This is a genomic window from Streptomyces sp. NPDC059009 (assembly GCF_042740175.1).
Taxonomy (GTDB): domain Bacteria; phylum Actinomycetota; class Actinomycetes; order Streptomycetales; family Streptomycetaceae; genus Streptomyces.
Genome location: NZ_JBHYJB010000059.1, coordinates 8,766 through 57,284 on the forward strand (window position 1 = coordinate 8,766; position 48,519 = coordinate 57,284).

General features: G+C 71.3%; 49 protein-coding genes and 1 pseudogene. 28 read left to right on the plus strand and 22 right to left on the minus strand.

The features are described 5' to 3' along the window. Positions 1-119: 119 nt before the first annotated feature. The 7 genes from pstS to ACFWYM_RS40375 form a co-directional block, all read right to left on the minus strand. Positions 120-1,253, minus strand: a complete 1,134-nt coding sequence (gene pstS, locus ACFWYM_RS40345) for a phosphate ABC transporter substrate-binding protein PstS (protein WP_384849140.1) — start codon at positions 1,251-1,253, stop codon at positions 120-122. A 271-nt stretch (positions 1,254-1,524) separates the two neighbouring features. Further along, on the minus strand, positions 1,525-1,947 hold the full coding sequence (locus ACFWYM_RS40350) for an NUDIX hydrolase (protein ID WP_384849143.1): 423 nt from the start codon (positions 1,945-1,947) through the stop codon (positions 1,525-1,527). Next, on the minus strand, positions 1,944-2,978 hold the full coding sequence (locus tag ACFWYM_RS40355; RefSeq protein ID WP_384849262.1) for a CHAD domain-containing protein: 1,035 nt from the start codon (positions 2,976-2,978) through the stop codon (positions 1,944-1,946). The genes ACFWYM_RS40350 and ACFWYM_RS40355 overlap by 4 nt, the downstream gene beginning before the upstream one ends. Before the next feature lie 286 nt (positions 2,979-3,264). Continuing rightward, positions 3,265-5,652, minus strand: coding sequence for an RNA degradosome polyphosphate kinase (locus ACFWYM_RS40360; RefSeq protein WP_384849146.1), 2,388 nt, complete (start codon positions 5,650-5,652; stop codon positions 3,265-3,267). Between the two features lie 108 nt (positions 5,653-5,760). After that, positions 5,761-6,723, minus strand: a complete 963-nt coding sequence (locus ACFWYM_RS40365) for an ABC transporter permease (RefSeq protein WP_384849148.1) — start codon at positions 6,721-6,723, stop codon at positions 5,761-5,763. Beyond that, complete coding sequence (locus ACFWYM_RS40370) at positions 6,720-7,652, minus strand: ABC transporter ATP-binding protein (protein WP_384849151.1); 933 nt, start codon at positions 7,650-7,652, stop codon at positions 6,720-6,722. Before ACFWYM_RS40370 ends, ACFWYM_RS40365 begins: the two co-directional genes overlap by 4 nt. 33 nt (positions 7,653-7,685) lie before the next feature. Continuing rightward, a complete protein-coding gene (locus ACFWYM_RS40375) occupies positions 7,686-8,081 on the minus strand; it encodes a GntR family transcriptional regulator (RefSeq protein WP_384849153.1) in 396 nt (131 codons plus the stop codon). A 196-nt stretch (positions 8,082-8,277) separates the two neighbouring features. On the opposite strand from ACFWYM_RS40375, the gene ACFWYM_RS40380 reads away from it, so the two are divergent. Continuing rightward, positions 8,278-8,637 carry a hypothetical protein gene (locus ACFWYM_RS40380; protein ID WP_384849156.1) on the plus strand — a complete coding sequence of 120 codons (360 nt, stop codon included), beginning with the start codon at positions 8,278-8,280 and terminating at the stop codon, positions 8,635-8,637. A gap of 79 nt (positions 8,638-8,716) precedes the next feature. Here the strand turns inward: ACFWYM_RS40380 and mshD are convergent, their stop codons facing one another. Beyond that, positions 8,717-9,670 (minus strand): mycothiol synthase, encoded by a 954-nt coding sequence (mshD, locus tag ACFWYM_RS40385; protein ID WP_384849160.1) that lies wholly within the window; start codon positions 9,668-9,670, stop codon positions 8,717-8,719. A 237-nt stretch (positions 9,671-9,907) separates the two neighbouring features. On the opposite strand from mshD, the gene ACFWYM_RS40390 reads away from it, so the two are divergent. Together ACFWYM_RS40390 and ACFWYM_RS40395 are read left to right on the plus strand one after the other, a co-directional pair. Then, positions 9,908-11,764: a bifunctional metallophosphatase/5'-nucleotidase gene (locus ACFWYM_RS40390; protein ID WP_384849161.1), complete on the plus strand. Its 1,857-nt coding sequence runs from the start codon at positions 9,908-9,910 to the stop codon at positions 11,762-11,764. A gap of 114 nt (positions 11,765-11,878) precedes the next feature. After that, a complete protein-coding gene (locus ACFWYM_RS40395) occupies positions 11,879-13,141 on the plus strand; it encodes a DUF2993 domain-containing protein (RefSeq protein ID WP_384849164.1) in 1,263 nt (420 codons plus the stop codon). 54 nt (positions 13,142-13,195) lie between these two features. Here ACFWYM_RS40395 and ACFWYM_RS40400 read toward each other — a convergent pair whose 3' ends face one another. The 6 genes from ACFWYM_RS40400 to ACFWYM_RS40425 form a co-directional block, all read right to left on the minus strand. Next, complete coding sequence (locus ACFWYM_RS40400; RefSeq protein WP_384849167.1) at positions 13,196-14,629, minus strand: sensor histidine kinase; 1,434 nt, start codon at positions 14,627-14,629, stop codon at positions 13,196-13,198. Next, complete coding sequence (locus ACFWYM_RS40405) at positions 14,626-15,354, minus strand: response regulator transcription factor (protein WP_384849170.1); 729 nt, start codon at positions 15,352-15,354, stop codon at positions 14,626-14,628. Before ACFWYM_RS40405 ends, ACFWYM_RS40400 begins: the two co-directional genes overlap by 4 nt. A 53-nt stretch (positions 15,355-15,407) precedes the next feature. Beyond that, positions 15,408-15,644, minus strand: a complete 237-nt coding sequence (locus ACFWYM_RS40410) for a hypothetical protein (RefSeq protein ID WP_384849173.1) — start codon at positions 15,642-15,644, stop codon at positions 15,408-15,410. 53 nt (positions 15,645-15,697) lie between these two features. Beyond that, entirely contained in the window at positions 15,698-16,720 is a 1,023-nt protein-coding gene (locus tag ACFWYM_RS40415) for a S1C family serine protease (protein WP_384849176.1), read from the minus strand. Between the two features lie 105 nt (positions 16,721-16,825). After that, complete coding sequence (locus ACFWYM_RS40420; RefSeq protein WP_384849178.1) at positions 16,826-17,848, minus strand: LacI family DNA-binding transcriptional regulator; 1,023 nt, start codon at positions 17,846-17,848, stop codon at positions 16,826-16,828. Between the two features lie 23 nt (positions 17,849-17,871). Next, a complete protein-coding gene (locus tag ACFWYM_RS40425; protein ID WP_384849181.1) occupies positions 17,872-18,705 on the minus strand; it encodes a response regulator transcription factor in 834 nt (277 codons plus the stop codon). Positions 18,706-18,938: 233 nt separating this feature from the next. Here ACFWYM_RS40425 and ACFWYM_RS40430 point away from each other — a divergent pair, with 233 nt between their 5' ends. The 7 genes from ACFWYM_RS40430 (at position 18,939) to ACFWYM_RS40460 (ending at position 24,057) form a co-directional block, all read left to right on the plus strand. Further along, entirely contained in the window at positions 18,939-19,778 is an 840-nt protein-coding gene (locus ACFWYM_RS40430) for an alpha/beta hydrolase (RefSeq protein ID WP_384849184.1), read from the plus strand. 127 nt (positions 19,779-19,905) lie between these two features. After that, positions 19,906-20,160 (plus strand): MoaD/ThiS family protein, encoded by a 255-nt coding sequence (locus ACFWYM_RS40435; RefSeq protein ID WP_384849187.1) that lies wholly within the window; start codon positions 19,906-19,908, stop codon positions 20,158-20,160. Positions 20,161-20,168: 8 nt separating this feature from the next. Beyond that, positions 20,169-21,470, plus strand: a complete 1,302-nt coding sequence (locus ACFWYM_RS40440) for a hypothetical protein (protein ID WP_384849190.1) — start codon at positions 20,169-20,171, stop codon at positions 21,468-21,470. Positions 21,471-21,592: 122 nt separating this feature from the next. Further along, positions 21,593-22,375 (plus strand): DUF2993 domain-containing protein, encoded by a 783-nt coding sequence (locus ACFWYM_RS40445; RefSeq protein ID WP_384849193.1) that lies wholly within the window; start codon positions 21,593-21,595, stop codon positions 22,373-22,375. A 241-nt stretch (positions 22,376-22,616) separates the two neighbouring features. Next, positions 22,617-22,697, plus strand: coding sequence for a putative leader peptide (locus tag ACFWYM_RS40450; RefSeq protein WP_351007875.1), 81 nt, complete (start codon positions 22,617-22,619; stop codon positions 22,695-22,697). Between the two features lie 181 nt (positions 22,698-22,878). Beyond that, positions 22,879-23,724, plus strand: coding sequence for a sulfurtransferase (locus ACFWYM_RS40455; protein WP_384849196.1), 846 nt, complete (start codon positions 22,879-22,881; stop codon positions 23,722-23,724). 45 nt (positions 23,725-23,769) lie between these two features. Next, a complete protein-coding gene (locus ACFWYM_RS40460) occupies positions 23,770-24,057 on the plus strand; it encodes a DUF1416 domain-containing protein (protein WP_018519671.1) in 288 nt (95 codons plus the stop codon). Positions 24,058-24,149: 92 nt separating this feature from the next. Here the strand turns inward: ACFWYM_RS40460 and ACFWYM_RS40465 are convergent, their stop codons facing one another. Further along, positions 24,150-24,407, minus strand: a complete 258-nt coding sequence (locus tag ACFWYM_RS40465) for a DUF3099 domain-containing protein (protein WP_384849199.1) — start codon at positions 24,405-24,407, stop codon at positions 24,150-24,152. 278 nt (positions 24,408-24,685) lie between these two features. Here ACFWYM_RS40465 and ACFWYM_RS40470 point away from each other — a divergent pair, with 278 nt between their 5' ends. From ACFWYM_RS40470 to ACFWYM_RS40500, 7 genes and pseudogenes are all read left to right on the plus strand, one after another. Then, on the plus strand, positions 24,686-25,258 hold the full coding sequence (locus ACFWYM_RS40470) for an FABP family protein (protein ID WP_384849202.1): 573 nt from the start codon (positions 24,686-24,688) through the stop codon (positions 25,256-25,258). Between the two features lie 16 nt (positions 25,259-25,274). Further along, complete coding sequence (locus ACFWYM_RS40475; protein ID WP_384849205.1) at positions 25,275-25,700, plus strand: Fur family transcriptional regulator; 426 nt, start codon at positions 25,275-25,277, stop codon at positions 25,698-25,700. A gap of 82 nt (positions 25,701-25,782) precedes the next feature. Then, positions 25,783-26,748: a YgfZ/GcvT domain-containing protein gene (locus ACFWYM_RS40480; protein ID WP_384849208.1), complete on the plus strand. Its 966-nt coding sequence runs from the start codon at positions 25,783-25,785 to the stop codon at positions 26,746-26,748. Continuing rightward, positions 26,745-27,170: a D-aminoacyl-tRNA deacylase gene (gene dtd / locus ACFWYM_RS40485; protein WP_384849211.1), complete on the plus strand. Its 426-nt coding sequence runs from the start codon at positions 26,745-26,747 to the stop codon at positions 27,168-27,170. Before ACFWYM_RS40480 ends, dtd begins: the two co-directional genes overlap by 4 nt. A gap of 217 nt (positions 27,171-27,387) precedes the next feature. Next, positions 27,388-28,086 carry an ABC transporter substrate-binding protein gene (locus ACFWYM_RS40490; protein ID WP_384849214.1) on the plus strand — a complete coding sequence of 233 codons (699 nt, stop codon included), beginning with the start codon at positions 27,388-27,390 and terminating at the stop codon, positions 28,084-28,086. 53 nt (positions 28,087-28,139) lie between these two features. Then, a complete protein-coding gene (locus ACFWYM_RS40495) occupies positions 28,140-29,126 on the plus strand; it encodes an asparaginase (protein WP_384849217.1) in 987 nt (328 codons plus the stop codon). 92 nt (positions 29,127-29,218) lie between these two features. Further along, positions 29,219-30,280, plus strand: a pseudogene (locus ACFWYM_RS40500) (GNAT family N-acetyltransferase). A gap of 100 nt (positions 30,281-30,380) precedes the next feature. Here the strand turns inward: ACFWYM_RS40500 and ACFWYM_RS40505 are convergent. Beyond that, entirely contained in the window at positions 30,381-30,566 is a 186-nt protein-coding gene (locus ACFWYM_RS40505; RefSeq protein ID WP_384849220.1) for a hypothetical protein, read from the minus strand. 156 nt (positions 30,567-30,722) lie between these two features. Here ACFWYM_RS40505 and ACFWYM_RS40510 point away from each other — a divergent pair, with 156 nt between their 5' ends. Beyond that, positions 30,723-31,604, plus strand: a complete 882-nt coding sequence (locus ACFWYM_RS40510; RefSeq protein WP_384849264.1) for a winged helix-turn-helix domain-containing protein — start codon at positions 30,723-30,725, stop codon at positions 31,602-31,604. Here ACFWYM_RS40510 and ACFWYM_RS40515 read toward each other — a convergent pair. Continuing rightward, positions 31,601-31,789 carry a hypothetical protein gene (locus ACFWYM_RS40515; RefSeq protein WP_384849222.1) on the minus strand — a complete coding sequence of 63 codons (189 nt, stop codon included), beginning with the start codon at positions 31,787-31,789 and terminating at the stop codon, positions 31,601-31,603. The genes ACFWYM_RS40510 and ACFWYM_RS40515 overlap by 4 nt on opposite strands. A gap of 144 nt (positions 31,790-31,933) precedes the next feature. On the opposite strand from ACFWYM_RS40515, the gene ACFWYM_RS40520 reads away from it, so the two are divergent. The 3 genes from ACFWYM_RS40520 (at position 31,934) to ACFWYM_RS40530 (ending at position 34,900) form a co-directional block, all read left to right on the plus strand. Continuing rightward, complete coding sequence (locus ACFWYM_RS40520) at positions 31,934-32,830, plus strand: GntR family transcriptional regulator (protein ID WP_384849267.1); 897 nt, start codon at positions 31,934-31,936, stop codon at positions 32,828-32,830. Next, complete coding sequence (locus ACFWYM_RS40525) at positions 32,830-33,564, plus strand: HAD family hydrolase (protein ID WP_384849225.1); 735 nt, start codon at positions 32,830-32,832, stop codon at positions 33,562-33,564. Before ACFWYM_RS40520 ends, ACFWYM_RS40525 begins: the two co-directional genes overlap by 1 nt. Positions 33,565-33,664: 100 nt before the next feature. Beyond that, complete coding sequence (locus ACFWYM_RS40530) at positions 33,665-34,900, plus strand: aminoglycoside phosphotransferase family protein (protein WP_384849228.1); 1,236 nt, start codon at positions 33,665-33,667, stop codon at positions 34,898-34,900. Between the two features lie 119 nt (positions 34,901-35,019). Here ACFWYM_RS40530 and ACFWYM_RS40535 read toward each other — a convergent pair whose 3' ends face one another. Continuing rightward, entirely contained in the window at positions 35,020-35,676 is a 657-nt protein-coding gene (locus ACFWYM_RS40535) for a TetR/AcrR family transcriptional regulator (RefSeq protein ID WP_384849230.1), read from the minus strand. 65 nt (positions 35,677-35,741) lie between these two features. Here ACFWYM_RS40535 and ACFWYM_RS40540 point away from each other — a divergent pair, with 65 nt between their 5' ends. Next, the gene (locus ACFWYM_RS40540; protein ID WP_384849233.1) at positions 35,742-37,820 is read left to right on the plus strand and encodes a HelD family protein; all 2,079 of its coding nucleotides are present in this window, start codon (positions 35,742-35,744) and stop codon (positions 37,818-37,820) included. A 71-nt stretch (positions 37,821-37,891) separates the two neighbouring features. Here ACFWYM_RS40540 and ACFWYM_RS40545 read toward each other — a convergent pair whose 3' ends face one another. Both ACFWYM_RS40545 and ACFWYM_RS40550 read right to left on the minus strand, forming a co-directional pair. After that, the gene (locus tag ACFWYM_RS40545; protein WP_384849236.1) at positions 37,892-39,388 is read right to left on the minus strand and encodes a penicillin-binding transpeptidase domain-containing protein; all 1,497 of its coding nucleotides are present in this window, start codon (positions 39,386-39,388) and stop codon (positions 37,892-37,894) included. Between the two features lie 107 nt (positions 39,389-39,495). Continuing rightward, complete coding sequence (locus ACFWYM_RS40550) at positions 39,496-40,932, minus strand: MFS transporter (RefSeq protein WP_384849270.1); 1,437 nt, start codon at positions 40,930-40,932, stop codon at positions 39,496-39,498. Positions 40,933-41,070: 138 nt separating this feature from the next. Between ACFWYM_RS40550 and ACFWYM_RS40555 the strand changes: the two genes are divergently transcribed. From ACFWYM_RS40555 to ACFWYM_RS40580, 6 genes are all read left to right on the plus strand, one after another. Further along, positions 41,071-41,559, plus strand: a complete 489-nt coding sequence (locus ACFWYM_RS40555; protein WP_384849239.1) for a MarR family winged helix-turn-helix transcriptional regulator — start codon at positions 41,071-41,073, stop codon at positions 41,557-41,559. Positions 41,560-41,685: 126 nt separating this feature from the next. Then, a complete protein-coding gene (locus ACFWYM_RS40560) occupies positions 41,686-42,690 on the plus strand; it encodes an ATP-binding cassette domain-containing protein (protein WP_384849242.1) in 1,005 nt (334 codons plus the stop codon). Next, positions 42,687-43,448, plus strand: a complete 762-nt coding sequence (locus tag ACFWYM_RS40565; RefSeq protein ID WP_384849245.1) for an ABC transporter permease — start codon at positions 42,687-42,689, stop codon at positions 43,446-43,448. Before ACFWYM_RS40560 ends, ACFWYM_RS40565 begins: the two co-directional genes overlap by 4 nt. A 145-nt stretch (positions 43,449-43,593) precedes the next feature. Further along, the gene (locus ACFWYM_RS40570; RefSeq protein WP_384849247.1) at positions 43,594-44,016 is read left to right on the plus strand and encodes a helix-turn-helix domain-containing protein; all 423 of its coding nucleotides are present in this window, start codon (positions 43,594-43,596) and stop codon (positions 44,014-44,016) included. Between the two features lie 24 nt (positions 44,017-44,040). After that, positions 44,041-44,655: a hypothetical protein gene (locus ACFWYM_RS40575; RefSeq protein WP_384849250.1), complete on the plus strand. Its 615-nt coding sequence runs from the start codon at positions 44,041-44,043 to the stop codon at positions 44,653-44,655. A gap of 157 nt (positions 44,656-44,812) precedes the next feature. Continuing rightward, a complete protein-coding gene (locus ACFWYM_RS40580; RefSeq protein WP_384849253.1) occupies positions 44,813-45,166 on the plus strand; it encodes a DUF2516 family protein in 354 nt (117 codons plus the stop codon). 12 nt (positions 45,167-45,178) lie between these two features. Here the strand turns inward: ACFWYM_RS40580 and ACFWYM_RS40585 are convergent, their stop codons facing one another. Together ACFWYM_RS40585 and ACFWYM_RS40590 are read right to left on the minus strand one after the other, a co-directional pair. Further along, positions 45,179-46,672 carry a PP2C family protein-serine/threonine phosphatase gene (locus tag ACFWYM_RS40585; RefSeq protein ID WP_384849256.1) on the minus strand — a complete coding sequence of 498 codons (1,494 nt, stop codon included), beginning with the start codon at positions 46,670-46,672 and terminating at the stop codon, positions 45,179-45,181. Between the two features lie 154 nt (positions 46,673-46,826). After that, complete coding sequence (locus ACFWYM_RS40590) at positions 46,827-47,852, minus strand: NlpC/P60 family protein (protein WP_384849273.1); 1,026 nt, start codon at positions 47,850-47,852, stop codon at positions 46,827-46,829. Positions 47,853-48,519 lie beyond the last annotated feature (667 nt).

Genomic DNA, 48,519 nt, shown 5'->3' on the forward strand with positions numbered 1-48,519 from the left:
ATTGTCCCCTGGGGTACGCGGGTCTGGGGGCCCGTGGTCCCGCGGCGGTGGGGGGTGATCGTGGGGGGGTGGCCCCGGAGGGCGCGGGCCACCCGGATCCGGGTGGCCCGCGCGCTGGGTCAGCTCAGGCTCGCGACGGTGTCGCGGACCTTGGCGTTGATCTCGGCCGGGATCGGGGCGTAGCCCAGGGCCGCGAGGGAGTCCTGGCCGTCCTGGCTGGCGATGTAGGTGAGGAAGGACTTGGTGGCCTTCAGGGTGTCGGCCTTGTTGCCCTTGTCACAGACGATCTCGTAGGTGACGAGGGTGATCGGGTAGGCGCCCTCGGCCTTGGTGCCGTAGTTCAGCTCCAGGGAGAGGTCCTTGCCCTTGCCGACGAGCTTGGCCTCGGAGATCGCCTTGGTGGCGTTCTCGGTGGTGGCCTTGACCGGCTGGGCGGCGCCCGTGTCCAGGTCGACGGTCTTGACGCCGTCCTTGGCGTAGGAGAGCTCCATGTAGGAGATGGCGCCCGCGGTCTGCTTCACGTTCTGCGCGAGGCCCGAGGAGCCCTGCGCGGACTGGCCGCCCTTGGCCTGCCACGCCTTGCCGCCGGAGTACTTCCAGTCGGCGGGGGCGGCGGCCTTCAGGTACTTGGTGAAGTTGTCCGTGGTGCCCGACTCGTCGGAGCGGTGGAACGCCTGGATCTTCGTCGAGGGCAGCTTCGCCTTCGGGTTCAGCTTCTTGACGGCCTCGTCGTCCCAGGTCTTGATCTTGCCGTCGAAGATCTTGGCGAGGGTCGAGGCGTCCAGGACGAGGTTGTCGACGCCCGGGACGTTGTACGCCACGGCGATCGGGCCGCCGACCATCGGCAGGTCGATGCCCTGGCCGGACTTGCAGACCTTCTTGGAGGCGGCGACCTCTTCGGGCTTCAGGGCGGAGTCGGAGCCCGCGAAGGCGACCTGGCCCTGGTTGAAGGCGGTGATGCCGGCGCCGGAGCCCTCCGGCTTGTAGTTGATCTGCACGCCCTTGCACTCGGCCGTGTACGCCTTGACCCACGCCTGGATGGCGTTGGCCTGGGCGGACGAGCCGTTGGCCAGGAGCTGGCCCTTGGCGTCGTCGCACTTGATGTTGCCGGCCTTGGCCGAGGCGCCGCCGCTGCCGCCGCTGGTGCCGCTGCTGGTGTCGTCGGAGCCGCACGCCGTGAGGGCCAGGGCGCCGGAGACGGCGATGGCGCCGAGGGAGAGGGCGCGGAGCCGGTTCTTGCGCTGAAGCTTCACTTCGGGAGTTCCTTCCGGGAGCCGCCGGCTTGGGGGTGCGGCGTGCAGGTTGATGCCTTGATGCCTTGCGTTAAGACCTCTTCGATGTCTTGTACGGCCGAAATTAGGAGCGCGAAATGAAGCAGCCGATGGGCATGAGTGAACGGAGGGTGAACCTACGCGGACGTCGTGGTGAGGTCACGGAACGCTTACGGCCGGGGCACGGAGGCATTGCGGGGGCACGGGGAAGGGTGTGCTGCGCGGGCCCGGCCGGGTCCGGTGGGCACGGGAGTCACGCCAGGTGCAGGGCGTCCAGGAGCGCGTCGACGAGCTGCTTGTCGCGGTCCTGGGTGAGGCGGTGGCGGGCCGCGGTGGGGGAGAGCCACAGGAGGCGGTCGACCTCGTCGTTCGCGGTGAAGCGGCCGCCGGTCGCCTCGGCCGCCCAGTAGTGGACCCGCTTGGGGCGGCCGCTCGCCACATAGCGGACCGTGGGCAGCGGGGCGCCGGGAGCACAGGTGTGCCCGGTCTCCTCCTCGACCTCGCGCAGCGCCCCGTGGAGCGGGGACTCGCCGCGCTTCAGCTTGCCCTTCGGGTGCGACCAGTCGTCGTACTTGGGCCGGTGCACCAGGCAGATCTCCAGTGCCTCGTCGACGGGCGAGCGGCGCCACAGGACACAGCCCGCCGCTTCGATCACTTCATCCGGGGCGCGCCTCATCGCGTGCTCACCGCCTCCCTCATCCAGGCCCGCTGGAACGCGTAGCGGGCCGCTTCCACCTCGTGCCGCTGATCGGCGTGCAGCACCCCCAGGGCGTACGCGGTCGCCGGGGCGATGCGCGGGGTGCGGGCGGCGGCGGCCGCGGCCGAAGCGGCGTCCGCGGCCTCGCGGTGGCGGTTCAGGGCGTGCCCCGCCTCCTCCAGGCGGAGGTCGCGGGCCGTGTCGCCGTACGGGCCGAGCAGCACCTCTTGGGCGTAGCGGTGCAGGCGCAGCAGTGAGCGGACCTTCAGCCAGGGGGCGTCCTGGGCCTCGGGCGCGGTGTGGGCGGCGAGGCCGTGGACCAGGGCCTCCGCGTTGTACGGGTGTCCTGCCTGGCCCAGCGGGAGGGCGGCGACGGCCTCGGTGAGCTGGGCCTCGGCCTTCCCGGCGAGGGGCTTCAGCTCGTCCTGCCCGTCGCTCAGCGGGACCTCGCTCGCGAGCACCGCGACGTTGTCCGCCACCGCGTGGAAGCGGGAGGAGCCGAAGGCCTGGAGGGCGGTGGAGTGGGCCCTGGTCCGGGCGAGGGTGAGCTGGCGTTCCAGGAGGGCTGCCGCTTTGGCTGCGCCGACCGTCAGGCCGGTCGCCGGGGTGTCGGCGGCCGCCTTCTTGGACAGCGGGGCCGTCCCGGGAGCGGGCACCCTCGACGCCCCCGACAAGCGGTGCAGCGCCTCCAGCAGGCGCGCGAGCCGCGTCCCGTACGCGTGTTCCTGCGCCAACGTCCCCGAAAGCCACGCCAGTTCGGGGCGGAGCGCCGCCGACCAGTCGGGGTCGAGCAGGGGGCGGAAGGTGTGCAGGGTGGCGCCGATGCGGCGGGCCGCGCGGCGCAGGGAGCGGGCGGCGGCGAGCGACTCCTCGACGCCCTGTGCGTCCGTCGTGGACTCGCGGTGCAGCCGCAGCGAGCGGAGGAACTCCGTGGCCTGCTCCTGGAGGTAGACCGACAGAGCCTCACCCGCCGTGAGGTCGGCCGGGCAGGCGGGGCTGGAGTTGCTCAGGGCGGGGTGGGGTGGGCTGGGGCTGCTTGGGCTGGGGCCGCCAGGGCCGGAGGTGCCAGGGCCGGAGCTGCTCGGGCTGGAGCTGCTCGGGCTGGGGTCGCCTGGGCCGGAGCTGCTCGGGCCGGGGCCGCTCGGACTGGAGCTGCCCGAGCCGGGGCCGCCAGGGCCGGAGCTGCCCAGGCCAGGGTGGGCCGGGCCGGGTCCGTCCGGGCCGATGGCCCCGTTCGCCCCCGTCGCCCCCGTCGTCCCGGCTGCCTCGGTCGTCCCAGCCGTCCCGGGAGTCTCGTCAAGGTGTTGCTGTGCCACGCCGGCGCCTCCGGGCGTCTATGAGCATCTCCTGTACGTTCCGCAGGGGCTGGCCTTCGGGGTCCGTGGAGTGCCGGGTCCAGTTGCCGTCGGCCCCCAGGTGCCAGGAGGCGGTGGTGTCCGACATGCCGGTCTCCAGGAGCCGGTTGAGGGCCGCCCGGTGGGCCGGGTCGGTGACCCGGACCAGTGCCTCGATCCTGCGGTCGAGGTTGCGGTGCATCATGTCGGCGCTGCCGATCCACACCTCCGGTTCGCCGCCGTTGCCGAAGGCGAAGACGCGCGAGTGCTCCAGGAACCGGCCGAGCACCGACCGCACCCGGATGTTCTCCGACAGCCCTTCGACCCCGGGCCGCACCGCGCAGATCCCGCGCACCCACACATCCACCTCGACCCCGGCCTGCGAGGCCCGGTACAGGGAGTCCACGACGGCCTCGTCCACCATCGAGTTGACCTTGATGCGGACGTAGGCGGGGCGGCCCGCGCGGTGGTGCTGTATCTCCTTCTGGATGCGCGAGACGAGGCCGTCGCGCAGGGACTTGGGGGCGACGAGCAGCCGCCGGTAGGTCTCCCGCCGTGAGTAGCCGGAGAGCCGGTTGAAGAGGTCGGAGAGGTCCGCGCCGACCTCGGCGTTGGCGGTGAGCAGGCCCAGGTCCTCGTACAGACGGGCCGTCTTGGGGTGGTAGTTGCCGGTGCCGACGTGCGAGTAGCGGACCAGCTTCTCGCCCTCCTGGCGGACCACGAGGGAGAGTTTGCAGTGGGTCTTGAGGCCGACGAGGCCGTACACGACGTGGCAGCCCGCCTCCTCCAGCTTCCGCGCCCACTTGATGTTGGCCTGCTCGTCGAAGCGGGCCTTGATCTCGACGAGGACGAGGACCTGCTTGCCCGACTCGGCGGCGTCGATCAGGGCGTCCACTATCGGGGAGTCGCCCGACGTCCGGTACAGGGTCTGCTTGATGGCGAGGACGTCCGGGTCGCCCGCCGCCTGCTCCAGGAACGCCTGTACGGAGGTGGAGAAGGAGTCGTACGGGTGGTGCAGGAGCACGTCCCGCTCCTTCAGCGCCGCGAAGATGTCGGGCGCCGACGCCGACTCCACCTCGGCCAGGTCGCGGTGGGTGCCCGCGATGAACTTGGGGTACTTCAGCTCGGGCCGGTCGAGGGAGGCGATGCTGAACAGGCCCGTGAGGTCGAGCGGGCCCGGCAGCGGATAGACCTCGGCCTCGCTGATCTTCAGCTCGCGGACGAGGAGTTCGAGGATGTTGGGGTCGATGGACTCCTCGACCTCCAGGCGCACCGGCGGCCCGAAGCGGCGCCGCATGAGCTCCTTCTCCAGGGCCTGGAGGAGGTTCTCGGCGTCGTCCTCCTCCACCTCCAGGTCCTCGTTCCGGGTGAGCCGGAACATGTGGTGCTCCTCGATCTCCATGCCGGGGAAGAGCTCGCCGAGGTGCGCGGGCGCGGCGATGACGTCCTCGATGGGCACGTACCGCTGCGGCGACGCCTCCAGGAAGCGGGAGAGCAGCGGCGGCACCTTCACACGGGCGAAGTGGCGGTGCCCGGAGACCGGGTTGCGCACGACGACCGCGAGATTGAGGGAGAGGCCCGAGATGTACGGGAAGGGGTGCGCCGGGTCGACGGCCAGCGGCGTGAGCACCGGGAAGATCTGCTGCCGGAAGAGGGTGAAGAGCCGGGACTGCTCCTTCTCGGTCAGCTCGTTCCAGCGGACCAGGTGGATGCCCTCGTCGGCGAGGCCGGGGGCGACGTCCTCCTGGTAGCAGGCGGCGTGCCGGGCCATGAGCTCGCGGGACCGGTTCCAGATGAGTTCGAGGACCTCGCGGGGCTGGAGGCCGGAGGCCGATCGGGTGGCGACCCCGGTCGCGATGCGCCGCTTCAGACCGGCCACCCGCACCATGAAGAACTCGTCCAGGTTCGACGCGAAGATCGCCAGGAAGTTCGCCCGCTCCAGGAGCGGCGTCGAGGGGTCCTCGGCGAGCTCCAGCACCCGCTCGTTGAAGGCGAGCCAGCTGCGCTCCCGGTCCAGGAACCGCCCCTGCGGCAGCTCCGCCCCGTCGTGCCCCAGCTGACCGTCCTCGTCATACGCGTCCAGGTCGCCGTCGAGCTCGGGATCCAGGTCCGAGACGGTGGCCGCCACCGTGTGCGGCCGGTGCGCCGCGATGGAACCCACCGAGGGCTGGACGTGCTGTACCTGGTTGCTCTGCGCGTTCGGCTGGCTCATGGCCCCATTCTTCCGCGCGGGCACGCCGGTGAGCGCGTCGGAGAGCGCGGGAGTGAGGACGAGCGGGAGGCGGAGCCTCCCGTTCTGAGGCGGTACCGGAGGAGGGCCCTCGGCGGGGTCGGGCGCTGCGGGCTGCATTGAGTGAGCGTCGCAAGCCTGTCTGAATCGTCGGTTACGGCGACATGACGTGCGGGACATCTGGGGGCGACTCCCGGACGTCTACACGCCCGGGAGCCGCCGTCCAGGTCAGGCCGTACGGCGCCGCAGCACCCGGAACGCGGCGTACACCGCGAGGGCGGCGAGGGCCAGGACGATGCCGGTCTCGATGAACTGGATGTACCAGAAGTGGGAGCGGGGATGGTAGTCGGAGTACCAGCCTGTGACCTTGTCGTCGGCGGGGCAGCGGTAGCCGCACTCGCCCGGGTGGAACCGCTGGCCGAGGGAGTTGAGTGCCCCGGAGTCGGTGACATAGACGTCCTGGGCGGGGCCCACGTTCACGAAGAGGTCGTCGAGGTCGTTGCCGTAGGTCTTCCCCGTCGTCGTCCGGGTCGGCAGCAGATCCCAGCGCACGCTGCCGAGAGCGAGCAGCACGGCGCCCGTGACCAGGCCCGACACGGCCATGGCGGCCACGGTGCGGCGCACCAGGAGCCCGGTGAGCGCCCCGACGGCCACGGCGAGCAGGCAGTACGCGACGAGGGCGGGCCCCGTCGCCTCGTACGCCCCGCGCTCCGACCAGTCGAGGCCCCAGGTGCTGAAGCCGTCGGCATCGGTCCTGCCGAGCTGGAGCGCCCCCATCAGGGCGAGCGAGAGGGCCGTCGCCGTCAGGGCCGCCAGGGCCAGCTTCGCGGCGAGCCAGCGCGCGGGCGGGACCGACTGGGACCAGGCGAGCAGGTGGGTGCGGGACTCCAGCTCGCGGGCGATCGCGGGGCCCGCCACGAAGGCGCCGACCAGGAAGGGCACGATGAGCAGGGCCTTGGAGTCGACGTAGGTGGTGCCGCTGAGCCAGTCGCCGGCCGACTGGTAGTCGTGGCAGCCCGAGGCGCCGATGTCGGTGTCGCAGTTGTTCCCGGCGTTGGCGGAGACCAGCCAGCCGCGCAGCACGCCCAGGAACCCGGCCGACACGACGACCAGGGCGAGGCCGGTCCACAGGGCGGCGCGGTGGATGCGTACGGCGGCCCAGGCCGGGCCGTGGAGCTTGGGCACGCTCATGCGGTCACCGCCCCGTTCTGGTGCGGGAGCGCCGCACTCGGGCTGATCAGCGACGGTGCGTCGGGGCACCGTAGATACGTGAGCACGAGCTCTTCCAGGGAGGGCTCCAGGACGTCCCAACGCCCCCTGCCGTCCCCGTCGTTGAGGGCGCTCGGTGGCCCCTCCGGGCGGATGAGGGCCCGCAGGCCGCGCCCCGTCGCCCGCGACTCCACGATGGTGTGCCGCGCCAGATCGGCCAGCGGCCCCGGCCCCGTGACCAGGGCGTGCGCGTTGACCAGGTCGTCGATGCCGCCGCCGAGCAGGATGCGGCCGCCGGAGACGAGGAGCAAGTAGTCGCAGGAGTCCGCGAGTTCGCCGAGGATGTGCGAGGACATCACGACGGTCGTGCCGTGCCGGGCGGCCTCCGCCAGCAGGGCGCCCATGAGCCGGCGCCGGGCGAGCGGGTCCAGGTCGGCCATCGGCTCGTCCAGGAGCAGGAGTTCGGCCTTCTTGCCGAGCGCGAGGGCGAGGGCCACGAGGGTTCGGTGGCCGCCGGAGAGGGCGCGGACCCGGGTGTCCGGGTCGAGGTCGCCGCTGTGGATCACGCCCTCGGCGACGCCCATGTCCCAGTTGTCCGGGTTGAGTTCGGCGCCGAGGCGGAGGGTCTCGGCGATGGTGAGCTGGGGGTAGAGCGGCTTGTCCTGGGCGACGTACGCGATGTGGCGGCGGGCGTGCTCCGGGGTGCAGCCGAGGGTGGTGACCGTCCCCCCGGTGGGGCGGAGCCGTCCGGACACGAGGCCCAACAGGGTGGACTTTCCGGACCCGTTGGGGCCGACGAGGGCGCAGATGCGGCCCAGCGGTAACCGGAAGGAACAGTCTTCCAGGGCAGTGGTGCCGCGGCGCCCGTACCTCTTGGTGAGGCCGGCCGCCTCGATGGCGGTGTGGCTCATGCGTGGTCCCCCTTTGGTTTCCCCCGATGTGAACTACGTGTCGTTCCCGTCGAACTGCTCGTCCAGGACCGCCGCGAACAGCGCGGCGACGTCGTCCTTCTCCAGCCCCGCCGCCCGCGCCCGCTGGGCCCAGGCGGCGAGCTCCCCCCGCAGCGGCGAGTCCGCCGGGGCGGCGCTGCCCAGCGTCCGGCGCACGAAGGTGCCGAGCCCCCGGCGGGCCTCGACCAGGCCGTCGCGCTCCAGCTCCCGGTACGCCTTCAGGACCGTGTTGGGGTTGATGGCCGTGGCCTCGACCACCTCGCGGGCCGTGGGCAGCCGGTCTCCTGGCGTCAACAGGCCCAGGCGCAGGGCCTGTTGGGTCTGCTGGACGATCTGGAGGTAGGTGGCGACGCCGCTGCGCCGGTCGATGCGGTACTCGATGTCGGGCACGGTCTTCCACCACCCTTTCACTAATTGAGTAGTGAAAGGGTGGTGGAGCGCGGTCGCCACTGTCAAGGGGGGTGGTCGAGAGCCGAGTTGAGGGTCTTGTAGCCTCGGCCGCTCAGCATTGACGTGAACACGCGTCAGACATGTGTCCCTGACAGGTGACATGTGCCGGAACGCGCGAGATATCGGGGGATTTACCTTGTCCAGTTCCTTCAGCCGCCAGTCGCCCCTCATGAAGGTGGTCGTCCTCGTCATCGCGGCGGCCGTCGCGGGCGTGTGGTGGTACAACAGCCGCGGCAACACCACCGACCCGTCGACCCCCACCGGGGCCAAGAAGGACGCGAGCAACGTCGCGACCGCCGAGATCGGTGACTGCATCCAGAACAAGGGGAGCGACGGCGACCCGGACATGCAGATCGTCGACTGCTCCGACAAGGCGGCGGAGTTCAAGGTGGCGAGCCAGCTCGAGCCGGAGTGCAAGGCGGGCCAGTCGCACTACGAGGTGACGCGGCGCGGGCGGACGACGTACGAGATGTGTCTGGCGCCGATCGAGAAGTAGGCGCGGCACGCAACGCCTGAGGGCGTGGTGTTCCCCCGGGGAACACCACGCCCTCACGTCACTTCAGGGCTTCGGAGCCTCAGGACTCCGTCCGGTACATCAGGTCCGTCTCGTGCGTGACGAAGCCGAGCCGCTCGTACACGCTCACCGCCGCCTTGTTGTCCGCGTCCACGTACAGCATCGCCGTCGGCAGCCCCGCCTCCGCCAGGTGCCGCAGGCCGATCGTGGTCAGCGCCTTGCCCAGGCCGCCGCCCTGCGCACCGGGCCTGACCCCGACCACGTACACCTCGCCGAGGCCCTCGTCGGCGTGCACCTTGGTCCAGTGGAAGCCCGCGATCTCGCCGCTGTCCTCCCGTACGGCGAGGAAGAACCCGGCCGGGTCGAACCAGCTCTCCGCCTTGCGGTCGTCGAGGTCGCGCTGGGTGAGGGAGCCCTGTTCGGGGTGGTGGGCGAAGGCTTCCGCGTTCACCGCGAGCCAGGCCGCGTCGTCCCCGCCGGGGACGAACGTACGGATCGTGACGCCCTCGGGCAGGACCGGGTCCGGCAGGTCGAGGCCGGTCAACGGGCGCCGCATCTGGCGCAGTTCACGGAACAGACTGAGGCCGAGGACCTGGGCCAGGTGCCGGGCCGCCGAGTGCCCGCCGTGCGCCCACACCCGCAGCCGCCGCCCGGACTCGGCGAGCAGCGCGGTGCCGAGGGCCCGCCCGTGCCCGTGCCCCCGGTGCCCGGGGTGCACCACGAGCTCGGCGGCGGGCGCCTCGATCGGGTCGGTGTCCTCCAGCTGCGCGTAGCCGAGCAGCTCGTCGCCGACGTGCAGCAGCAGATGACGCACTCCTTCCCTGGCGCCCCCGCGCAGCTGCAGCCGCCCCTGCTCGGAGACCGCCTGCTGGCCGTCGCTCCGGGCGGCGTCCGCGAGCAGCTTCAGGACGGCCTCGGACTGGTCCGGAGCGAGGGCGGCGAGGGTGTCGATGCGGCGCAGGACCGCGGGGGGTTTGTCCGGGGAGGCGGCGGCTGCCGTGGCGTCGTCAGTCATGGGATCGAGGGTACGGCGCGCTCCGGGGGGGAACCCCTGGGACAACCGGTCCGTGGTCCCTAATGGCAACCGGCCCGTAACCCCGAACCCCCTGTCGCGCTACGCGCGTTGAATCTAGGCTGCGCACGCGGTCCCGTATGCCAGTCCCGTATGCCCGTCCCGCATCCCGGTTCCGTATGCCGGTCCCGTACGCCAGCTCCTGTTCGTCCTGCCCGATCACTGACCCCAGGGGGACATGTGTCAGCCACACCACCGCCACACCGCCGCAGACTCCGCACCCGCACCTCGCGCGTGCTGGCCGCCGCGGCCGGGCTCGCCACGGTCGGGGCGCTGGCCGCGGCGCTGCCCGCGAACGCCGACGCCGACGCCGACGCTGCCCAGCGCCAGACCGCCGCCGCGGCGCAGAAGCCCAGCCGCACCGTCGACCTGCAGCTGCTCTCCTTCAACGACTTCCACGGCAACCTCCAGCCCCCGGCCGGCTCCTCGGGCCAGGTCACGGAGAAGCAGCCGGACGGGACCTCGAAGAAGATCGACGCGGGCGGCGTGGAGTACCTCGCGTCGTCCCTGCGCAAGGCCCGCGAGGGCAAGAAGTACAGCGTCACCGCCGCCGCGGGCGACCTCATCGGGGCCAGCCCGCTGCTCTCCGGGCTCTTCCACGACGAGCCCACCGTCGAGGCCATGAACAAGCTGGGCCTGGACGTCACGAGTGTCGGCAACCACGAGTTCGACGAGGGCGCCAAGGAGCTGGCCCGGATCCAGAACGGCGGCTGCCACCCCAAGGACGGCTGCTTCGAGAAGGACAAGAACGGCAAGCCCAAGAAGTTCAAGGGCGCCGACTACCCGTATCTCGCGGCCAACGTGACGAACGAGAAGACCGGCAAGCCCATCCTCAAGCCCTACACGGTGTGGAAGCACAAGGGCGTGAAGGTCGGCTTCATCGGCGTCACGCTGGAGGGCACGCCCGACATCGTCTCCGCCGACGGCATCAAGGGCCTGAAGTTCCACGACGAGATCGAGACGGTCAACAAGTACGCCAAGATCCTCGACAAGCAGGGCGTGAAGTCGATCGTCACGCTGATCCACGAGGGCGGCTCCCCGGCCTCGCAGGACTACAACTACGACTGTGATTCCCCGGGCAGCGGCGACGGCATCTCCGGCCCCATCACCGCCATCGCCAAGGGCATCTCGCCGAAGGTCGACGCCCTGGTCACGGGCCACACCCACCAGGCATACGTCTGCACCATCCCGGACCCCTCGGGCAAGCCCCGCATGGTGACCTCGGCCTCCTCCTACGGGAAGCTCTACACGGACACCACGCTCACGTACGACCGTAGGACCAAGGACATCGTGCGGACCAGCGTGAAGTCGGCGAACCACGTGGTCAGCCGCGAGCAGACCAAGGCGCCCGACATGTCCTCGCTCATCGCGCGCTGGGACAAGCTGGCCGCGCCGGTCGCCAACAAGCCGGTCGGCTACATCTCGGCGGACATCCCGGGGCGCGGCGCCGGTACGCCGGAGGAGCCGCTCGGCGACCTGATCGCGGACGCGCAGCTCGCCCACGCCAAGTCCCTCGACCCCGAGGCCGATCTGGCCCTGATGAACCCGGGCGGGATCCGCTCCGACCTGGTCCACAAGGCGAGCGGCAGCGAGGGCGACGGGGTGGTGACGTACGGGGAAGCCTTCACCGTGCAGCCGTTCAGCAACACCGTGAACCTCGTCGACCTCACCGGGGCCCAGCTCGTCACCGCGCTCAAGCAGCAGGTGAGCGGGGCGAACGAGGCATCCCCGAAGATTCTGCAGATCTCGGACGGGCTGACCTACACGCTCGACCTGACCAAGTCCGGCGCGGACCGCGTGGTCACCGACTCGATCAAGCTGGGCGGCAAGGCGATCGATCCGGGGGCCACGTACCGTGTGGCTCTGAACTCCTTCCTCGCGGGCGGCGGCGACGGCTTCGCGGAGCTCGGCAAGGGCACGAAGCCGCTGGTCGGCGCCGACGACCTGAAGGCGTTCGGCGACTACCTGACCGCCAACTCCTCGGCGGACAAGCCGATCGCGCCGCCGAAGGCGGACCGCATCAAGATCGTCAAGTAGTCGTCAAGCAGGGGTCGGGAGCTGTTAAGCGAGGGCCATGAAGTAATGGCTGAAACCGTCCCTTACTGGGAGTAAGGCTTGGGGTGGGGTGTGTACGTGTGGTGAGATCGGCCGATGCGTTCCCCCCACCGCATAACCACGAAACCGCTCCATGATGTTCACGACGGCAACCTGGAAGACACCTTCATAGCCGAGCGTCCCTTCAATCCGTACGACGAGCTGGCCGCGCTCGCCCCCAACCCGCTGGAGGAGTTCCTCCACGAGGACAAGGACGAGGACGGCGCGGACGGCAACGCCGAGGACGCTCCCTGGGAGCCCCCGAACCACCGCCGCGGCAGCCGCCGCCGCAACCGTTTCGCGGGGCTCCCGCTCGCCGCGAAGGCCCTCGTCGCGGTCCTCGTGACCGCCGCCTTCCTGGTCCTCGGCGACCGCTGGGCGCAGCTGTACGCCGAGCACAAGGCGGCCGAGAAGCTCAAGGACTCGCTGCATCTGAGCGCCGCGCCCGAGGTCGACATCGAGGGCTTCCCGTTCCTCACCCAGGTCTTCGACCAGCGCTTCGACAAGGTCTCGGTGACGGTCCCCGACGTCGCCGCCGACCGCGTCTCGCTCGCCAAGGTCTCCGCGACCGCCACCGACGTCCGCGTCAACGGCGACGGACCGACCTCCCTCAAGGGTGCCGTCATCGGCGCGATGCGCGGCGAGGTGCTGCTCTCCTTCGAGGACCTCAACCGCGAACTGGGCGCCTCCCAGGTCACGTTCACCGGCCACGGCCGCGACCAGGTCCTCGCCCGCGGCACCCTGCCCGTCGCCGGGCACGACCTGAAGGTGCGCGCCGACGCCCGCATCCAGCGCAACGGCGACCGCGGCATCTCCACCGACATCGGCCGCATGAGCCTCACCGTCGGCGACCTCGCCACCTACCGCCCCGGCACCCACGAGTCCGAGGGCCTGCACCTCAGCAAGGACTCGGCGAACAGCCTGCTCAAGGAGACGAACAAGGCGAAGAAGCTGCTGTCCGTGCCGGCCGTGGTCAAGCGGCTCGGCCTGTCGGACTCCGTCGTCGAGGGTGCCCTGCACAGCGACGACAAGCTCAACGACCTCGTCGGCTCACCGAAGTTCGTGCACGACGTGATGAGGCTCAACCTCATCGACGTCGCGATGGCCCACCCCTGGCTCCTGGAGAAGCTGGGCCTCGACCCGGCGCTGCTCAAGGGCCTCTCCCAGCTCACCCGCCCCGAACTCGCCGACCGCCTCACGCTCGCCTTCCAGCTCCCGAAGCTGCCCGGACCGGGCGACGTCGACCTGGAGGACGTGCGCGTGGAGAAGGACGGGATCCGGGTGAACCTGACGGGTTCGGGAATCGGGTTCGGCCGCTGAGTCACGGCCGCTGAGTTTTCGGCCACTGGGTGAGACGGTCTCACCTCTTCCGTCTTACGGGGCCGGGCTCGCCTCGGGGGGCGGGGTGGCCGCCCCCGGCAGCCGGACCGTCGCCACCGTCCCGCCGCCGTCCGCCGCGGCCAGCGTCACCTCGCCGCCCGCCTGCCGCACGGTGCGTGCCACGATCGACAGGCCGAGCCCCGAACCCGGCAGGCTGCGCGCGGACGGCGAGCGCCAGAACCGGTCGAAGACGTGCGGGAGTTCATCGGCGGGGATGCCAGGGCCGTGGTCGCGCACGGTCAGCGCCCCGCCCTTGAGGGCGACCTCGACGGCGGTGCCGGGCGGCCCGAACTTCACCGCGTTGTCCAGGATGTTGACGACGGCACGCTCCAGGGCGGCGGGCTCCGCGCGGACGTACCAGGGCGAGAGGTCCGCCTCGAAGGCCAGCTCGGGTCCGCGCAGCCGCGCCCGCTCCAGGGCCGCGTCCGCGATGTCGTGCAGCCCGATGACTTCGAGTGGCTTGCCGCCCGCGTGCCCGGCGTCCGAGCGGGACAGCTCCTGCAAGTCCCCGATCAGGGAGGCCAGTTCGGTCATCTGCGCCTTCACGGAGGCGAGCAGCGCCTTGCGGTCGTCGGGCGGAATGGCCCGGCCCGTCTCCTCGCTGCGGGCGAGCAGCTCGATGTTGGTGCGCAGGGAGGTGAGCGGCGTACGGAGCTCGTGGCCCGCGTCGGCGATGAGCTGCTGCTGGAGGTCGCGCGAGGAGGCCAGCGCGGAGGTCATCGCGTTGAAGGACCGCGAGAGCCGGGCGATCTCGTCGTCGCTGTCGTCGTCGGTGGGGATGCGCAGGCTCAAGTCCTCGGTGCGGGCGACGTGTTCGACGGCCTGGGTGAGCTGGTCCACGGGGCGGAGGCCGGTACGGGCGACCCAGAGCCCGGCGGCGCCGGCGCCGAGGACGCCGATGCCGGCTACGGCGGTGAGGAGCCAGGCGAGCTTGTTGAGGGGTTCGTCGATCTCGGAGAGGGGGCGGGCGATCGATACCGCGTAGTTGGAGTCGGGTTCGTACACCTTCGTCAGGACACGTACCGGCGTGCCGTCCGCAGTCTTGCCGTCGTGCAGGGACTGGAGCCGCAGATGCTGGGCCACGCGCACATCGGAGGACTGCACCGCGACAGGAGTGGAGCCGCGGCCCACGCACCGGGTGCCGTCCCTCCATACGAGTTGCACGTACACGGTGGTGGTGCCCGGAGTGCTGCGGGCGTTGGGCGCGGTGACACCGTTCCCACAGAGTTCGGAGGTCTCTTGGATGTAGGCGCGGTCCACATTCAGGCTCCGCAACGAGTCATCCATCTGATCCTGCAACTGCGCCCGCGTCAGCAACCAGCAAGCCACCGCACTCGCGGCCACAGCGACAGCGACCGCCGTGGCCACCAGCAACGCCAGCCGAGAGCGGATCGGCAGCCCACGGAACCGCCGTACGAGCCCGCTCACTCGCCGCCCCGCAGCACATACCCCACGCCCCGCACGGTGTGCACGAGCCGCGGTTCACCGCCCGCCTCCGTCTTCCTGCGCAGGTACATCACGTACACATCAAGGGAGTTGGAGGACGGCTCGAAGTCGAAGCCCCACACGGCCTTGAGGATCTGCTCGCGGGTCAGGACCTGGCGCGGGTGCGCGAGGAACATCTCCAGCAACGTGAACTCCGTGCGGGTCAGCTCGACCGTGCGCGGCCCGCGCGTGACCTCGCGGGTCGCCAGGTCCATGCGCAGGTCCGCGAAGGACAGCGTGTCGCCCTCCGCCGCCTGTCCGGCCCCGGCCGCGTACGAGCTGCGCCGCAGCAGCGCGCGGATCCGGGCGAACAGCTCGTCCAGCTCGAAGGGTTTGACCAGGTAGTCGTCGGCGCCCGCGTCGAGTCCCGTGACGCGGTCGCCGACGGTGTCCCGCGCGGTCAGCATCAGGATCGGCGTGGTCGACCCGGTGGCGCGCAGCCGCCGGGCCGCGGTGAGGCCGTCCATGCGGGGCATCTGGATGTCGAGCACGACCAGGTCGGGCTGGTAGTCGGCGGCCTTCTCCAGGGCGTCGGCGCCGTCCACGGCGACCTCCGTCCCGTATCCCTCGAAGGCGAGGCTGCGCTGGAGCGCCTCCCGCACCGCGGGTTCGTCGTCGACGATCAGGATGCGCTGCGGCTCGCGGTCGCGGTCGCCTTCGGGGCTCATGGTCTCTTCGCTCGGCTTTCTCGGATACGGGGGCGGGTCTTACGGGTCCGCCCTCAGCCTCGCACGCGCCCGCGTGGAGCGCGGCGCTTGGCGCCGGTGCGGGGGCGGCCGGTGCCCGGTGCGGCGGCCGCCACCTCGGGGGCCCTGGCGGCGGCCGCCGCACCGTGTAGCTCTTCGGCGACCGCGAGCGGGAGCCCGAGGCCCGCCGGGTCGGTGGCGGGGCGGCCGCCCCAGCCGACGGAGACGGCGAGGGCGTGCCGGACGCGGTTGATGGTGAGGGTGGCGGACATGGCGGCCTCCTGCGAGTCGTACGGGGGAGGGGAGCCCGGTGAGCTCCCGAAGGCTAGTTCTTGACGCCGTCCCGCAGGTCGGCGAGGTCGGCCTTGACGGTGTTGACCGGGATGGCGAAGCCGAGGCCGACGGAGCCGGAGCCGCCGCCGCTCTGCTGGGACGAACTGGGCGAGTACATCGCGGAGTTGATGCCGATGATGTTGCCGTTCATGTCGATGAGGGCGCCGCCGGAGTTGCCGGGGTTGAGCGAGGCGTCGGTCTGCAGCGCCTTGTACGTGGTCTTCGAGGAGCCGGTGTCGCCGTTGAACTGCTCCCCGCCGTACTCGAACGGCCAACCGCCCCCGCTGCCGCCCTGCTGTTGCTGCTGCTGGCCGCCGTCCGTGGAGACGGTGACGTCGCGGTCGAGCGCGGAGATGATGCCGCTGGTGACGGTGCCGGTCAGGCCCTCGGGCGAGCCGATCGCCACGACCTGGTCGCCGACCTTGACGTTGTCGGAGTCGCCGAGGCTCGCCGCCTTCAGGCCGGAGGCGCCCTCCAGCTTGATGAGGGCGAGGTCCTTCTTGCTGTCGGTGCCGACGACCTTCGCGTTGTAGGTCTTGCCGTCGTTCGTCCGCACCTTCACGTTCGAGGCGCCGGAGACGACGTGGTTGTTGGTGATGATCTCGCCGTCGCCCGTGATGATCACGCCGGAGCCGGTCGCCTTGCCCTGCGCGGAGCTCGCGCTGATCTCGACGATGCTCGGCGAGACGGCCTCGGCGACGCCGGAGACGGTGCCGCGCTGGCTGGTCGGCACGACGTTGGTGCCGGACCCGCTCGTGGAGCTGCTCTTGCCGGTCAGCTCCTGCACGGCGTACGCGGTGCCGCCGCCGACCGCGGCCGCGGCGAGCGCGACGGCGGTGAGGAGCGCGACCGGCCCCTTCGCGCGGCGCCGCGGGCGGTGGCCGCCGTCGGGCGCGGGGCCTTCCGGCGCGTACGACGGCGGGGGAGGGTACGCACCCTGCGTACCGCCGTGGTGCACAGTGCCGGGGAACTGCTGCGTGGGGTACTCGCCGTCGCGGCGGAAGCTCTCGGTCATGTCTCAGAGCGTGTCCGCCGTACATGAGAGCTGCCTGAGTACGTCCTGAGAAGCCCAGCAGAACCCCGTATGCCCGAAATAAGGGCACCGGCCGGACGGGGCCGACTACGCGCAGCCGCAGGACTGGCGCACCACGAGCCGCGAGGGGAACAGCTTGAGCCGCTCGCGCCGGGACCCGGCGACCCGGAGGCCGTCGTCGAGGACCAGGTCGACGGCGGCGCGCGCCATCGCGGGCCGGTCGGAGGCGACCGTGGTCAGCGGCGGATCGGTGAGACCCGCCTCCTTCACGTCGTCGAACCCGGCGACCGCCAGCTCGCCCGGCACGTCGATGCGCAGCTCGCGCGCGGCCCGCAGGACGCCGATCGCCTGGTCGTCGGTGGAGCAGAAGATCGCCGTGGGCCGGTCGGGGCCTTCGAGGATGCCGAGCGCCACGCGGTAGGCGTCGTAGCGGTTGTACGGGGCCTCGAAGAGCAGCCCTTCGGTGGACCGCCCGGCCTCCTCCATCGCGCGCCGCCAGCCCTCGACGTGGTCGGAGACCGGGTCGCCGACGGAGGGGGTGTCCGCGGTGCCGCCGAGGCAGGCCACGAACCGGTGGCCGTGTTCCAGGAGATGCCGGGTGGCGAGCTGGGCGCCGCCGAGGTCGTCGGTGACCACCGCGACGTCGTCGATGGCCTCGGGCCGCTCGTGCAGCAGGACCACGCGGGCGTCCCAGGCGTCGATCTCGGCGGCGGCCAGGTCGTTCAGGCCGTGGCTGACGAGGATGAGGCCGGAGACGCGCATGCCCAGGAAGGCGCGCAGGTAGTGGACCTCGCGCTCCTCCACATAGTCGGAGTTGCCGACGAGGACCATCTTTCCGCGCTCGGACGCGGCCTGTTCGACCGCGTGCGCCATCTCCGCGAAGAAGGGCTGGCGCGCGTCCGGCACGATCATGGCTATGAGGTCGGTCCGCCGCGAGGCCATGGCCTGGGCGACCCGGTCGGGCCGGTAGCCCAGCTCCTTGATGGCGGCGAGTACCCGCTCGCGCGTGGCCGGGGCGACCGGCCGAGGTCCGTTGTTGATGACATAACTGACGACTGCGGTCGAAGTCCCCGCCAGTCGCGCCACATCGTCCCGCGTCACCTTGGCCACGCGCGCAGTCTACGCGGGTCGAGCTACCTCTCAGCAGCCCTTACGGAGGCATCCTTGCGGGCCGGTACCGGCACCGAAGTGGTCTGTTTGGCCGCTTGCCTGACGGTTTCGGCCGCTTCATTCCGCTCGCCCTCGGCCCTCGGGGACGCCGCCTTCGCCGCCTTCTCGTCGGCCTCGCGGTCGACCTTCTCCGGGACGACGAAGCGGTAACCGACATTGCGGACGGTGCCGATGAGCGACTCGTGCTCGACGCCGAGCTTCGCGCGCAGCCGTCGCACGTGGACGTCGACCGTGCGCGTGCCGCCGAAGTAGTCGTAGCCCCAGACCTCCTGGAGCAGCTGGGCCCGCGTGAACACGCGTCCGGGGTGCTGCGCCAGGTACTTGATGAGCTCGAACTCCTTGAAGGTCAGGTCCAGGACCCGGCCCTTGAGCTTGGCGGAGTAGGTGGCCTCGTCGACCGAGAGGTCGCCGTTGCGGATCTCCATGGGGGAGTCGTCGGCGGTGCCCTGCTGGCGGCCCATGGCCAGGCGGAGGCGGGCCTCGACCTCGGCGGGGCCCGCGGTGTCGAGCAGCACGTCGTCCACGCCCCAGTCGGCGGTGACCGCCGCGAGGCCGCCCTCCGTCACGACGAGGAGCAGCGGACAGCCGGGCCCGGTGGAGCGCAGGAGCTGGCAGAGGCTGCGGACCTGGGGAAGGTCGCGCCGCCCGTCGATCAGGATGACGTCGGCACCCGGGGTGTCGACGAGAGCGGGGCCCTCGGCGGGGGCGACCCGCACGTTGTGCAGCAGCAGGCCGAGAGCGGGGAGCACCTCCGTCGACGGCTGAAGGGCGTTCGTGAGGAGCAGCAGAGAACTCATCACGCCCCACCTGCCTGGGTCGTCTTACGTGTGTGCACGGTTCGCTCGCCCATAACGTCTGGTTCCTCCTCGGTCCCTGCGAGGACGTTTGCGGCACTGCTTCGTACTTCTGGCACTTCTTTCCACTCTCGCGCCCGGAGAGTGTCGTGGCCTCAGAAGCGCAACGCTCCTGAAAGCACGAAAGGACCCGGGGGCTTCGCTGCCCGGATCCTCTGCCGAGCAGAATAGCCCACATGAGTTCCCGTCCGGCAGGCCAAAAAGGACCTTCCGCTGTGCAGCCGATCACGCCAGTTGAGCGGAGAGTCACCGTGCATTCAACTCTCCGTACGCAGGACGGGGTAGCGATCGACGCCGCGTACCACCCCGGAGCCGACCCCGGTGTGCCCGCGCCGGATGTTGCGATCGTGCTCGCGCACGGCTTCACCGGGGACCTGGACCGGCCCCACGTGCGCCGGGCGGCGCGTGTGTTCGCGCAGCACGCGGCCGTGATCACGTTCTCGTTCCGGGGGCACGGGGCGTCCGGCGGGCGGTCCACGGTCGGGGACCGGGAGGTGCTCGATCTGGCGGCCGCCGTGGAGTGGGCACGTTCGTTCGGGCATGCACACGTGGTGACGGTCGGCTTCTCGATGGGTGGCTCCGTGGTGCTGCGCCACGCGGCGTTGCACAGGGGGCGCACGGAAGCGCGGGCCGACGCGGTGGTCGCGGTCAGTGCCCCGGCCCGCTGGTACTACCGCGGGACCGCGCCGATGCGGCGCCTGCACTGGCTGGTGACGCGCCCCGCGGGCCGGGTCGTCGGCCGCCTCGGCCTGCGCACTCGCATCCATCCGCACGAGTGGGACCCGGTGCCGCTCTCGCCCGTCGAGTCGGTCCCGCTGATCGCGCCGACGCCGCTGCTGATCGTGCACGGCGACCGCGACCCGTACTTCCCGGTCGACCACCCGCGGATGCTCGCCGAGGCGGCGGCGGGCGGCGCCGAGTTGTGGCTGGAGAGCGGCATGGGGCACGCGGAGCATGCGGCGGATGACGCGCTGCTGGGTCGGATCGCGAATTGGGCCACTTCTTCCCCGAGCTAGCCTTGTCAACCGCAACCACTCATTGAGGAACCACAGCGGCGAAGTACCACGTGCGCGAGAGCGGCGGCGGTTTAGCCGCAAAAAGGGTCAACCGCCGAGAGAGCCGACTGAAGGGAGGCCGCCCGTCATGGTCAACGGCACGATTCGTTACTGGGCCGCGGCCAAGGCGGCCGCGGGGGTCGCCGAGGAGCCGTACGCCGCGGCCACGCTCGCGGAGGCGCTCGCCGCCGCGCGCGACGCCCACCCGGGGGAGCTGGTCCGCGTACTGCAGCGGTGCTCGTTCCTCGTCGACGGCGACCCCGTGGGTACCCGGGGACATGAGACGGTACGCCTGGCCGAGGGCGGCACGGTCGAGGTGCTCCCGCCGTTCGCAGGAGGGTGAGCGCGAGCATGAGCGATCAGCAGCGATACGAGGGGTACGACGGGTACGACCCGTACCCGCAGCAACAGCAACAGCAACAGCAGCAGTACCCGTATCCGGGCGAGGCCCAGCAGCAGCCCGTGTACCCGGACCCGCAGCAGTACCCACAGGCTCAACAGCCCTATCCGCAGCAGCAGTTCACGCAGCAGCAGTTCACGCAGCAGTGGGAGGGCCAGACCTGGGAGACCCAGGTGCAGCCGCCGCCCGCGCCCGCGGCGAACCTGACCGAGACGGCCTACCTCCCGCCCCAGTCCCCGGTCGACTACGGCGCGCAGCAGCAGCCCGACTACGGCGCCCAGCCGCTGCCGCCCGAGACCCCCGCGGCAGCCTCGTCGTCGTACGACAACGGATACGCGCACCAGCACCAGCACCAGGAGCCCCAGCACCAGTACCAGGCGCCGGTACCGGACCCCGTACCGGCACCGGCACCCGCGTCGACGCCCGCACCCATGCAGGAGCCCGCCCCCGACGACGGTCCCGGCTACGGCCCCGCCACCACCACCGGCAACCCCCGGGTCACCGACGCCCAGCGCGCCCGCGCCGAGGGCCGCTCGCCGATCATCGAGCCGGGCATCCAGCCCGCCGCGCTCACCGCGCTGCTCGGCCTGCTGCTCGCGGGCGGCGCCGCCGTCGGCTCGTACGCGCTGCTCGTCCCGCTGGTGATCCTCCAGGGCGTCACGGCCGCGGGCTGGTTCCGGCTCAACGGGATGTGGCCCGCCCGGCAGGGCATCGCGCTCGCCTTCCTCGGCGGCGTCGTCGCGGACGCCGCCCTGCTCGCGACCGGCAAGGAGCATGCGCCCGCCGCGATCCTCGGCACCCTCGGCGTCTGGGTCCCGCTCGTCGTCGTGCTCCAGCTGCGCAGCCGGGCCGGGGCCGACGAGCGGATGTACGGGCTCATGGCCACCGTCGCCTCGTCCGCCCTGGCGATCATCGCGGCCGGGCACCTCGCCGCCGCGGACGACGCCGTGACGGTCGGCGCGGTCGCCGTCGGCGTCGCCGTGCTCGCCCGGGCCCTGCCGCTGCCGACGCCCGCCTCCGTCGTGGTGGCGCTGCTCGCCGCCGCCGGGGCCGGGATCGCCGTCGGCGGGATGACCGGCCTCGGCAGCAAGGGCGCCCTGCTCGGGCTCGGCGCCGGGGTCTGTGCGCTGATCGGCCACCGCGTCGCCGGCTACGACTACCCGTCGCGCTTCGTCCACATGACCGCGGGCGTCGCCCTTCCGCTGGCCGCCGCCGCGCCCGTCGTCTACGTGCTGGGCCGGGCCATCGGCTGACCCGTGCCCCCGACGGTCGCTGACCGATCGTCACAGCTGATCGACGGATCCCCGGCCGGACGTCCCGGCCGGGGATCCGTCATTTAGGCTCACGGCAACGTCTGTTGAGGTGGGGGAACACCGTGAGCTCGCGCGCATTGCGAATACTTCTGATCGTCGTCGTGATCCTGGGGGGTCTGTTCGTGGCGGCCGACCGGATCGCCGTGTCCTTCGCCGAGGACGAGGCGGCGGACAAGCTGAAGTCCAGTGAGGGCCTCGCCGAGACGCCCGACGTCTCCATCAAGGGCTTCCCGTTCCTGACCCAGGCCGTCGGCGGGGAGCTCGACGACGTCGAGGTCGGCATCAAGAACTACGAGGCCAAGTCGGGCACGGGTGCTGGCGAAGCCATCCGTATCGACGACCTCCAGGCCCACATGAAGGGCGTGAAGTTCTCCGGCGACTACAGCTCCGCCACCGCCAAGTCGGCCGACGGCAGCGCCCTGGTCTCCTACGACGAGCTCCTGAAGGCGTCGAAGGACGAGCCGGTCCCGTTCCAGGTCGAGATCCTCGGCAGGCCGGTGTCGGCGACCGCCAAGGTGGTCTCCCTCGCCGACGGCGGCAACGGCAAGATCAAGGTGGGCGTGCAGGTCAGCAAGGGCGGCCAGACCCTGCCGAAGCCGCTGTACGTGGTGAGCTCGGTCCGCGTCGAGGGCGACACGATCAAGGCCCACGCCGACGACATCCCGAAGAGCTTCACGATCCTCGGCGCCGCGATCCCGCTGCCCGAGGGCACGATCCGCGGCGTCACCGACTTCGAGCAGAAGATCGACGACCTGCCGGCCGGGATCAAGCTGGAGAAGGTCGAGGGCGCCGAGAACGGCGTGAACATGTCCGTGACGGGCGAGAACGTGAGCCTCACGGGCTGAGCCGGCGGCCGGACCCGGCGGCCGGACCCGGCGGCGGGCGGCAGCAAGCGGCCGCAGGTGGGTGTGGGTCCGCAGTACGAGACGGGGGCGTCCGGCGAGCGGATGTGACGGGGACGACACCGGGTGCGAGGGGCGGCGGAAGCCGCCCCTTTCGCCATCACATCCCGAATAGTGGACGATCGCGTCTCAATATCCGGAGCCCCGGTGACATGTCGGCCTCGTCATCCCTACGATCGGTCGCATGCAACGACAGGCGGATCTCACGAAGCGGCGGGCAGTGGACCTGTGCCGCGTCGCCGCCATGCTCTGTCGCACGTTCTAGCGGGGCCCCAACCCCCGTATTCCGCAGGCCCGTCGGCCCGTCGGCCCGCATTCCGCAGCGCCACAGGGCTCCCGTGCCGTACGCCCGCGCCTCCCCGCGCGCACGCTCCCGCCGTATCCGCGTACGTCTCCCGCACGCATCCCGCACCGCCCCGCCGTAACTGCCCCGGAGGAGAAGAAGCATGAGCCGCAGCGACGTCCTGGTAGACGCCGACTGGGTCGAGGCCCACCTCGAGGACCCGAAGGTCGCCGTCGTCGAGGTCGACGAGGACACCTCGGCGTACGACAAGAACCACATCAAGAACGCGATCCGCATCGACTGGACCCAGGACCTCCAGGACCCGGTCCGCCGCGACTTCATCGACCAGGAGGGCTTCGAGAAGCTCCTGTCGGCGAAGGGCATCGCCAACGACACGACCGTCGTCCTCTACGGCGGCAACAACAACTGGTTCGCGTCCTACGCCTACTGGTACTTCAAGCTCTACGGCCACCAGGACGTGAAGCTGCTCGACGGCGGCCGCAAGAAGTGGGAGCTGGACTCCCGCGACCTCGTCGACGGCGCCCAGGTGCCCAACCGCCCGGCCACGCAGTACAAGGCCCAGCCCCAGGACACCTCGATCCGCGCCTTCCGCGACGACGTCGTGAACGCGATCGGCACCCAGAACCTGGTCGACGTGCGCTCGCCCGACGAGTTCTCCGGCAAGCTGCTCGCCCCGGCCCACCTGCCGCAGGAGCAGTCGCAGCGCCCGGGCCACGTCCCGTCCGCCCGCAACATCCCGTGGTCGAAGAACGCCAACGACGACGGCACGTTCAAGTCGGACGACGAGCTGAAGGCCCTCTACGCCGAGGAGCAGGTGGACCTCGCCAAGGACTCCATCGCGTACTGCCGCATCGGTGAGCGCTCGGCCCTGACCTGGTTCGTGCTGCACGAGCTGCTCGGCGTCGAGAACGTCAAGAACTACGACGGCTCCTGGACCGAATACGGCTCCCTCGTCGGCGTGCCGATCGAGCTCGGCGCCAACAAGTAAGCCCCACCGACCTTTCCCTACTTCCTACCGTCCTAGGAGTTCAGCATGTGTGGAGCAAAGGCCGGCGGCCCCGACGCTTCGACGATCAAGCCCGGTGAGACCACGATCCAGGGCAGCGTGACCCGCGACGGCGAGCCGGTGACGGGCTACGTCCGCCTCCTGGACTCGACCGGCGAGTTCACCGCCGAGGTCCCGACCTCGGCGACGGGCCAGTTCCGCTTCTACGCGGCCGAGGGCACGTGGACCGTCCGCGCGCTGGTGCCGGGCGGCTCCGCCGACCGCACCGTGGTCGCCCAGACGGGCGGCCTCGCGGAGGTCGCGATCGCCGTCTGACCGCCGTCTGACGGCGACAGCGCACAGATACCGGCCGAAGGGCCGCACCCCAGGGGGTTGGACGCCACTGGTACGGGGTGCGGCCCTTCGGCCTACTTGCGACGCTTCCCGTCCAGCTCGTCCCACCACTCGTCGGACTTCGGGTCCCCCGACGGGTCGTCCCACCAGCGGTCCTCCGGACCGCGCCGGTTGGCGACCATGGCCGCGAGCGGGGGGATCACCATCGCGACGACGCACATGCCCACGGCGACGGGGACGGACCAGAGGCGCACGACGCCCCACGCCAGGACGAACAGGGCGAGACAGGTGCCCATCATGGCGAAGTACACATGACGCCTGCGTGCGTACATACGTCCAGCTTACGGCGGTGGCAGCCCGCGGACGAGGGCTCGGCGGACCTCACAGAGAGAGCTCCCGGTATCCCTACTAAGCTGGGCCCCGGCCCCGTACCGCCCTAATACCGCTCACCGAGGAGCACCCCGTGCTTGAGGCATTCTTCTCCGCCCTCCTTGTTCTCGTCTGCGTCGGCGTCCTCGCCTTCGCCGGGCTGACCGTGAAGAAGCTGTACCAGGGCCAGCGCTGACCCCCGGGACCCCCGGACCCCCACCGAGAGACGCCTGAGCAACCCATGATCGAGATTCCGTCCGACCTGAACCCCGAGCTCGTCCCCCTCGCCTTCCTCCTGGGCAACTGGGCGGGCGCGGGCGTCACCGACTTCCCCGGCGCCGAGAAGGCCAACTTCGGCCAGGAGGTCTCCTTCACGCACGACGGGCGGGACTTCCTCGAGTACCACTCGCACACCTGGATCCTGGACCAGGACGGCAACAAGGTCAGGCCGCTGGAGTCCGAGTCCGGCTACTGGCGGGTGGGCAAGGACCGCAAGGTCGAGGTCGTCATGGTCCGCGACGACGGCGTCGTCGAGGTCTGGTACGGCGAGCTGGCCGACAAGAAGCCGCAGATCGACCTGGCGACGGACGCCGTGGCGCGGACGGCCGCCTCCGGTCCGTACAGCGGCGGCAAGCGGCTGTACGGGTACGTGAAGGGCGACCTCATGTGGGTCGGCGAGAAGCAGACCCCCGAGGTGCCGCTCCGCCCCTACATGTCGGCCCAGCTGAAGAAGGTCGTCTCGCCCGAGGACGTCGCCGAGATGGCACGGAACCTCGGCGATCTGCCCGACGACGGCATCGCCTTCTTCAAGTAGTCATACACTCGGCGGTGTGGTGAGCACCGACTGGAAGAGCGACCTGCGGCAGCGCGGCTACCGGCTGACCCCGCAGCGCCAGCTTGTCCTCGAAGCCGTCGACACCCTTGAGCACGCGACCCCCGACGACATTCTCTCCGAAGTGCGGAAGACGGCGTCGGGGGTCAACATTTCCACGGTGTACCGGACCCTGGAGCTCCTGGAGGAGCTCGGGCTCGTCAGCCACGCCCACCTCGGGCACGGCGCCCCCACGTACCACCTCGCGGACCGCCACCACCACATCCACCTGGTCTGCCGGGACTGCACGAACGTGATCGAGGCGGACGTCGGCATCGCCGCCGACTTCACCGCCAAGCTCCGCGAGACCTTCGGCTTCGACACCGACCTGAAGCACTTCGCGATCTTCGGGCAGTGCGCGGACTGCGCCCGCAAGAAGAAGTGACGCCTCCGACGGCTCCCCCGCAGGACGGCTCCCCGCAGGGAGAAATAAACGCGGGCTTCTTCGGGTCGTAGTCTTTGTGAACATGAAGAGCCCCCTCTTGTCCCTGCCCGGCGCCGTCCCCGCCGAGGGCGTGGACGAAGGCGTCGCCGCGCACTACGGCGACCTGTTCCGCGAGCAGCGCACCCTCGCCGACGGCGCGGGCCTCGTGGACCTCTCGCACCGCGGCGTCCTCACCGTCACCGGCTCCGACCGGCTGAGCTGGCTGCACCTGCTGCTCACCCAGCACGTGAGCGAGCTGCCCGCGGGCCAGGCCACCGAGGCGCTGATCCTCTCCGCCAACGGGCACATCGAGCACGCCCTCTATCTCGTCGACGACGGCGAGACGATGTGGGCGCACGTCGAGCCCGGCTCGCAGGAGGCGCTGATCGCGTACCTGGAGAGCATGAAGTTCTTCTACCGGGTCGAAGTCGCCGACCGGACGGAGGAGTTCGCCGTCGTGCACCTGCCGGCCGGGTCGATCGCCGAGGTCCCCGAGGGCGTCGCGGTGCGCGAGACGGCGTACGGGCGCGACCTCTTCCTGCCGCGCGCCGACCTCCCCTCGTACGCGGAGCAGCACGGGCCCGCCGTCGGCCTGCTCGCCCACGAGGCGCTGCGCGTCGAGGCGCACCGGCCCCGGCTCGGCTTCGAGACCGACCACCGGACCATCCCGCACGAGCTGGGCTGGATCGGCAGCGCCGTGCATCTGCAGAAGGGCTGCTACCGGGGGCAGGAGACCGTCGCCCGCGTGCAGAACCTGGGCAAGCCCCCGCGCCGCCTGGTCTTCCTGCACCTGGACGGCAGCGAGGTGCACCTGCCGCCGCCCGGCACGCCCCTGCACCTGGCGAGCGACGGCCCCGAGGGCCGCAAGCTGGGCTTCGTCACCACGTCCGTGCGCCACCACGAGCTGGGCCCCATCGCCCTCGCCCTGATCAAGCGCAACGTCCCGCTCGACGCGGAGCTCCTCGCGGGCACCACGGCCGCGGCGCAGGAGGTCGTGGTCGAGCCGTGAGGGCGGTCGTGCAGCGCGTCGACGGCGCGAGCGTGGTGGTCGACGGGGAGACCGTCGGGGAGATCAGCGGCGAGGGGCTGTGCGTCCTGGTGGGAGTGACCCACGAGGACACCAAGGAGAAGGCGGCCCAACTGGCCCGCAAGCTCTGGTCGGTGCGGATGCTGGCCGACGAGAAGTCGTGCAGCGACATCGACGCGCCTCTCCTCGTCATCAGCCAGTTCACGCTCTACGGGGACGCCCGCAAGGGCCGCCGCCCCACCTGGAACGCGGCGGCGCCCGGCGATGTCGCCGAGCCGCTCGTCGAGGAGGTCGTGGCCCGGCTCCGGTCGCTGGGCGCGACGGTGGCCACCGGACGCTTCGGCGCCCAGATGCGGGTCTCGCTCGCCAACGACGGTCCGTTCACGGTGCTGTTGGAGATGTGACCCGCCGGGCGCCACCGGCCCCGACTCCCCGTCACCGGGCCCGAGTTCCGGGCAACACCGCCCCCGACTTCCGGCCCGTCGACCTGCCGAAAACGCACTCCTGATCCCCCCATCTGGGGCCGATCGGGGGCACTCGGTCACATACCGGCCACGCGGGGTGGCACCATGCTCACACGCGGTGTACCGCGTCGGCCGGTCGAGGGGACGGTAGAGCCACATGAGCACACCAAGCACCGGGCAGCCGCCCGGACCCGTGTCGCTGGTCCGTACGGGCAGTGCGGGCAGCGCGGGTACCACGGGCAGCACGGGTCGTCGGGCGAGCACGAACGTGCCGCGGCCGCCCGCGCAGCGCACCGGCAGCGGTCCGGTCCTGCCCGAGCCGCCCGCGCACGACCTGGCGGCCCTGCGCCTGCCCGAGCTGCGCGCGCTGCGCCGCGAGGCCCAGCAGGACGAGGCGGACCTGAGCTATGTGCGGCGGCTGCTCCAGGGCCGCATCGACATCCTGCGGGCCGAGGCGGCCTCACGCAGGGACGCGGCGGCCGCGGGCAGCCGGAGCCCGGACGTCGGCGCGTACGCCCGCGAGGAGCCCCCGGGCGCCGTCGTCGACCGGCTCTCGGAGATCCTCGCGGACGCCCCGGCGCCCCGCCGCTCCTCCGCCCGCCACGTGACGCTCGGCACCCCGCACAGCGAGGAGTACCGGCTCCTCGCCACGGAGATGCTCGCCGAGGTCGAGCTCTCCGACCTGGCGGCCCGCACGGACGACGAGCTGCACGCCGCGATGGGCCGCCTGATCCGCTACGAGCAGCAGGTTTCCCGGCGCCGCGGACAGCTTCAGCACACTGCCGACGATTGCAGCGCGGAGATCGCCCGCAGGTACCGTGAAGGGGAAGCACAAGTCGACGACCTGCTCTCCTGACCCGGTGACCCCGGGGGTGACGGGCAGGTGTCCCTGCCCCCGGAAGGCCGAAGATGACCCCCGCCGCCTCCTTTGCCCCGCCCGCGGACGCCCCCGGCGCCATATCCCCGGTCCTCGCCGAGGTCGTGCGTTCCGGCTTCGTCGAGGGCCATCATCGGGGGAGCCTGGTGCTCCTCGCGGCGGACGGCAGCGTGGAGCTGGCGCTCGGCGATGTGACGGCGCCGGTCTTCCCGCGCTCGGCGAACAAGCCGATGCAGGCCGCCGCGGTGCTGCGGGCGGGGCTCCAGCTCAGCGGTGAGCGGCTCGCACTCGCCGCCGCGAGCCACTCCGGGGAGGTCTTCCACCGGGACCTCGTCCAGAAGATGCTGGCTGAGCACGGCCTGACCGCCGCCGCCCTGCAGTGCCCGAAGGACCTGCCGCTCGACCCGGTCGAGGCGGAGACGTACCTGGCCTCGGGCGCCGTCCGCGACCGCGTCACCATGAACTGCTCCGGCAAGCACACGGCGATGATCGCGGCCTGCGCCCTGAACGGCTGGGACACCGACTCCTACCTGGACCCCGAGCACCCCCTCCAGCAGCTGGTCCTCGACGTCGTCGAGGAGGCCGCCGGGGAGTCCGTGGCGGCGGTCGGCACCGACGGCTGCGGCGCCCCGCTGATGGCGCTCACGCTGCCCGGCCTGGCCCGCGCCTTCCGCCACTTCGTGCTCGCCCCCGAGGGCTCCGCCGAGCGCCGCGTCGCCGACGCCATGCGCGCCCACCCCGAGTACGTGGCGGGCACCCGGCGCCCCGACACCTGGCTGATGCGCGAGGTGCCGGGCACCCTGTCGAAGATGGGCGCCGAGGCGGTGCAGGCGGTGGCTCTCGCGGACGGCAGGGCGCTCGCGTTCAAGGTCGACGACGGTGCGGGCCGCGCCCTCGGCCCGGTCCTCGCCCGCGCCCTGACGATGCTCGGCGTGGACGCCCCGGTGGTCGGCCGCATCGGCCGTTCTCCCCTGCTGGGCGGGGGAGTTGAGGTCGGGGAGATCCGCGCCGCGTTCTGAGGGCGCGCGGGGCGCGGGCCAACGGCCGCACCGGACACGGGCGTACGGATATCCGGGTGCGGCCCGAACCCCCGTACGCCTAGCGTGCTCCCATGAGCGATGACGTCGAGGTCCGCCCGATCGCCGAGGACGAGCTGGCGGAGTGGCTGCGCGCCTGCAACGCGGGGTTCATGCGGCCCCTGGCCCGGGTCTCGGACGAGACCGTCGCGTACCGCAGGAAGTCCGTCGACCCCGCCCGTACGCAAGGGGCGTTCGACCCGGTGACCGGGCGCTGCGTGGCGACGTTCCGCAGCTTCGCGCAGGAGATCACCGCGGTGGGCGGTGCCCCGGTCCCGGCCGACGCCATCGCCAATGTGACCGTCAGTCCCACGCTCCCCCAAGCTCTTAAGGAGCAGGGGGGACCCCCTTCCGCCGCGGGCTGCTCGGCCGCATGATGGCCGCCGACCTGGCCGCCGCCAAGGAGCGCGGCGACGTGGTGGCCACGCTGATCCCCTCCGAGTACGGGATCTACGGCCGGTTCGGCTTCGGGCCCGCCACCTGGACGACCGACTGGACGGTGGGCGTGCCGCGTTCGGGCCTCGACCGGCGGGTGCCCGCCCCGCGCGAGGGCGGCCGTGTCGACCTCGTGGACGGGGCCCAAGTGCGGGACCTGGGGCCGGAGTTCCACAACCGCTTCCGAACCGGGCGGCACGGCGCCATCAACCGCGACGAGCACTGGTGGCAGCGCAACACGGGGCAGCAGGTCACCGCGGAGTATCCGTGGACCGAGCCCTTCTACGCGCTGTACCGGACGCCGGCCGGGGTGGTCGAGGGGCTCATGGCGTACGAGGTGGAGGCCCGGCACAACGACGCCAAGCAGCCCGCGGGCACCGCGACCGTGCTCGCTCGTCCTGGAGGTGCGGGACCGGGCCGGGTACGCGGCGGGGCGGTTCCGGCTGGAGGCGGGGGCGGGGGGTGCGCGGTGCGTGCCGACCGGGGAGAGGGTCCAACTGTCGCTGGATGTCGCCGAGTTGAGCTCGCTGTGGCTGGGCGGGGCGTCGGCGGAGCGGTTCGCCGCGCTCGGCCGGGTGGTGGCAGAGGAAGAGGGCGCCGACCGGGTGGCCGACGCCCTCTTCGGTGTGTCCAGGTCCCCCTGGTGCCCGGACATCTTCTAGGTGGTCTTCAGTTGTCGGCCTCGGCCGCGGTGCGACGGCGGTTCGGCCGCGGTTCGACGGCGTGACCGGACTCCCGGCTCCCCTCCGGATGGGAGCCCGGTCAGCCTGACTGGGCGAGCAGCATCACGAGGATCACGGCCCCGATGCCGCTGAGGGTGGTGTTCTTGGCCTTGATGCCGATGGACAGCGCGATGAAGGCGATGATGCCCATCGGTCCGTACTTCCACTGGACGAGCTGTTCGAAGCCGATGGCGACGGCGGCGATGACGAGGGCGATCAGTGGCATGGCTTCCCCCCTTATCCGGGACCACGTTGCTTAAGTTGGCAACCAAGTCCAAGGGACTTATCTCCGGGATGGCGAGGCTCATAACCATCTTTCGAGCAACTCCCCAAAGATGGCGCGAAGTTGTACCGTCTAAGTGTGAGCGCGGAACAAGCCTCGATGAATGGGCGGAAGGGGCCGCACAGGTCCTCCCGCGAGGTCGCCGACGAGCTGCGCAGCCGCATCAGGTCCGGGCTGCTGCGGCCGGGCCAGCGCATGCCCACGCAGGCCGAGCTGGCCGGTGAGTTCGGCGTGGAGCGCGGGCGGGTGCGCGAGGCGCTGCGCATCCTGCAGGGCGAGCACTTGCTGGCCAATGTGTCCAAGGGCAGCCCGCCCAAGGTCGCGGACGCGACGGCGGGCCCGGTCGGTGGCCCCGGGGAGGTGAGGCCGCAGCCCACGATGGTCGGCCTCGGACCGCGCATCACCGCCGCGTTCGACACTCCGCACGTCGAGATCGACGCCCTCTGCCTGACGGCGATATCCCTGACGATGGCGATCGGCGAACCGCTGCGGCGGATCCACGCCGGGGAGCGAAAACCGGCCAAGGTCGACGTCCGGGTGATGCTGCCGAGCCGCGACATCGACCTCGCCTTCCCGGCGCCGGTGGACGGTGGCGGCAAGGAGGGGGAGCAGCTGCACGAGCGCTGGCTCAACCAGCGCAACGCGCAGGGGCAGGTGCTCCGCCACAACCTCCTGGCGCTGCGCACCTCGCACGGCATCGACGTCAACGTCACGTTCCGGGCGCTGCCGTTCACGCCTCCGGTCAAGCTCTACCTGCTCAACGGCGCGGAGGCGCTGTTCGCCTACTACACGCTCACCAGGCAGAGCGGGCAGACGCTCGGCCACGACTCCGTGGAGATGTACGACGCCCAGGGGTCGCAGTCGATGCTCTTCCCCTTCCACCAGGGCGACGGGCTGCGGGACACGACCTTCGTGGAGCAGTCGCACCTGTGGTTCAACGCGCTCTGGGAGACGATCAGCCAGGACCTGGAGCTGAGTTAGAGGGCCGGGCCCGTGATCGAGAGGGCGAGCACGACCGCGCCGAGCGAGCTGCACGTGGCGTTGTGCGCGCGGACGCCGATGGTCAGGAGCAGCAGACCGGCGATGCCGGCCGGGCCGTACTTCCACTGCACGAACTGGTCGACGGTGACGACGAAGACGGCGGCGAGAAGGGACAGGGCTCGCATGATGGCGCCTCCTTCTGAAGTAGCTGCCAACTCAGGCGAGTTGGCAGCCAAGTTCACTCAAGTTGTCCCCGCTTGGCGGGAGTTCATAAACAAGTGGCCTTCAACTTCCCGCAACACCCTGAGATGGCCGGGTAGTTGTATCGTCTGGTCGTGACCAAGGAGAACGTCGCAGTGGACGGCAAGAGAAAGCTCTCCCCCCACGACATCGCCGAGGAGCTCCGCGGCCGGATGCGCGCCGGTGACCTCAGGCCCGGCGACCGGCTGCCCACCCAGAGCCGGCTCGCCGACGAGTTCGGCGTGGAGCGCGGCACCGTGCGCCAGGCGCTGCGCAAGCTCCAGGAAGAGGGGCTGCTCGACCACGTCAGCAAGGGCGCCCCGCCACGGATCGCCGAGCAGGCCCCGGAGGCGGCCTTGGTGGGCGAGGAGCCGCAGCCCTCGATGGTGGGCCTCGCGCCGCGCCTCACCGCCGCCTTCGCCGAGCCCCACGTCCGCATCGACGTGGTCTCGTACACGGCGGAAACCCTGATGCTCGCGCTCGGCGAGCCGGTGCGCCGCATCCACGACGAAAGCATTCGCCCGGACTCGATCGACGTGCGCATCCTGCTGCCCAGCAGCGACATCGACCTGGCGTTCCCCGTCCCGGTTACGGGCGCGGACGACGGCCGCCTGCACAGCCGCTGGCTCAACCAGCGCAACGCACAGGGGCAGGTGCTCCGCCACAACCTCCTCGCGCTGCGCAGCTCGCACGGCATCGACGTCAACGTCACCTTCCGCGCGCTGCCGTTCACGACACCGGTGAAGCTCTACCTCCTGAACGGGCGCGAGGCGCTGCTCGCGTACTACACGCTCTCGCGGCAGGAGCTGGCCTTCGAGGCGGGCAACGAGACCCTGGAGCTGTACGACGCGGGCGGTCTGCGGTCCCCGCTCTTCTCCTTCGAGAAGGCGACGGGCAGCGCGCGCGACTCCATGTTCGTGGCGGAGTCCCAGAACTGGTTCGACGCCCTCTGGGAAACCATCACGCTGGACCTGACACTCTCCTAGTGACTACTGATTCCACGGGTGCGAGTGATGTGAATGGTGCGATAGAGGCCCTCCTCGACGGCGTGCGCTGTGTGCTGTGGGACTTCGACGGCCCCATCTGCGGCCTGTTCGCGGGGCATTCGGCGCGCACGATCGCCGACGAGCAGGTGCGCTGGCTGCGCGAGCGGGGCCTGCGCGGACTGCCCACCGACGAGCTGACCGGCGAGGGGGACCCGTATGTGGTGCTGCGTGTCGTCGACCACCGCCACCCCGGCAGCGACCTCGTCACCGAGCTAGAGGAGCGGCTCACCCAGCAGGAGTTGAAGGCCGTCCGCTCCGCGCTGCCCACCGCGTACGCCGATCCGCTGATCCGGACCTGGACGGCCACGGGCGCCCGGCTCGCCGTCACCACCAACAACTCCCCGCTGGCCGTCGCCGACTACCTGGAGACGCGCGGCCTCACCGACTGCTTCGCGCCGCACATATACGGCCGCCTCAAGGAGGACCTCAGCCTCCTCAAACCGGACCCGCACTGCGTCCACCGCGCCCTCAACGCGATGGGGGTGTCACCCGCTGCCGCCCTCATGATCGGTGACACTCCGTCCGACCACGCGGCCGCGCGCGACGCCGGGGTGCGCTTCCTCGGATACGCGTACAGCGAGGCGAAGGCGGCGAAGCTGGCGGCGGCGGGCGCGCGGGTCGTCGTGGACTCGCTCCAGCCGGTCCTGGAGTCGGTCAAGCGTGGCGCCCGTTGACCAGTGGTGCACGCACACCTGATGCAAAGGTGACGCAACATCTGTCCACATGCTGGCAAGCGGCGGGTATCGCTCCGTGAGACGGCTACCCTCAGCGAGCATGTCGTCACCCCTGCCTCGAAGAGCCCATGAGGCATTGGTCCGCCGCTTCGCGGCCGCCCACCGGGACCGGCCGGGCGGCGAGGTCGCGGTCGGCCACCACAACCGGAACTACGTGGTTCCGCTGGACTGGCCGCTCGCCCTCCTCCTCGGCCGGATGCCCTTCGGCACCCGGGCCAAGTTCCGTACGCCCCTGGACGCGGTGGAAGTGGTGCCCCGGATCTGGCCGAGCGAGGCCGAGGTCCTCCGGGCGGTCACCCGCCGGCTCGGCGAAGTCCCGCGCTGTCTCGCGGACTTCGGCGACTGGTCGATCCACAGCTATGTGCCGGGCAGGCCGCTCTCCGAGGAGATCCCGCACGGTCCCGTCGGCGAGGAGCTGCTGCGCTCCTTCGCGCGCTTCTTCGCCCGCACGGCCTGCGTGCCCGAGGCCGAGCTGCCGCCGCTGCCCGCCGACTGGCCCGTCTCCGGCGACACCCAGTCCTTCCTGCGCCGGCTCATCGACTTCACCGAGCTCCGCGTGCACCGCCACAACCGGCGCCGCTTCGGCGCCCTCTTCCGCGCCGTGGGCGTCCGCACCGACGCCATGACCGCCTTCGCGGCCCGTCTCCCGCTGCTCGCCCCGCGCCCCTTCTGCCTCATCCACACCGACGTGCACCGCGCCAACGTCGTCATCGTGCGCCCCGGCAGGACCGTGGTCATCGACTGGGAGCTGTCGATGTTCGGCGACCCGGTGCACGAACTCGCCACCCATCTCGTGCGGATGGGGTACGACGAGGCCGAGCGCGACCGGATGCGCGACCTGTGGGCCGACGAGCTGACCGAGGCGGGCCGGGCCGAGCTGACCAAGGGCCTCGACACCGACCTGCCCGTCTACCTCGACTTCGAGTACGCCCAGTCGGTCTTCCCCGACATCATGCGCGCCGCCCTGGCCCTGCCCGCCGTCCCCGCCGACGAGGACTTCGAGGCGGCGGCGGCCCCGGTGCGCCGGGCGTTGCGCCGGGCGGCCGAGCCCCTGAGGCTGAAGGGGGTGCCGGGCACGGGCCGGGTCGTGACGGCGCTGCGCGCGTGGCACGCGGGGGACGTGGGGGAGCGGTTCCTGGGGGCTGGAGCAGGGGCGGGGCCGGTGTCGCGGCTCGGCGGTCCCGGCCGACTGAGACCGGGGCCCGACCCGTTCGCCCCGCTGGGGCCGGACCAGCTGGCGGGGACCCTCAACTGCGGGCCCTGGCAGTCTCGTTGAGCCTGCTCGCCGGACTGTGCGGGACCGTGCCTGACCAGGCCGGACCGTGCGCGACAGTGCCTACCCAGGCCGACCCGAGCCGGACCTGACGTGACGTGACCCGACCCGACTGACCTGAGCTAGGCGTACGCGGCGAGCCCCAGACGCAGCCCCGCGAACGCCCGTTCCGCCGCCGGCACCGCCTCGGTCGCCACCTCGTCGACCGCCTCCCCGGCCGCGATCCGCCGCCCGTTCTCCAGGGCGAGCACCCGCTGCACCGCCACGATCTGCGCCGCCGCGATCCGGGCGTCGAGCCCCGCCTCCGTACCGCCGTCGTCGAGCGCCTTCGCGAGGGCGGCCTCCGAGCGCTCCTGGTAGCCGGGGATGCGGGCGACGAGGGCGGGAGTCCCGTACAACAGGCGCTGGAAAGCCAGGACTTGGGGATGGTCGCTGAGGCCCGTGACCGGGTCGCGGCGCGCCACCGCGTCGAGGTGGTGGCGCTCGAGGGCGGCCAGGGGGGACTCGCCTGCGGCGCGGCCCGTGACCACCCGCGCCGCCTCGTCCTCGTGGTCGGCGAAGCGGTGCAGGACCAGGTCCTCCTTGGTGGGGAAGTACCGGAACAGCGTCGGCTTGGAGATCTCGGCGGCCGCCGCCACCTCCGCCACGGACACCTTGTCGAAGCCCTTCTCCAGGAAGAGCGCGATCGCCGCCTCGGAGATCGACTGGTACATCCGCTGCTTCTTGCGCTCGCGCAGGCCCGCTTCGCCCACGGCGCCGGCTTCGCCGCTCGTCGTCATGGAAGCAGCGTACGCCCTTTGAATCTCGGTTACAAATTTAACTCGGTTACGTTATTCTTCTCGGCATGACACCTGACGAGGTCCTCACCCAGGAACGCGGCTACCACGACACCTGCCGCACCGCCCTCGACGCGATGGTCCAAGGCGCCCAGGACCACGTCATCACCGGCGAGAACGTCTCCGCGTCCGGCGCCGACGCCGAGGTCCTCGGCTATCAACTGCGCAGTCGCGCCAAGGAGTTCAGGGAGCTGCCGGACGCGCCGCTGTTCTTCGGGCGCCTCGACTTCGACGCCGCCGCGCCCGAGGCGGGCGACCACCGCGGGCAGAGCTACCACATCGGGCGGCTGCGCATCACCGAGCACCCCTCGGCCCCGCCGCTCGTCGTCGACTGGCGCGCCCCCGTCTCCCGCGCCTTCTACCAGGCGGGCCCCCGCGACCCCCAGGGCGTGGCCGTCCGCCGCCGCTTCGGCTGGGCGCCCGGCAGCAAGGGCGCCTCCGCCGACCTCACCGGCCTTGAGGACGAGCCCCTCGGGGAGGAGGGGCCCCTCGGAGAGGAGGATCCGGCGGACGGGGAGGCCCAGTGGGGCGCCGTCGCGGCGGCCGGCGGGATCCTCGCGGGTGAGATCGAGCGGCCCCGCGTCGGCCCCATGCGCGACATCGCCGCCACCATCCAGCCCGAGCAGGACGACCTCGTGCGCGCCGAGCTCACCGCGTCGGTCTGCGTGCAGGGCGCCCCCGGCACCGGCAAGACCGCCGTCGGCCTGCACCGGGCCGCCTACCTCCTCTACACCCACCCCCAGCGCGTGCAGCGCTCCGGGCTCCTCATCCTCGGCCCCAACCGCACCTTCCTGCGCTACATCGCCGAGGTCCTGCCCGCGCTCGGCGAGACGGGCGTGCGCCAGTCCACCGTCCAGGACGAGATCGCCCGGCACGAGGTGCGCGGCCACGACGACGCGGCGGCGGCCCGGGTCAAGCACGACGCCCGGATGGCCGAGGTGCTGCGCCGGGCCCTCTACGCGCGGGTCGGCGCGCCCGCCAACTCCCTCGCGATCCCGGACGGTTCGTACCGCTGGCGCGTGGACCTCTCCGACCTCGGGCGCATCGTCGACGACGTGCGCGCCGAGCAGCCGCCGTACGAGATCGGGCGGGAGCGGGTGCGCAGCCGGGCCGTGCGCATCGTGCGGGAGCAGGCCGAGCGGCGCGCGGGCGCGGTGACCAACGCCTGGCTGCAGAAGATCTCCCGGGCCCGGCCCGTCTCCGCGTACGTCGACGAGGTCTGGCCGAGGGCGAAGGCGGAGGAGGTGCTCGCCGCGCTGCTCACCGACCCGGACACGCTCGCGGCGGCGGCCGACGGGATCCTCGACGAGGCGGAACAGCGGGCGATCCGCTGGAGCAGGCCGCCGCGCTCCTTCAAGTCGGCCCGCTGGTCCGCCGCCGACCTCGTCCTGCTCGACGAGCTGGCCGGGCTCATCGAACGGCCCGAGGGCTACGGCCACATCGTCGTCGACGAGGCGCAGGACCTCTCCCCGATGGAGTGCCGGGCCATCGCGCGCCGCGCCGACTTCGGCTCGCTCACGGTCCTCGGCGACCTCGCCCAGGGCACCACGCCCTGGGCCGCCCGCTCCTGGCCCGAACTCCTTCGCCACCTCGGCAAGCCCACCGCCACCCTGGCCCCGCTGACCACCGGCTTCCGCGTCCCGAAGGCGGTCGTGGGCCTGGCCAACCGGCTCCTGGCCGAGCTGGACGTGGACGTGCCGCCCGCGCGGTCACTGCGCGCGGACGGCGAGTTGAGGATCGAGGAGACGGACGATGTGACGGCGGCGACCGTCACCGCCGTGCGCCGGGCGCTGACCCAGGAGGGCTCCCTCGGCGTCATCGCCGCCGAGGCCGGCACGGAGGCGCTGCGCGCGGCCCTCGCCGCGGCGGGCATCGCGTGCGCGGGCCCCGACGACCTCGCCGCGCGCGTGACGGTGCTGCCCGCGACGGTCGCCAAGGGCCTGGAGTACGACCACGTGATCGCCGTCGAGCCCGCCGCGATCGTCGAGGCGGAACCCCGGGGCGCGCACCGCCTGTACGTGGTCCTGACCCGTGCGGTGTCCCGCCTCGACGTGCTGCACAGCAGGCCGCTGCCCTGGAACTCGTAAGGCTCGTGAGGCAAGGGACGTTCGCGCGGCAGCGGTGACGCACCGGTCGACGGCCGGAGCCGGAGTCGGGGTCACTTCTCCTTCAGGACCGCCTCCATGACCGACTTCGCGATGGGCGAGCCGAGCCGACCACCCGCGATCTGCTCGCGCGGGATGTTCATGTCCTTCGGGTCCACGAAGACGGCGACGGCGACGGGGGAGCCGCCGTCGTCGTCCTTGGCGTAGGAGACGAACCAGGCGTACGGGCGCTCGTCGCGGACGTTCGCGCCGTGCTGGGCGGTGCCGGTCTTGCCGCCGACGACGGTGCCACCGCCGATCTTGGCCCCGCTCGCGGTGCCCTTCTCGACGGTGTTCTCCATCATCGCCTGGACCTTGTGCGCGGTGTCCTCGGAGACGGCCTGGCTCATCTCCTGCGGCTCGTTCTTCTCGATCGTCGACAGGTCGGGGCCGCGCAACTCGTCGACCAGGTACGGCTTCATCAGCTTGCCGTTGTTGGCGATCCCCGCCGTGACCATCGCCATCTGCAGCGGGGTGGAGGTCACGCTGCCCTGGCCCATGCCGGTCAGCGCGGTCTGCGGCTGGTCGAGCTCTTCGGGGTAGGCACTGGCGACGGCGCGGACCGGAACGAACTGCTCCTCGTTGAAGCCGAACTTCTCGGCGGTCTCCCGCATGTCGTCCTTGCCGACCTTCCAGGCCGTGTCGAGGAAGACGTTGTTGCAGGACCACTGCATGCCGACCTTCAGGGACGCCTTGTCGCAGGGGCCCGCCACGTCGTTGCCGATGCGGGTGGAGCTCTGCGGCAGCTTGTACGGGGCCTTGGCGCCGGTGGGCTCGTCGATGTCCTTGATCGTGCCGTGCTCCAGGGCGGCGGCCGCGGTGAGGATCTTGAAGGTGGAGCCCGGCGGGTACGTCTCGCGCAGGGCACGGTTGTTGAGCGGCTTGCTCTTGTCCTTGAGGAGCTTCTGGTACTCCTTGCCCTCCTTGCTGGAGATGCCCGCGAAGACCGAGGGGTCGTACGAGGGGGTGGAGGCGAGGGCGAGGATCTTGCCGGAGCGGGGGTCGAGGGCGACCACGGCACCGGGCGCGCCGAGGTCGGTCAGCCCCTTGTACGCGGCCTGCTGGGCCTTCGCGTCGATGGTGGTGACGACGTCGCCGCCGCGGCGCTTCTTGCCGGTGAGCATGTCCACCGTGCGGCGCAGGAAGAGCCGGTCGTCGGTGCCGCTGAGGATGCCGTTCTCGACGCCCTCCAGGAAGGTGCGGCCCTGGGCCTGCGAGAAGTAGCCGGTGATCGGGGCGTACATGGGGCCCTGCTTGAAGAGCCGCTTGTACTTGAAGTCCGAGTACTCCCCGTCGGAGCCCGTGTCCGACGCCTTGGACCCGGTGATGGACTTGCCGCCCACGATGATGTCGCCGCGCGGGTGCGAGAACGCCTCGATCTGGACCCGCCGGTTGTGGGTGTCGTTGGAGAGCTTGTCGTTCTGCGCGAACTGCACCCAGTTGGCGCGGCCGAGCAGCGCGAGGATGAGCAGGCCGCAGAATATGGCGACGCGCCGGACTGGTTTGTTCACACTTCCCCCTGAGCTTCACCCTGGTCGGTGACGTTTCATCATCACCTCGCCCCTACCTTCAGAGGGCGAGGTGCCCTGATTTCGTTGCAGAACAGTCATACGAAAACTTAGTGGCTGCGGGCGGGGCGGAGCACCGTGGCGGCGAGGGCCAGGGCCGCGAGGAGCAGGGCCGCGCCCACCGTGAAGGCCAGGTGGTAGCCCTCGGTCAGGGCCTCGGGACGGGGGGTGCCGGTGGTGCGGAGGTGGTCGGTGCGGGCGGCGGCGAGGGTGGAGAGGACGGCCACGCCGAGGGCCATGCCGATCTGCTGAGTGGTGTTGAAGAGGCCGGAGGCGAGCCCCGCGTCGTCCTCGCGGGCGCCGGACATGCCGAGCCCGGTCAGGGCGGGCAGCGCCAGGCCGAAGCCCGCGGCGAGCAGCATCACGGGGAGCAGGTCGGTGGCGTAGCTCGCGTGCACGGGCACCCGGGCCAGCAGCCCCAACACCCCGACCAGGAGCGCGAGTCCGGTGAGCAGCACCGCCCGCTCGCCGAACCGGCCGATCAGCCGCGCCGAGACCCCGAGCGAGACCGCGCCGATGACGAGGGCCGCGGGCAGCATGGCGAGCCCGGTCGCGGTGGCGTCGTACGCGAGGACGTTCTGGAGGTAGAGGGCGACCAGGACCTGGAAGGAGAAGAGGGCCGCGACCATCAGCAGCTGCACCAGGTTGGCCCCGGCGACGCTGCGCGACCGCAGCACCCGCAGCGGCATGAGCGGGGTGCGGGCGGTGGCCTGGCGGGCGACGAAGCCCCCGAGCAGGGCGAGCGCGAGGGCGCCGAGCCCGAGCGTGTGGCCCGAACTCCAGCCGTACTCCTCGACCTTGACCACGCTGTAGATGCCGGTCATGAGCCCGGCCGTGACCAGCAGGGCGCCGCTGACGTCCGCCCCGGCCCGCAGGCCGAGCCCGCGGTCGGCGGGGAGGGCGGGCAGGGCGAGCGCGAGGGTGGCGAGCCCGATGGGCAGGTTGATGAGGAAGATCCAGTGCCAGTTCAGGAGGTCGGTGAGCACGCCCCCGAGCACCTGCCCGATCGACGCCCCGGCCGCGCCGGTGAAGCTGAACACGGCGATGGCTCTGGCCCGTTCACGGGGCTCGGTGAAGAGCGTGACGAGGATGCCGAGGCTCACGGCGGAGGCGAGCGCGCTGCCGACGCCCTGGAGGAAGCGGGCGGCGATGAGGACGCCGGGGGAGGCGGCGGCGCCTGCGAGCAGCGAGGCCCCGGTGAACACCCCCGTCCCGACGAGGAACAGCTGCTTGCGCCCGAGCAGATCACCGAGCCGCCCGGCGAGCAGCAACAGGCTCCCGAAGGCGATCAGGTACGCGTTCACCACCCAACTCAGGCCGCCGGGCGTGAAGTCGAGGTCGCTCTGGATGGCGGGCATCGCGACGGTGACGATGCTGCCGTCCAGGACGTTCATGAGCAGCCCGGTGGCGATGACGCCGAGGGCGAGCCGGCGGCGCGGGGGACGGGGGTGCGTGCGGGTGCGGGGTGCGGATTCCAGCGTGGACAGAGCAACCACGGTTTCTCTCCTGCGAGTTGGCCGGGCCGGTGAGTCGGCCGGGGTGCCGGAAGGACAAGAGGGACCGTAGCAGATAGTTCCGTTGCAGACTATCTACTTCGGTTCCTCAATCCGGCTATCCTGGGCCGCATGACCGCCATGGCTCCCGCCCACACCGACCTGGACCTCTCCTTCCTCCTGGACCACACCAGCCACGTCCTGCGCACCCGGATGGCCGCCGCCCTCGCCGAGATCGGGCTGACCGCGCGCATGCACTGCGTCCTGGTGCACGCCCTGGAGGAGGAGCGCACCCAGGCCCAGCTCGCCGAGATCGGGGACATGGACAAGACGACGATGGTGGTGACCGTGGACGCCCTGGAGAAGGCGGGCCTCGCCGAGCGCCGCCCCTCCGGCACGGACCGGCGCGCCCGGATCATCGCCGTCACCGACGAGGGCGCCCGGGTCGCCGTACGCAGCCAGAAGATCGTCGACGGCGTGCACGAGGCGGCGCTCGGCTCGCTGCCCAAGGGGGAGCGCGACACCCTGGTGCGGGCGCTGAACCGGCTGGTCGCGGGGCACTTGGCGACCCCCGCCGAAGCTCCGCAGGGGGCGCGCAGGCCGCGGCAGCGGGCGCAGTAGCCGCGGTGGGCCGAGGTTTCACGCCGAGGCCCGTCCGAGGCTCCGCCAAGGGGCGTGACAGCTGCGTCAGGAGGCGTGACAGCGGCGTGACAGGGGGGTGTCAGGACCCGTCGGCACCTTGTTCCCATGACAACTTCTGCGATCGCGGTCACGGGACTGCGCAAGGCATACGGCGACAAGGTCGTCCTCGACGGCATCGGCTTCGAGGTCCCCTCGGGCTCGATCTTCTCGATGCTCGGCCCGAACGGGGCGGGCAAGACTACGACGGTCAACGTCCTGACCACGCTGATGAAGGCGGACGCCGGGACGGTGCGGGTGGCCGGCCACGACGCGGTCACCGCCACCCGGCAGGTGCGCGCCGCGATCGGCGTGACCGGCCAGTTCGCCGCGGTGGACGAGCTGCTCTCGGGCCGCGAGAACCTGCAGCTGATGGCGGACCTGAAGCGGGTGCGCGGCAGCGGCCGGGTGGTCTCGGGGCTGCTGGAGCGGTTCGACCTGACGGAGGCGGCGGACAAGCTGGCGGCGACCTACTCCGGGGGCATGCGCCGCAAGCTGGACCTGGCGATGACGCTGGTCGGCAAGCCCGAGATCATCTTCCTGGACGAGCCGACCACGGGCCTCGACCCGCGCAGCCGGCGCACCATGTGGCAGATCGTGCGCGAGCTGGTGGCCGAGGGCACCACCATCTTCCTCACCACCCAGTACCTCGACGAGGCCGACCAGCTCGCCGACCGGATCGCGGTGCTCAACCAGGGCAGCCTGGTCGCCGAGGGCACCCCCGAGGAGCTCAAGCGCCAGATCCCGGGCGGGCACGTGCGGCTGCGGTTCAGCGACCCGGCCGCCTACCGCTCCGCCGCCTCCGCGCTGCGCGAGGTCACCGCGGACGACGAGGCCCTGTCGCTGCAGATCCCCAGCGACGGCACCCAGCGCGAGCTGCGCTCCATCCTCGACTGGCTGGACTCGGCCGGGGTCGAGGCCGACGAGCTGACCGTGCACACGCCGGACCTCGACGACGTCTTCCTCGCCCTGACCGACCACACGGCCACGCAGTCCGCGGCCGCGCAGCCCGCCCCCACCCGTCCCACGACCACCACCCCCGGCTCCACGACCCCTGAGGAGATCGCGCGATGAGTACCGCTTCCACCCCCCTGGCCGACTCGGCGATCATCCTGCGCCGCAACCTCAAGCACTCCCTGCGCAACCCCACCACGGTCTTCAACGCGATCCTCTTCCCGATCGTGATGATGCTGCTGTTCGTCAAGGTGCTCGGCGGCGGCTTCGACGTCGGCGTGCCCTACATCGACTACGCGACACCGGGGCTGCTGGTCATGGCCATCAGCTACGGGCTCGGCGCCACCTCGGCGGCCGTGAACGCCGACATGACCAAGGGCGTCATCAACCGCCTCAAGGTCATGGACGTCTCCCGCGGCGCCGTGCTCTCCGGGCACGTCGTCGTCACCGCGGTGCGCTGCGTCGTGGCCTGCGCGGCCATCATCGGGGTGGCCTTCCTGATGGGCTTCGACCCGGGTGCGAGCGCCCTGGACTGGCTCGGCGTCGCCGGCCTCGTCGTCCTGGTCAGCGTCGCGGCCGCCTGGCTCACCGTCGCCCTCGGCCTGGCCGCCAAGACGGCGGAGTCCGCGGGCTTCGCCACCGTCCCGCTGGTCATGCTGCCGTTCCTCAGCAGCGCGTTCGTGCCCGCCGACACCATGGGCACCGGGGTGCGCCAGTTCGTGGAGTACCAGCCCTTCACCCCGATCATCGAGAGCCTGCGCGGTCTGCTCGCGGGCCACCCGTCGGGCGGCGACACGGCCGCGGCCCTCGCCTGGTGCGTGGGACTCGCCGTCGTCGGGTACTTCTGGGCGGTGGCCACCTTCAAGAAGCGCGTGTGAGTGGTGCGCGTGAGAGCAGTGCGTGTGTGAGCAGTGCGCATGTGAGCCGCGCCGAACGCGAGTGCGCTACGCCCCGTCAGTGGCGTAGCGCACTTTTGCAAGCAGCCGCTTGCAATTGTTAGCAAGGGTGGCGCACCATCGGGGCATGGCATCACTCAACGTCGGCAGTCTCGGCGAGTATCTGCGGGAGCAGCGGCGGACCGCCCAGCTCTCCCTGCGGCAGCTCGCCGATGCCGCCGGTGTGTCCAATCCGTATCTGAGCCAGATCGAGCGGGGCTTGCGCAAGCCGAGCGCGGAGGTGCTGCAGCAGGTCGCCAAGGCCCTGCGGATCTCCGCGGAGACGCTGTACGTGCGCGCCGGGATCCTCGACGAGAAGGAGCGGGTCGAGCTGGAGACGCGCGCCGTCATCCTCGCCGACCCCTCCATCAACGAGCGCCAGAAACAAGTGCTGTTGCAGATCTACGAGTCGTTCCGCAAGGAGAACGGATTCGAGACCTCCGGCACCGAGGAATCCGGTGATGCCGGGCACGACGAGCACGACGAGCAGAAGCAGACACCCTCAAGCTGACGCGAATCCGGGAGGACCATCGCCATGGCCGCCACCGAAGACATCCGTAAGATCCTCACCGACCCCAAGCCCCTGTACGCCCTGGCCGGTGGCGCCGACCGCGTCGCCGAGAAGGCCAAGGAGGTGCCGGGGGCGATCGAGAAGCTGATCGACGAGGCGCCCAAGCGCTTCGAGGACGTGCGCTCCACCGACCCGAAGGCCGTCCAGGACCGGGTCACCCAGCAGGCGAAGGACCTCCAGGTCAAGCTGACCGAGTTCCTCGGCACCCTCGACGCGGACTTCAAGAAGCTCACCGAGCAGGCCCAGGACGCGGCGCTGCAGGCCGTGGGCCGGGCCGCCGAGGCGGCCGTCAAGCTCCAGGAGCGGTACGACGGCCTGGCCGACCACGGCCACACGGTCGTACGGAACTGGCGCGGCGAGGTCGCCGAGGAGGCCCACGACCTGGCCGAGGCCATCGAGCCGGACGCCGAGCCGGAGCCCGAGCCGCAGGAGTCGGCGGCGGCCGAGGACACGTCGGCCGAGGACAAGCCGGCCGAGTCCAAGAGCGGCGCGGCCGCGCCCGCCGCCAAGAAGACGACGGCGAAGAAGACCACGGCCAAGAAGACGACCGCGAAGAAGACGACGCCGCCCGCCAAGTAGCAGCGGCCGCGGCCTCGAAGCGGCAGCGGCCTCGAAGGAGCACCGGCTTCGAAGCAGCAACGGTCTACGGAACGGGCCGGGCACTCATCGAGTGCCCGGCCCGTTCACGGGGTAGCGGGTACCGTGGCCGCGTAATCACGTAGGTGTGCCGAGACTGGTGGTGGACGTTGTGCTGATGCAGGGGTTCGCGAACTTCATGTGGCTGCTGTCGCTGGCCCTGATCGTGTTCAGCGGCTTCGCGCTTCTCGACGCGGCCTTCCGCCGGGAGGACGCCTACCGGGCGGCGGACAAGAAGACGAAGCCGTTCTGGCTGATCATCCTCGGCCTGGCCTTCGTGGTGAACCTGCTCTTCCCGGTCATGTCGTTCCTGCCGATCATCGGTCTCGTCGCGACGATCGTGTACATGGTGGACGTGCGCCCCGCGATCCGTCAGATCACCGGCGGCGGCGGCCGTCGCAGCGGCGGCTCCAGCAGCGACGGCCCGTACGGCCCGTACAACGGCGGCCGTTGAGCCCCTGAGGGCTCAACGATCACGGTCGAGCAGCAGCACCGCCACGTCGTCGGTCAGATCTCCACCGTTGAGGTCACGGACCTCGTTGACCGCGGCTTCCAGGAGCTCGTCACCGCGCAGCCCCGAGGCGAGCTGGCGGCGCACCATCTCCACCATGCCCTCCTGCCCGAGCCGCTGGTTGCCCTGCCCGATGCGCCCCTCGATCAGCCCGTCGGTATAGAGCATCAGGCTCCACTTGCCGCCGAGCTCGACCTGTCGCCGAGGCCACCGGGCCCGCGGCAGCAGCCCGAGGGCGGGCCCGCTGTTCTCGTACGGAAGCAGCTCGGCCTCCCGCCCCTCCCGCGCGATGAGCGGCGACGGATGCCCGGCCAGGCAGAGCCCCGCCCGGCGCCCGTCCGGGGCGATGTCGACCGTGCAGAGCGTCGCGAAGATCTCGTCGTCGGCCCGCTCGTGCTCCAGGACCCGCTGGAGCGTGGAGAGCAGCTCGTCCCCGCACAGCCCCGCGAAGGTCAGCGCCCGCCAGGCGATGCGCAGCTCCACGCCGAGCGCCGCCTCGTCCGGGCCGTGCCCGCAGACGTCGCCGATCATGACGTGCACCGAGCCGTCCGGGGTGCGCACGGTGTCGTAGAAGTCCCCGCCGAGCAGCGCGCGCGAGCGCCCCGGCCGGTAGCGGGCGGCGAACCGCAGCGGCGACCCGTCGAGCAGGGGAGTGGGCAGCAGTCCCCGCTCAAGGCGGGCGTTCTCCTGTGCCCGCAGCCGCGACTCGGTGAGCTGCCGCTGGGCGACGTCGGCCCGCTTGCGCTCCACGGCGTACCGGATGGCGCGGCTGAGCAGCCGCCCGTCCAGCTCGTCCCGCAGCAGATAGTCCTGCGCGCCGACCCGCACGGCCTCGGCACCGCGCTCGGCGCCCCGCTCGGCGTCGCCGTCCGCGGTGAGCGCGAGGACGGCGTGCCGGGGCGCGAGGCGCAGTACGTGCTTGAGCGCGACGAGCTCGTCCGGGTCCTGGCCGTCGCCGGAGGGGCCGGTGAGGGCCAGGTCGAGCAGGATGCAGTGCACGTCGTCGGTGAGCAGCCGCTCGGCCTCGGTGAGGTTGCGGGCGGTGCGGACGCGGATGGGCTTGCCCGCGGCGTCGAGCATCTCGGGGACGCTGAAGGACCCCGCCGGGTCGTCCTCGATCACCAGCAGAGACAGCGAGGAGCCGGACGGCTGCGGGTCGAGGGGCCGGAGGGATGCGGCGTCGGCGGGAGCGGCGGTCGCCGCCGACGGCTGAGCCTGACCGCCTTCCGCGGCCGGGACTGCTCTCTGCCGCGGTATGGGTACGGGCATCGCTTGGTTCCTTCCCTCCCCCCGAGGGCACGGTGAAGCGCAGGTCGACGCCCCACCAGACGGGGACCCTAGCGGTAGCCGTCGCCTGATGGGAATGGCGTCCGGCAAACGGCCACCGTCATATGCCGCATCCAGGACCGCAATTGGGCACGACAAGGTCTTGAGGGGAATGACGAACATCACGCCGTGAAGGTTGAGCGAGGTGCCGAAGTGACGTACCGCACATGGAATACGTCACTCCCCAAAGGCCGACCGACTCCGACTCGACTCTCGATCCGACCCGGCTCTCGACTCCGACTCGACTCTCGACTCCAACCCGGCTCTCGACTCCGACTCAGCTCTTGGCGTCGGGACGGACGACTCCGAGGATCTGCATCGACCCGGCGCCCGTGATGGTCACGTTCCGCCCCGGGCGCGGGGCGTGCACGATCGCGCCGTCGCCCAGATACATCCCCACGTGGCTGGCGTCCGAGTGGTAAATGATGAGATCGCCCGGCCGCATGTTCTTGATGTCGATGTGGGGCAGCTGCTTCCACTGCTCCTGGGAAGTGCGCGGAATGCCGCGCCCGGCGGCCGCCCATGCCTGTGAGGTCAGCCCCGAGCAGTCGTAAGAAGAGGGCCCTTCAGCCCCCCACACATACGGCTTCCCGATCTGATCGGTGGCGAATTCAACGGCTTTCTTCCCCTGTCCGCTGGCCCGCCCCCGAATGTCCTTCAGCACACCCGAACTGACCCAGGCGGACTGCTTCTTGAGGGCTTCCTCTTCCTCCAGCTTGCGCAGCCGCTCGCGCTCTTTCTTCTCGAGCTTCGACTCCAGCGCCTTGGCGGCCGCGATCTGCTTCTTGATCTTCTTCTTGGAGGCGGCCTTGGCCTTCCGGTTGGCCTCCAGCTTCTTCCACTGGGCGGAGGCGTCCTTGGCGTAGGCGGCCAACTCCTCCTGCGTGCGGGCCAGTTCCCCGAGCATGCCCTTGGTGGCCTTCTCGCCCTGCCGCATGCGTCCCGCGCCGTCCAGGAACTCCTGCGGGTCATCGCTCAGCATCAGCTGGGCTTCATCAGGCATGCCGCCATTGCGATACTGCGCGCGGGCGGCGGCACCGGCCTGGGCCTTCAGCTTGTCGAGCTTCGCCTGCCCCTTGGCGATGTCACGGGCCAGGCTCACGATGCGCTCGGACTGCTTCTTGGTCTTCTCCTCGGCGGCGTTGTACGCCTCGGTGGCGAGTCCGGCGTCGTGATAGAGCCGGTCGATCTTCTTCCGCACATCCTCAAGGGAGCCGGATTTCGGGGGTGTTGGCTTGGCTGGGCTTGCATGTGCCGTCCCCGTTACGCCGCTCAGCACGGTCACCGCGCAGATCAGCGCCATGCCCGCCACGGTGGTCTGTCGCTTGCCGGTCACGCCCCGCCACCCCCAGAACTGATTTACCGTCAGTAACTTCCGCTCGCTTTCGGGATGGTGCCATGCCGGTCCCCAATGCGACAGAGCGCGACGGCAACTCCGGTCCCCCACCCGCTCCATGTGACGAACGGCACGAAGAGATCGTTCCCTCGCCGGGTGCGGGTGGTCCCTGCCGGGGGCCTTTCCCCAACCCCGCCCCTTCCCGAATCCGCCGACTCCGTCGGCCCTGGGGGCACCGCCTGGGGGCTGCGCCCCCAGACCCCCCATCGGCCTGAACGGCCTCGTCCTCAAACGCCGGACGGGCTGAAAGGTGCCCCCCCCGGTGGCGAAAGGGTGGGCGGGGGAAAGGCGCCAAGGCAAGACGGCCCGCAGGCGGGCGACGGCGCAAGGGGTGGGGACGCGGCTACGGGCCCGCGGCCGGGCGACGGCGCGAGGGGTGGGGACGCGGCTGCGGGCCTGCGGCCGGGCGACGGCGCAAGGGGTGGGGGCTGTCTACCGAGAGGCGCGGGCAGGGATGACGGCCCGCAGACGGGCGACGGCGCAAGGGGTGGGGACGCGGCGGTATGTCCGCCCGCAGTACAGCACCCCACCCACCCCAGTACTCATGAACTCGTACGGCGCCCCCGGCTTTTCG

What these genes read in the sequence shown, in the direction of transcription:
- ACFWYM_RS40350 (WP_384849143.1), bottom strand. Translation starts at nt 1,947, where the DNA reads ATGAGGCGCGCCCCGGATGAAGTGATCGAAGCGGCGGGCTGTGTCCTG.
- ACFWYM_RS40360 (WP_384849146.1), bottom strand. Translation starts at nt 5,652, where the DNA reads ATGCAGCCCGCAGCGCCCGACCCCGCCGAGGGCCCTCCTCCGGTACCG.
- ACFWYM_RS40365 (WP_384849148.1), bottom strand. Translation starts at nt 6,723, where the DNA reads ATGAGCGTGCCCAAGCTCCACGGCCCGGCCTGGGCCGCCGTACGCATC.
- ACFWYM_RS40370 (WP_384849151.1), bottom strand. Translation starts at nt 7,652, where the DNA reads ATGAGCCACACCGCCATCGAGGCGGCCGGCCTCACCAAGAGGTACGGG.
- mshD (WP_384849160.1), bottom strand. Translation starts at nt 9,670, where the DNA reads ATGACTGACGACGCCACGGCAGCCGCCGCCTCCCCGGACAAACCCCCC.
- ACFWYM_RS40395 (WP_384849164.1), top strand. Translation starts at nt 11,879, where the DNA reads ATGCGTTCCCCCCACCGCATAACCACGAAACCGCTCCATGATGTTCAC.
- ACFWYM_RS40405 (WP_384849170.1), bottom strand. Translation starts at nt 15,354, where the DNA reads ATGAGCCCCGAAGGCGACCGCGACCGCGAGCCGCAGCGCATCCTGATC.
- ACFWYM_RS40410 (WP_384849173.1), bottom strand. Translation starts at nt 15,644, where the DNA reads ATGTCCGCCACCCTCACCATCAACCGCGTCCGGCACGCCCTCGCCGTC.
- ACFWYM_RS40415 (WP_384849176.1), bottom strand. Translation starts at nt 16,720, where the DNA reads ATGACCGAGAGCTTCCGCCGCGACGGCGAGTACCCCACGCAGCAGTTC.
- ACFWYM_RS40425 (WP_384849181.1), bottom strand. Translation starts at nt 18,705, where the DNA reads ATGAGTTCTCTGCTGCTCCTCACGAACGCCCTTCAGCCGTCGACGGAG.
- ACFWYM_RS40430 (WP_384849184.1), top strand. Translation starts at nt 18,939, where the DNA reads ATGAGTTCCCGTCCGGCAGGCCAAAAAGGACCTTCCGCTGTGCAGCCG.
- ACFWYM_RS40435 (WP_384849187.1), top strand. Translation starts at nt 19,906, where the DNA reads ATGGTCAACGGCACGATTCGTTACTGGGCCGCGGCCAAGGCGGCCGCG.
- ACFWYM_RS40440 (WP_384849190.1), top strand. Translation starts at nt 20,169, where the DNA reads ATGAGCGATCAGCAGCGATACGAGGGGTACGACGGGTACGACCCGTAC.
- ACFWYM_RS40450 (WP_351007875.1), top strand. Translation starts at nt 22,617, where the DNA reads ATGCAACGACAGGCGGATCTCACGAAGCGGCGGGCAGTGGACCTGTGC.
- ACFWYM_RS40455 (WP_384849196.1), top strand. Translation starts at nt 22,879, where the DNA reads ATGAGCCGCAGCGACGTCCTGGTAGACGCCGACTGGGTCGAGGCCCAC.
- ACFWYM_RS40460 (WP_018519671.1), top strand. Translation starts at nt 23,770, where the DNA reads ATGTGTGGAGCAAAGGCCGGCGGCCCCGACGCTTCGACGATCAAGCCC.
- ACFWYM_RS40465 (WP_384849199.1), bottom strand. Translation starts at nt 24,407, where the DNA reads ATGTACGCACGCAGGCGTCATGTGTACTTCGCCATGATGGGCACCTGT.
- ACFWYM_RS40470 (WP_384849202.1), top strand. Translation starts at nt 24,686, where the DNA reads ATGATCGAGATTCCGTCCGACCTGAACCCCGAGCTCGTCCCCCTCGCC.
- ACFWYM_RS40480 (WP_384849208.1), top strand. Translation starts at nt 25,783, where the DNA reads ATGAAGAGCCCCCTCTTGTCCCTGCCCGGCGCCGTCCCCGCCGAGGGC.
- ACFWYM_RS40490 (WP_384849214.1), top strand. Translation starts at nt 27,388, where the DNA reads ATGAGCACACCAAGCACCGGGCAGCCGCCCGGACCCGTGTCGCTGGTC.
- ACFWYM_RS40495 (WP_384849217.1), top strand. Translation starts at nt 28,140, where the DNA reads ATGACCCCCGCCGCCTCCTTTGCCCCGCCCGCGGACGCCCCCGGCGCC.
- ACFWYM_RS40505 (WP_384849220.1), bottom strand. Translation starts at nt 30,566, where the DNA reads ATGCCACTGATCGCCCTCGTCATCGCCGCCGTCGCCATCGGCTTCGAA.
- ACFWYM_RS40510 (WP_384849264.1), top strand. Translation starts at nt 30,723, where the DNA reads ATGAATGGGCGGAAGGGGCCGCACAGGTCCTCCCGCGAGGTCGCCGAC.
- ACFWYM_RS40515 (WP_384849222.1), bottom strand. Translation starts at nt 31,789, where the DNA reads ATGCGAGCCCTGTCCCTTCTCGCCGCCGTCTTCGTCGTCACCGTCGAC.
- ACFWYM_RS40530 (WP_384849228.1), top strand. Translation starts at nt 33,665, where the DNA reads ATGTCGTCACCCCTGCCTCGAAGAGCCCATGAGGCATTGGTCCGCCGC.
- ACFWYM_RS40535 (WP_384849230.1), bottom strand. Translation starts at nt 35,676, where the DNA reads ATGACGACGAGCGGCGAAGCCGGCGCCGTGGGCGAAGCGGGCCTGCGC.
- ACFWYM_RS40540 (WP_384849233.1), top strand. Translation starts at nt 35,742, where the DNA reads ATGACACCTGACGAGGTCCTCACCCAGGAACGCGGCTACCACGACACC.
- ACFWYM_RS40555 (WP_384849239.1), top strand. Translation starts at nt 41,071, where the DNA reads ATGACCGCCATGGCTCCCGCCCACACCGACCTGGACCTCTCCTTCCTC.
- ACFWYM_RS40560 (WP_384849242.1), top strand. Translation starts at nt 41,686, where the DNA reads ATGACAACTTCTGCGATCGCGGTCACGGGACTGCGCAAGGCATACGGC.
- ACFWYM_RS40565 (WP_384849245.1), top strand. Translation starts at nt 42,687, where the DNA reads ATGAGTACCGCTTCCACCCCCCTGGCCGACTCGGCGATCATCCTGCGC.
- ACFWYM_RS40570 (WP_384849247.1), top strand. Translation starts at nt 43,594, where the DNA reads ATGGCATCACTCAACGTCGGCAGTCTCGGCGAGTATCTGCGGGAGCAG.
- ACFWYM_RS40575 (WP_384849250.1), top strand. Translation starts at nt 44,041, where the DNA reads ATGGCCGCCACCGAAGACATCCGTAAGATCCTCACCGACCCCAAGCCC.
- ACFWYM_RS40585 (WP_384849256.1), bottom strand. Translation starts at nt 46,672, where the DNA reads ATGTTCGTCATTCCCCTCAAGACCTTGTCGTGCCCAATTGCGGTCCTG.
- ACFWYM_RS40590 (WP_384849273.1), bottom strand. Translation starts at nt 47,852, where the DNA reads ATGGCGCTGATCTGCGCGGTGACCGTGCTGAGCGGCGTAACGGGGACG.